A 56,950-nucleotide genomic window follows, 5' to 3' on the forward strand; every position below is an offset into this window, starting at 1 on the left:
ATCACCAAGTTCTGGCTGATCGCCGTCATGGAGTACGGGTTCGTGTCGCCGATGCTCCCGAGCTGCGTGGTCGTGTTCTGGGACGGCCGGAACATGTACAGCAACTGGCCGGACCCGCCGGCATAGAGGAAGATGTGGTCGTCGTCGAGCACGCCCCGGTGACGACGCTGACCGCGAGCGGCCACGTGGTCACGGTGGCGAGCGTGTTGCGGTCGAGCCGGTAGAGGTTGCCGTCGCCGCCCGCGGCGTAGACGTAGCTCGCCGTACCGCCGACGATGGTGAACCCGTTCGCGATCGACACGCTGGTGGCCAGCACGACCCCGCGGCTGCACCGTCTTGAACGCCGCTGGCATCGACGACCGCACCACCGGGCGCGACGCGCCCAGCGAGCTTGTGCCGGACGCGTAGAAGTCGGCGCCGTTGCGCCAGTAGCTGTTGAAAGACCCCGAGAAGAACCCGCTGGCGAACGTCGAGTACGTCGCGTCGACCATCACCCAGCGGTTGTTGTTGATGTCGATGAAGCCCGGCACGTCGGACGTGCCCTTGAAGTCGCCGAGCGGGTTGTAGCCGAATGACGAAGCTGATGATGGCAGCTGCGTAGACCCGTAGGCCGACATCTGCGCCTCGATCGCGCGCGAAGCACCGAACGGATTCTGTGCCACGCCCATCGCGATTCCGCCGCTGGCCGTGATGTTCGGCATCTGCCACGCACCGGCGGTGGACTGCCCGTCGGTGAACGAGTAAGAGAAGCTCGACGCGATGCCCCCCACACCGTTCATCACCGCGGCTGTCGTCACCTCGAACTCGAACTGCGGAATGACGTTGCCGTAGTTCAGTAGGTCCAGCGCCGAGAAGACCACGTAGGCCATGCCGCGGTGCGCCGGCACGTTGCCCGTACCGAGATACGACTGCATCGTCGCGTCGGGCATCTGGTTCTCGTCGCCGTTGTAGACGGTGAAGCCGGAGATCATCTGCGCCGAGCCGGAAATGCTCTGGAAGTTCGCCGGGTTCGTGACGTCGTATACGAGCTTGCTGTTCGCCCAGATGCGCGTCACGCCCGTGATCGGCCCCCGGCACAGCGCGATGGCGAGCGGAATGATGGCCGCCTGCATCGGCGCCTTCTTCTTGTCCTCGGTGACCTGCGTCGCCGGGCCGGCCCAGATCACGGTCCCTGCGACGCGGTACCGGCCGTAGAGGCGCGGGATGAACTTGCCGTAGCCACCGCTCTGGATCTTCAGGTCGGGCAGTTCCGGCGGTTTCGGCTGGAACAACAGGGCGCCGATCATCGAGCCGAGCAGGAACCCGGCCTGCGCACCCGGCGCGCCGCCGAAGAATCCGCCGACCGCGCCGCCGATGACGCCCAATGCGAGCTGCATTAGACGATCCCCCGGATGTGATACGCGCGCTCGAGGAAGCGGAGCATGTCGTCGGACAGGTCGTGCTCGACCACCTTGCGATTCGGCGCATGCGCATGGATCACCGACCGCGGTCCCGTAAGCAGCGCGATATGCGTGCTGTGGTTACCCCACCGAAACAGCATGACGTCCGCCGCGTCGGCCTCGTCCGCCCGGATCGGATCCATCAAGTCGTCAGCGAACTCGCGCATCATGTCGCCCTTCGGCCGGCGGTACGCGGTGTAGTCGAACTCGGTCAGGCCGAGCACGCGCGCGGTTTCGATGATCAGGCCCGCGCAGTCGACGCCGACGCCCTTCAACCGCCCCTGCATCTTGAACGGCGTGTCCATCCACGTCCGGGCCTCGGCCACGAACTGCTTCCGCGTGACGATGCGGTCATTCATAGCGTTCCTCACGAGTCGACGTGGATCTTGAGAACGGTGTCGTTGCCCGGCATGTACGGCTCGCCGCGGAAGTTCAAGACGTTGTTCCACCGGTTTTTGCACGTGCCGAACTGCTTGTCGCAGCCGGCGACGATCTGGTACGTGTCGCCGACCGCGATCGGATGGATCATCGGCAGCGCGAGAACGACGAGACCCGGTGAGAACTGCTTCACCTCCATCGAATAGCCCGCGTTCGCGCCCGTGAGCCACTTCACGGCCCCGTATGCGAAGTAGCCGATGCCGTAGCTGTAGTTGATGAAGACTTCCCAGTTCGCGTTTCCGGCGTTGAACGTCAGCAGGCCGGTCGACGAACAGCTGTACTGGCCCGACGCAGGCGAGCCAGTTACCTGCGTCAACACGTTGCCGCCCGAGTCCAGCACCTGCACGGTGCCGGCACCTGCAAACGAACCGCCGTCCGGAGGCACGATCTGGATCTGGTACGGCGGTGTCGACGGCACGCGCTGCCCGACGGTGTCCGTGTATGTCGACGTCGGCCCGGTCTGCGTGAGCGACGGGTCGGTCCACGATGCTTGCGACGACACACCGGCAACCGTGCCGGTGAACGTGAGCGGTCCGAGACCGCCCGGGAGATTGCACTGGAAGTTCCCGGTCTGGCCGAACGTCGCGCGGCACGTCGGCGAGAAGAAGTCGCCGAAGCCCTGCTGCATGATCTGCGCGAGCGAGCGCAGCTCGACCTTGAACTTCGCGTTGAACAGCTGGAACTGGCCGAGCTGCCCGGACGTCAGCGTCGCCTGGCCTGCGGTCAGGTCGCTGGGGTTCACGAGGAAGATCGTGATCGTCGCGAGATCCCACGCGCCGGCCTGAATGTCGCTGCGCAAGACCGTCCCGTCGAACAGCGCGTCCGCCTCGAGGTTCGTCACGGACAGATCGCTGTTCGACTCGATCGCCGACGACGAAAAGCCCGCCGCCGGCTGGTAGATGTTGCCGTTGTACAGGATCGGCGCGTCGTGGTCGGTGAAGTAGAACGCGTTCCCGTCCGTGCGTACGATCGCCCAGCAGGTCGACAGAGTTCGCACATGCGCCTGGAGGTAGCCGAGCATCGCCGTGCTGATGTTCCTCACGTGCGAATCTCCACTAGCGTCAGCGTCTGGAACCCATAAAGCGCGCCGGTGCCGATGTCGGGCTGCGGCTGGAAGCTGTCGGTCGCGAAGCGGGCCGGCGTATCGAACGTGCCGGTCCACGTCAGCGAATCAGTCACCTGCGGGTACAGCGCGGCGGTGCCCCCGCTCAGCGTGAGCCCCGTCGTGCTGACGCCGAGCGTGATCGTCGTCCCGGCTACCGCGGTTATGGCGACCGCAACGCCATTCACTGCCGACGCACCCGTGCCGGTGACGCCCGTGAAATACAGCATCTTCCCGACAGTCCAGCCCGACGGCACGGACGCGACGGTGAATTGCGTCGTCGCGCCCGGCGTCCAGCCGGTGACGGCCGCGCTGTTGTCGGCGACGAACGTCACAAGGCCGGTCGTCGTGTCGAGGCTGTAGTTACCGGGCGACGAGCCGGCGACGAGCGTCGCGCCGTTGCGCTGCAGTTGCACCGCGAGCGGCTTCGCGATCAGCCGATAGTCGGCGAGCGGCGCGGCCGCGTACTTCTTGTACAGCTGCAGCGTCGGCGTGCCGTTGCCGGCGCCGGTCGGCACAACGTCCTGGCCGAAGGTCGTCTGGATGCCGAGCAGCCCCTGCCCTTCGTCCATGTAGTCGGTGAAGTCGCGGAAACGGAACCCGTATGCCTGCCCCTTCACGATCCGGAAGAAGTTGCGCAGCGTCTGGACCGAATACGCGTCCTGCACACCGTCGCCGGTGCGGAAGCAGTTCTGTAGGTCCCACGAACCGCGGCCAAACTTCCACAGGATGTTCCGCTGCTCGCGGCCGGACGTCGTCTCGGCGATCGTCGTGCTGAAACACACGCCGCCGCGCGCCCAATACGCGAGATCGTCGGGAAAGCGCGGCGTCTCGAGGAATGGCGTCGTCATTTACCCGTTCCTCCGCATTGCGAGTTGCATGCCGGCGCCGGCCGCCGCCGCGATCTGGCTCTGCGTGCGCATGTCCATCTGCTGCGGCAAGTGGAAGTTGTTGGTGACGGCGACTGACCCGAAGTTGTGTTCCGGCCGGTTCAGGTAGGCCGGCGTGATGCGCTCGCCCTGGTGGATCTGCGCGATCATGTCGTTCGGCACGTACGGCGAACCCACGTCGAACGACGCAAGCCCCATCAGCGCTGACATGCCGCCAGTGTCGGAGCTCATCGCACCAGCCGCGACCGCGTCAGCCGAGCCGGTCACGCCCGTGGCCGTGAACCCGAATGCGCCGGCCATGTCACCTTGGCCGAGACCTCCCAACAGGCTGTCGAGGCTTCCTCCCATGCCAGAACCGCCCGAACCGCCAGCGCCGATCATCGTCCCGACCGTCATCGTCGCCACGGTCGCCTGCGCGGCCGTGAGCTGGCTCGCGGTCTGCATGGTGGTCTGCATCTCGGCTACGTTCATCGGCGCTCCCGCGCCGAGCCCCATGAGCGCGGAGCCGCCGTTCATATGTGACGCAACCGCGCGCGCGGTGCCTTCGAGCCCGGTCGAAAAGCCGAATGCGCCGGACGGGTTTGATCCGCCGCTGTCGCGATGGTCGCCGAACAGCATGCCGAGACCCTTCGTCAGCCAGCCCGAGGCGGACGTGCCGCCTTCGCCGATCGGCATTTCGAACAGCTGCTGGAACAGCTTCTTCGAAACCATCTGGACCAGCATCTGGTCGATGTTCTTGCCGAAGTTGCTGACGGCCTGCCAAGCCGTTTCGGTGTGGTCGACGAACGATGCGAAGGTCTTCGAAAAGCCCTGCTCGATCGAGTCCGCCGCCTTCTGCGCGTCGGCGGTCATCGCTTCGTTGGACTTGATGCTGTACTCGAGTTGGCGCGTCTGCGACTCGTCGCGCAGTTGGTCGATCTGGTCTTGAATCTTCCGCTGCGCTTCGACCGTCAGGCCGACTTCCGTGTCGAGCCGCTTCTGCAGCGCGGCGATCGCGCGGTCGGTTTTCTGCTGCTCGAACTGCTCCTCCAGCGAGAGCAGTTGCGCTTGCGTGATCCGCCCCTGCCGAAGCTCTTGCTCAGCGACCGCAGTCGCGCGCCGCTGCGCCTGCGTGGCCGCGGACTGCTCGCGCTTCGCGTCGAGGTCCTGCAACGCGCGCAGCTCGTCGTTCAGTGCCTGGCGCACCTCCTGCGAGCTCTGCTGGACGGCCGCCGTACGCTGACGCTCCATCACCGCGAGCCGCCCCTCGATCTCGACTTCCTTCGTCTTGAGCGACAGGCTCTCGGCCGGGTTGCGCGCCTGCGACTGCAGCGCTTTCGTCTCATCGAGCTGGGTCTTCAGCACCGCGCGCTCGGCGTCCATGCCGGCGAGCGTGATGCGCAAGCGGTCGGCATAGTACGTCTGCAGCGACACTTGACCGCCCTTGTACGACTTGTCGAGCTCGAGCTGTTCGGCCTTCAGGTTCTCCTTCAGCAGGTTCAACCGAGCCTGCGCCTGCGCGTTCTCGTACGAGTAGTCGTGCATCGCAGTGATGCCGCCGCCCGTCTTCTTGAAGTCGTGCCTGTCGTACTTCTTCCGGATTTCGGCCTCGATTTGAGGCTGCCGCGCGATCATCGACTTGATGTCGTCCGGAACAGCAGACCCCGAATCCTTCGCAGCCGCTTTCGCATCGTCGATGGTTCGCCGGAAGCGCGCGATCTCGTCGTTCGCCAGCTTCACGTCGCCGCCGAGACCTTTCCATTCGCCGCGCAGCGTGCGCACGGCCTCCGCGCCCTTCTGCTGCAGCGCCTCCGATTGCGCCATCGCGCCGGCGGCCGATTCCTTCAGGTCGCGCTGCTGTTGCAGTTGGCGCCGCTGGATGCGCTTCGCCGCGACGTCGGCGTCTGTTTCGTTCGGCGACAGCGCCCCCTCGCCTTGCGATAGCGGATCGACGCTGGACGTGTTCGCGATACCGGAACTGATCTGGCCAGTGAGGTTGCGAATCTGGTCCTCGATCGTGATCGGCCGGCCCCAGTTCATCGCGGCGTCCCACATCGACGCAAACGCGTCGCGCGCGGCGTGTGCGAGGCCCGGAAGGTAGCCCAGCTGCGTCGCCGTCTCGTTGATCTTCGCGATGACGAGTTGCGCGGTTTCAGCTTTACGTTGACCGGGAAGTCGAACTGGCGGCCGCGCGTCTGGGCGCCGGGAAACTCGGTCAGCGGCGGCAACCCCGGGCCCGGCGACATCCATGCGGTCGTCGTGCCCGCGATCACGTAGCGCGAATCGACGACGCCGTAGTTGGGCGTCTGGCCCGTGGCGCGCCCTACCATCGCGCTGTCGATGGTCGTCTTCGTGCCGCCGTCAGGCATGCCCTGCTCCTAAGTGGATTGCTTGGTCGCGGCCTTCTTCGCCTCTTCGGCCGCCGCGGCCTGCTGCTGCATGAACGCGAACAGCCCGGTGCCCGGCGCGATCTTGATCGCGTGGGCGTAGACCAGCGAACCTGCCGCGCCTGGTCGGCGAGTACGTCGACACGCACAAAATGAAGTACGCGGAAAGCTACCGTGACGAGTGGGTGCGGCGCGGCGACGCCGTGCTCGAGTCGCTGCGCGAGTGGAACGTCGAGCGGATCGACGCCGGCGCGGTCGAGGACTTTCTCGCGAAGAGCTGGAGCGACAAGCTGCCGATGCAGCGCGCGATGAAGGCGTGGCTGTCGGGCTTCTTCAGTTGGGTGATCCGCCGGAAGAAGCTGATGCAGGTGAACCCGTGCCGCGAGGTCAAGGTCAAGAAGCCGAAGGACCGCGACGTCTACATCCCCGACCGGCACTTCCTCGCGATCCGCGCCGCGCTAATGACCTACCGGTACAAGAAAAACGAAGGGAAGCCGAACGAGACGACGATCGTCGGGAAGGTTCAGACCGGCCCGATGATGCAGTGCTTCGTCGACCTGTGCTACCTGACGTGCCAGCGATCGACGGAAATCCGCCTGCTGCGCTGGGACCAGATCGACCGCGAGGCTGGCGTGATCCACTTCGTGCCGACGAAGACCGAGGATTCGAGCGGCGAGGCCGTCGACTGGCCGCTGACGCCGGACATCGACGCGGTGCTCGCGCGCGCGAAGTTGCTCGACCCACCCTTCGGCCAGACGTACGTGATCAGGGACAAAAAGGGTAATCCGAAGACAGACCAGGCGTGCCGCGACGCGTGGGATGGCGCGATCAAACGGGTGGAGAAATTCGACGCGTCGATCAAGGGAAAACCCTACACGATCAAGGACATCCGCGCGAAGGCTCTGACCGACGCGAAGCGTGCAGGCTACGCGATTGAAGACCTGCGCGTCGCCGGCGCGCATACCGACACGGCGACAACCGAGACCTACATCAAGTCGCGCGAGGTGCCACGCTCGAACGTCGTCCTGCACCTGCCGACGCCGAAATCGGCATAAGATGCGGCCCGATATTAGGGATTCTCTAATACGGTCTCTAATTTGCTCAAAAATTGAGCACCAAGAAAAAACCCGCGTCAGCCTGAACTGACGCGGGTTCTTGTCTGGTCGGGGCGAGAGGATTTGAACCTCCGACCACCTGCACCCCATGCAGGTACGCTACCAGGCTGCGCTACGCCCCGAGAGAAAAAAATTATAACAGACAGTTGTCCGGTTTAGAACGGGTCATATGCATTTTGTGGCCATTCTTGTGAAATTTTTCGGCAGATGCGCCGATGACCCACGCGCGCGCAGCGTCGCAGCAAAGCCCTTCCCTCATTCCCGCCTAATCAAAAAGGACGATGGCCGTTTCGTCACGGATCGCTACCGTGCGCTTACCCGGCGCGAACGCAACGTGCACGGCGAATCGTCCGGCCGCATGTCGATCGACGCGGCCCAGCCGTGCTTTGCCGCGTCACGCAGAAAGCGCCAGCAGCACTCCCGATCGCAACCGGGGATCGCGACTCCTGTAACAGTCTCCGACAAAGGCCTGTGAATGAACCAGAAAAACGAACTTTCCCGTCGACAATTTCTTCGGCTGGGCGCCGGCACGTTAGGCCTCGCGCTCGGAAGCACGTCGCTGCTGTCCGCGTGCGGCGGCGACTCGATTTCGGTCGCCCCGGTCACGACGCCCAGACTCGGTTCGGCCGCGAACTTTCGTGACACCGCGGGACCCGATGGAACGGGCTACGCGACGGCAAGCGGCGCAGCGATGAAACAAGGCGTGATCTACCGGTCCTCTGCGCTCGCGTTGTCCGCTGCCGACGTCGCGACGGTCGACACGCTCGGCATCACGCAGGTCTGCGATCTGCGCACGACGTCCGAAATCCACGCGCAGCCGGATGTGCCGCTGGCCGGCGCCATATGGCAAAACCTCAACGTGCTCGGCGTCACCGACATCGGTCCGCTTCCGACCAACGGTGCAACCGCCGCAGCCTTCATGCAGACCATGTACCGGGCGTTCGTGACGAAGGAAACGGCACGGACGAGCTACCACGCGCTGTTCGCCGGTTTTGCCGCGTCCGGCGGCAATCTCGTCTTTCACTGCACGGCCGGCAAGGATCGCACCGGCTGGGCCGCGGCCATTCTGCAAACGATCGTCGGCGTCCCGCAGCAGACGATTCTCGCGGATTACCTGCTGACCAACGTGTACAGCGCATCCGAAATCGCCACATCTGTCGCGCAGGCGCAGAAGAGCGGCGGACAGGATGCGGCCGACATGATGGCCGCGCTGCAGGGCGCGCAAACGGCCTACCTGCAAGCGGCATACGATCAGGTCACCGCATCGTACGGGTCGATGGCGTCGTACATCGACAACGGCCTGCAACTCGATCAGACGACGCAGAACGCGATCCGGCAGCGCCTGCTGGTCTGATCGCGCCCGCCAGCGACAATAGCGAACTCGCCCCATTGCCGCTCCCGAATCGGTCGCGCGGTTCGGCCGATGCGTCACCCGGCGGCGGTCAACACTGACGCCGGGTTGCCGATCCGGCGCCGGGCGGGTTGCCCCCTCGAAAACAAAACCAAACGACCGTTTGATCCTGTCGCCCTGCAGCCGCGAACCCGTTGTCGTGCCGCGCGCCGGCCGCGCTCGCCCCGAGTCCCGCTGTTTGGTAACGCCGCTCTAGCGCGCTATGACACACTGCACGGCATCGACGTTCGTCGCCGTGCATCGGCCGCGCGCACTCGTCGATCATGACAAGACATGGAGACAGACGATGCGGAATGCGGTCCGGCGCGGCCATCGCTCGCCTTTGGCAATTTTCGACTGGATGTTCGGCCCGCGACGCGCGGCCATTTCGATTTCATATGGCACGTCCCGTGCGCTCGGCTGCGGCACGCTTGCGCTCACGCTGCTCTGCGCCGGCTGTGCGGAACCTGCCGCGCAGCGCGACGGCAATGCCGCGATCGGATCGACGAAGATCGAACGCGCCAAAGCGGAACGTCTTGCGCAAGAGCAGCAGATCGCGCGCGCCGTGCCGTCGCTCGCATCCATCAGCCTCACGCAACCGCGCCCGTTTTCGCTGCGCGACTCGGGTCAGAACGGTGCGATGACGTTTCTGCGCGACGTCGATTTTCGCATCGTCAACAACCTCGGCTTCTTCATCCATCAGTTGTCCGCAACACTCGTGCCGACGCAGGCCGGCGCGCCGATCGTGTTCGACGATCCGACGAGCTTCGAGATCGACGTGCATGAAGGCGCCGTCACGCTCGACAACGCGAAACTGACGGCGCTGTTCAATACGTACATCTTCGGTTATCGCAACGCGCCGCTGCGCAAGCTCGTCGTATCGGCCGGCGACGGCGTGATCCATCTGCAAGGCGAGATGCAACGCGACGGCTGGGTGCCGTTCTCGCTGACCGGCACGCTCACGATCCGCGACGGCAGCCAGCTCGTGTTCCACCCGACCGGCGTGCGCGTGTCGGGCATCAACGCACAGCCTGTGATGCGCGCGGCCAACGTGAAGATGGCCGATCTGCTGAAGGTGGAAACGCCGATCGCGCGGCTCGCCGGCGACGACCTCGTGATGTCGGTCGACAAACTGATGCCGCCGCCGCGACTGAAGATCAGGATCACCGCGCTGCGCGTGACGCCGGCCGGCCTCGACCTGACGCTGGACGACGGCACGCATGCCGGCTTCGCGCTGCCCGCGAACGCACCGCAACAGGCAATGTACATTCGCGGCGGCGACGTGAAGTTCATGCGCTCAATGCCGATGAACGCCGATATCCTGATCGGCCCCGTCGATCCGACCAAGCGTAACCAGAACTTTGTGTTCGACCTGTACCACTATCGCGATCAGGTGTCGGCCGGCTATTTCAATTTCAACGAAAACGGCGCGATGACGATCCGGATGCCGTCGTACGCGGGCCCGGCCAGCGGCGCCCCGCTCGGCAACGCGGCCGCTCGCCTGAATGACAGCTTCCTCGCCGCCCAACAGAACGCCCTGCGCGATTTGCGCCAGCACTGGGAAGCGTTTGCGCTCGCGGCCGGCGCCGCGCAGCCAGGCATGCAGAAAATCGCGATGCGACGTTCGTCGACGACCCCGTTCAACGAACGGCACGTGTCGAATCGCCACCCGACGATCCATCTGCACAACGTCGACTTCATCCTGTCCGGCGACATCGGCTTCCATGTCGAGGATCTCGACGCGCAACTGGTTGCGAAACGCCCCGGCGAACCGGTCGACCTCGACGATCCGAACCAGTACGACATCCGCATTCTCGGCGGTACGGTCGTCGAGTCCTGGAAGGCGATGTCGGCGCTCTTCAACAACTATCTGCTCGACTACTCGCCACGCTCGCTGAACGACCTGCAATTGAGCGCGGACGGCCAGAACCTGCGCGTCCAGGGCGGCATCAAGCTGTGGAATCACGTGCCGGGCGTGTGGCTGCCGACCGACATGAAGGGCTCGCTGTCGGTGCTGGACGACCGGCACCTCGCGTTCAAGCCGTCGCAGGTGTCGGTGCTCGGCGTCCCGCAGGCCAAGCTGTTGCGCTCGCTCGGCATCGAGCTCGCGTCGCTGACGCCGCTGCAGCGACGCGGCGCTGAATTGCGCGGCGACACGCTCGTGCTCGACCAGTACACGGTGTTTCCGCCACCGATGCTCAACGGCAAGCTCGGTCAGGCGACGGTTGAGCGCGACGGGCTGCGCCTCACGTTCCGGCGCGCCGCCGACGCGCCGGCGCCGCAGCGGCCGCAGATCGACGCGCCGAGCTACATGTGGATGGAAGGCGGCGACATGAAGATGTTCAACGTGCTCGAACTCAACGTGCGCGCGCTGATCCGGAACTCGGCCGCGGCCGGCCCGATGCGTTTCGATCTCTACGGCTACCGCAGCCAGGTCGCGCAGGGTTCGGTGCGGATGCTGCCGGACGGCACGCTGGTCGTCGACATGGGGCAGCCGAATCCGCTCGCGTCGCGCTGACGAACGCAGCCCGCGCGCATGAAAAAAGCCCGGTGGCGCTTCGCCAACCGGGCTTTTTTATTGATTCGAGCATCTCGCTCAGTCGTGCTTCAGTCCGTCAAGCACGTCGAGCAGCGCCTGCCGCAATGCGACCACGTCGACCGTCGTCCCCGGCTTGCCCGGTACGCGCACATCGGCGGCCGGTGCTTCGGGGTCGGCCGGTGCCGCCGCCACGCGTTCGCTGCCGGGCGAATCGAGCCGGTTGCGTGCCCCGTTGATCGTGAACCCTTGTTCGTACAGCAACTCGCGAATCCGCCGGATCAGCAGCACTTCGTGGTGCTGATAGTACCGGCGGTTGCCGCGCCGCTTCACCGGCCGCAACTGCGTGAATTCCTGTTCCCAATACCGCAGCACGTGCGGCTTGACCCCGCATAGTTCGCTGACTTCACCGATCGTGAAGTAGCGCTTCGCGGGAATCGGAGGCAAGACGACTTTCTCAACCGTAGTGGTCATCGTCGGTTAACCGTCGGTAAAGGGTGCGCGGCGGCCGCGCGGAAACGTCGGCGCGCGGCTTTACTCCACGCCGTTTTCGACCAGCGCCTTCAGCTTCTGGCTTGCGTGGAAGGTTACCACCCGGCGGGCTGCGATCGGAATCGCCTCGCCCGTTTTCGGATTGCGGCCCGGACGCTGCGGCTTGTCGCGCAGCTGGAAGTTGCCGAACCCCGACAGCTTGACGCTTTCACCGTTTTCGAGCGCGTCGCGGATCACTTCGAAAAACGCCTCGACCATGTCCTTCGCTTCACGCTTGTTCAGCCCGACGCTGTCGAACAGCAGCTCCGCCAGTTCCGCTTTCGTCAGCGTCGGCGTCTCGGTGGACGCCGGCGCCGAAGCGTCGCGGTTCATGGCGCTGCGTTGCGCCGTCAGGAGGGCTTCGAATTCACTCGAGGTCATGTCGTTCATATCTGCCATACAGCGCGTTAAACCAAAACTTACGATGGAGAAAAGAGCCACCCGCGAACGGGCGGCTCCTCTCCTTAGCCGCGCAGACGCGCACCGGCACGAGCCATCCGCTCGACCAGCGTCTGGATCGCCTGATCGACGACCTCGTCCTGTAGCGTACCCGCCGCGTCCTGCAGCGTCACGCGGAAGGCAAGGCTCTTCTCATGCCCGGCAAGACCACCGGAAGTATTTGATTTTGCACGAAATTCGTCGAAGAGTACAACCTTCTGAACGAATCGGCAGGCGTCTTCGGCCAGCGCCTTCTTCATTTCGTCGAAAAGTGCCTGAACCTCGACCGCCTGATCGACGACAACGGCGATATCGCGACGAACCGGCGGGAATTTCGACACGTCGGTCGGTACCGGCAGCGCACGCGCGATCAGCGCGTCCGAGTCGATTTCGAACATCACCGGCGCGTGCGGCAGCTCGTACTTCTGCATCAGGCGCGGGTGCAGCTCGCCGATCCAGCCGACCGCGCGACCATCGACTTCGATGCGCGCGCTGCGGCCCGGATGGAGCGCCGGATGTTCGGCCTTCACGAAGCGCGCAGCCGCCGGCGCGAGCAGCGCCTCGAGATCGCCCTTCACGTCGAAGAAATCGACCGCGCGGGTCGCCACGCCCCATTGCTCGTCGACCGCCGGCCCGTAAGCCAGTGCGCCGACACGCTTCGGTTGCGTGTAGCCTTCGACCGTCAACTCGCCCGCCTTCGCCGACGAATCGGCGAGGAACACGCGGCCCGCCTCGAACACGCGCACGCGATCCGCGCGACGGTTCAGGTTGTGGCGCAGCACCGAGATCAGGCTGCCGAACAGCGTCGTGCGCATCACCGAAAGCTGGCTCGCGATCGGGTTCAGCAGGCGGATCGGATTGTCGTTGCCTGCGAAATCGTGCTCCCACTCCGCGTCGACGAAGCTGAAGTTGACCGTTTCCGCATAGTCGCGCGCCGCGAGCGCATGACGGATGTCGTGAATCGAACGTCGCGTCTCGTTGGTCGCACGCATCTCGCTCGTCGCGACCGGCGGACGTGCCGGGATCTTCTCGAAACCGTAGATGCGCGCCACTTCCTCGATCAGGTCTTCCTCGATCTCGATGTCGAAGCGATGCGACGGCGGCGTGACCAGGAACGCGTCGTCGTCGCGCTCGAACGGCAGGCGCAGGCGCGTGAAGATGTTCGCGATCTCGTCGGCGTCGATCTTCACGCCGATGATGCGGTTCGCGCGCGACACGCGCATCTTCACCGGTGCGCGCTGCGGCAGGTTCACCGCCTGATCGTCGACCGGGCCGACCTTGCCGCCGCAGATCTCAAGAATCAGCTGCGTGATGCGCTCGACGTGCTCGACGGTCGTCGCGTAGTCGACACCGCGCTCGAAGCGATGCGCCGCATCGGTCGAGAAGTTGTACTTGCGCGCACGGCCGCGGATGCTGTCCGGCCACCAGAACGCCGCTTCCAGATAGATGTTGGTCGTATCGAGCGTGACGGCCGTGCTGTCGCCGCCCATGATGCCCGCAAGGCTTTCGACCTGATGATCGTCCGCGATCACGCCGACCGTTTCATCGAGTTCGACGGTGTTGCCGTTCAGCAGCTTCAGCGACTCGCCGCGCTTGCCCCAGCGCACCTCGATACCGCCGTGGATCTTGTCAAGATCGAACACGTGCGACGGACGGCCGAGCTCGAACATCACGTAGTTCGAGATGTCGACGAGCGCCGACACGCTGCGCTGGCCCGAACGCTCGAGGCGCTCGACCATCCACTGCGGCGTCTTCGCGTGGGCATTCACGCCACGGATCACGCGACCCGAGAAACGGCCGCACAGATCGGGCGCGGCAATGCGCACCGGCAGCGTCTCGTCGAGTTCGGCGCGCACCGGGCGGATGTCGACCGGCGTCAGCGGCGCGCCCGTGATCGCGGCCGTCTCGCGTGCGATGCCGAATACCGACAGGCAATCGGCCTTGTTCGGCGTCAGCTTGATTTCGAAGACCGTGTCGTCGAGATTGAGCGTATCGCGGATGTCCTGACCGACCGGCGTGTCTTCCGGCAGGATCAGCAGGCCGCTGTGATCTTCGGACAGCTTCAGCTCGCGTGCCGAGCACAGCATCCCCTGGCTCTCCACGCCGCGCAGCTTCGACAGCTTGATCGCGAACGGCTTGCCGCCCTCTTCTGCCGGCGGCAGTTCCGCGCCGACCAGCGCGACCGGCACCTTGATGCCGGGCGCCACGTTCGGCGCACCGCACACGATATTCAGCGTCGCGCCGGTGCCGGCGTCGACCTGGCAGACATTGAGCTTGTCCGCATCCGGATGCTTGACGACTTCGAGCACGCGACCGACGACGATCTTCGACGTCGGCGGCGCAGCCTTGCTCAGCGATTCGACTTCGAGCCCCGCCATCGTCAGCGCGTGCGACAGTTCGTCGGTCGTCAGCTGCGGGTCGACAAAGGTTCTCAACCAGGATTCAGGGAATTGCATGGATGTCTACGTTCGAAACAGGTTAGATCGACGCCCGGGCCCCGCGGAAACGTCCGGCGGGGCATGCGCGGGCACATGTCGGCGCGGCGCGTGCGTTATGCGAACTGGCGCAGGAAACGCAGGTCGTTCTCGAAGAACAGCCGGAGATCCTGGACGCCGTAGCGCAGCATCGTCAGGCGCTCGAGGCCGCTGCCGAACGCGAAGCCGATATAGCGCTCGGGATCGAGGCCCATGTTGCGGATCACGGTCGGATGCACCTGCCCCGAGCCCGAGATCTCGAGCCATTTGCCGGCGTTCTTGCCGTGCTCGAACATCATGTCGATCTCGGCCGACGGTTCCGTGAACGGGAAATACGACGGACGGAAGCGCACGAGGATGTCGTCGCGCTCGAAGAATTTCTTCAGGAAATCGGTATAGACGCCCTTGAGGTCGGCGAAGCTGATGTTCTCGTCGATCCACAGCCCCTCGACCTGATTGAACATCGGCGAGTGGGTCGCATCGCTGTCGACGCGATACGTGCGGCCCGGCGCGATGACCTTGATCGGCGGACGGTTCATGCGCGCGTAACGCACCTGCATCGGGCTCGTGTGCGTGCGCAGCAGCAGCTGACGGCCGTCGGCATCCTTGCCTTCGACGTAGAAGGTGTCCTGCATCGAACGCGCCGGATGGTTCTCCGGGCTGTTCAGCGACGTGAAGTTGTACCAGTCGGTCTCGATTTCGGGGCCGTCGGCCACGTCGAAACCGATCGAGCCGAAAATCCGTTCGACACGCTCCCACGTGCGCATCACGGGGTGCAGGCTGCCTGCACCGGCGCCGCGACCCGGCAACGTCACGTCGATCGCTTCGGCAGTGAGGCGCTGATTCAGCAGCGCGTCGGCCAATGCCTGGCGACGGGCGGTCAGTGCGGCTTCAACCTGCTGCTTCACGACGTTGATGCGCGCGCCTTCGGTCTTGCGTGTTTCGGGATCGAGCTTGCCGAGGCCCTTGAGCAACTCGGTCAGCGCACCCGACTTGCCGAGAAATCGTGCTTTCTCGTTTTCGAGCGTGGTGATGTCGGCAGCCTGTTCGAAGGACTGCTGCGCGTCGGCGACAATCTGGTCCAGATCCATAGATCCCATCATTTCCAACGTCATTCGATCTTGGCGTGCGAAATCGCCCCGCCAAACAAAAAAGGGGCTCGGAAGAGCCCCGTTTTCGCTGCAGCGGCCGAGACTACCGGAACCTCGCTGCAACTAACCACGCAGTGCTAATTTCGCAATTAGGCTGCAACGGCGGCTTTCACCTGCTTGACGATCGCAGCAAAAGCAGCCTTGTCGAACACCGCCATGTCGGCCAGGACCTTACGGTCGAGTTCGATCGACGCCTTCTTCAGGCCGTTGATGAACACGCTGTAGGTCATGTCGTGCTGGCGAACTGCCGCGTTGATACGCGTGATCCACAGTGCGCGGAACACACGCTTCTTGTTGCGGCGATCGCGGTACGCATACTGACCAGCGCGCATCACCGCTTGCTTGGCGATGCGATAGACGTTATTGCGGCGACCGCGATAACCCTTGGCCAGGTTGATGATCTTCTTGTGGCGGGCCCGTGCGGTTACCCCACGTTTGACTCGAGGCATGTTTCTCTCCTTAGAGTATCAGTTGAGGGGTTACGCGAACGGCAGCATCGCGCGGACGGAGTTCAGATCGGAATCATGAACTGCCGTTGCGCCGCGCAGGTGACGCTTGTTCTTCGTGGTTTTCTTGGTCAGGATGTGACGCTTGAAGGCTTGACCGCGCTTGACGGTACCGCCCGGACGCACCACGAAGCGCTTTGCAGCACTCTTCTTGGTCTTCATCTTAGGCATGACGAACAACTCCAGTTTATTAGATGGCCATGGGTGTGCGGTTGGCTTGCGCCCTTGACCCGCCCTTCGAAACCCAAGTCCACTTGTGTACGGCGAGCCGCTTGCGCAGCCGCCGTCATCGTTGGCGCGCCGCCCTGACCGGGCCACGCACCGAACCACTTTGCCGAACCTGCGCGCATCGCGCGCGGGCCCGTTACTTCTTTTTCTTCGGCGAGAGCACCATGATCATCTGGCGCCCTTCCATCTTCGGCATCTGCTCAACCTGGCCAACTTCCTCGAGATCCGTGCGCAGACGCTCAAGCATCCGCATACCGATCTCCTGGTGAGCCATTTCACGGCCGCGGAAACGCAACGTGATCTTCGTCTTGTCGCCCTCTTCGAGGAAGCGCGTGAGGTTGCGGAGCTTGACGTTGTAATCCCCGTCATCGGTACCCGGGCGGAATTTGACTTCCTTCACCTGGATGACCTTCTGCTTCAGCTTCGCCTCATGCTGCTTCTTGGACTCCTGATACTTGAACTTGCCGTAGTCCATCAGACGGCAGACCGGCGGAACCGCTTGCGGCGCGATTTCTACCAGATCAACATCCAACTCTTCCGATTTACGGAAAGCATCAGCGAGTTTTACGATACCGAGCGGTTCGTTCTCGATCCCGACCAGACGCACTTCCGGCGCAGTGATTTCACCGTTGATGCGATGCGACGACTTATCAGTAGCGATGTTACGTTTCCTCTAAAAATTAAAAAAACGAGCCGCGCTGCCAGGGCGGTTACTTGAACGAGCGCAGGTCTTCCTGCAGACGCTCAACGAAGGCTTCGATCGGCATAACGCCAAGATCGACGCCGCCACGGGCACGCACGGCTACCGTTTGCGCATCACGCTCCTTATCACCCACGACGAGGAGATAAGGCACCTTTTCCAGCGTGTGCTCGCGTATTTTATAGCTAATCTTCTCGTTGCGCAAATCGGCCGCCACTCTAACCCCTTGTTTTTGCAACGTTTGGGTCAGAGATTGTGCATATTCCACCTGACTTTCGGCGATATTGAGCACAACTGCCTGGAACGGCGCGAGCCAGACCGGCATCGCACCGGCATGGTGCTCGATCAAAATACCGAGGAATCGCTCCATCGAACCGACGATCGCACGGTGCAGCATCACCGGCCGGCGGCGGCTGTTGTCTTCCGCGACGTACTCGGCGCCGAGGCGCTCCGGCAGCACCATGTCGAGCTGCAGCGTGCCGCACTGCCACGAGCGGCCGAGCGCATCCTTGATGTGGTATTCGATCTTCGGGCCGTAGAACGCACCCTCGCCCGGCAGCTCTTCCCACGACAGGCCGCACGCCGTCAACGCGTCGCGCAGGCCCTGCTCGGCGCGATCCCACGTTTCGTCGGTACCCGCACGCTGCTCGGGGCGCAGCGACAGCTTGATGTCGATGTGCTCGAACCCGAAATCCTTGTACACGCTCATCGCCAGCGTATTGAACGCGATCGACTCGGCGATGAACTGCTCTTCCGTACAGAAGATGTGCGCATCGTCCTGCACGAAGCCGCGCACGCGCATCAGGCCATGCAGCGCGCCCGACGCCTCGTTGCGATGGCACGAACCGAATTCCGCATAGCGCAGCGGCAGGTCGCGGTACGAGCGCAGGCCGTGCTTGAACACCTGAACGTGACCCGGACAGTTCATCGGCTTGATCGCGTAGTCGCGCTTCTCCGACTCCGTCGTGAACATGTTCTCGCGGTAGTTCTGCCAGTGACCCGACGCTTCCCACAGCGAGCGGTCCATGATCATCGGCGTCTTGATCTCGAGGTAGCCCGCATCGTTCACGCGGCGGCGCATGTACTGCTCGACCTGCTGCCACAGCGCCCAGCCCTTCGGATGCCAGAACACCATGCCCGGCGACTCTTCCTGCATGTGGAACAGGTCGAGCTGCTTGCCGAGCTTGCGGTGGTCGCGCTTTTCCGCTTCCTCGAGCATGTGCAGGTATTGATCCTGGTCTTCCTTCCTAGTCCAGGCCGTGCCGTAGATACGCTGCAGCTGCTCGTTCTTCGAGTCGCCGCGCCAGTACGCGCCTGCGACCTTCATCAGCTTGAAGACCTTCAGCTTGCCGGTCGACGGCACGTGCGGGCCGCGGCACAGGTCGGTGAAGCCGCCGTGCGAGTACAGCTTGATGTCGTCGCTTTGCGGAATCGACTCGATGATCTCGGCCTTGTACTTCTCGCCGATGCTGCGGAAATAGCCGGCCGCCTCATCGCGCGACACGACGCGGCGGGTCACCGGCTCGTCCTTCTTCGCGATTTCCTGCATGCGCTTTTCGATCTTTTCCAGATCTTCCGGCGTAAACGGACGGTTGTACGAGAAGTCGTAATAGAAGCCGTTGTCGATCACCGGACCGATCGTCACCTGCGCATCCGGATACAGTTCCTTCACGGCGTACGCGAGCAAGTGCGCGGTCGAGTGACGGATGATGTCGAGACCGTCGGCATCCTTGTCCGTGACGATCGCGAGCGCTGCGTCGCGATCGATGACCGTGGACGTGTCGACGAGCTCGCCGTCGAGCTTGCCGCCAAGCGCAGCTTTCGCAAGGCCGGGACCGATCGAGGCAGCAACCTCGGCAACTGTCACCGGATGCTCGTATTGTCGAACTGAGCCGTCAGGCAAGCGTATCGAAACCATAGCAATCTCCGTGATGCCAACAGTGGGCGGCAAACCAGGCACGCGATATAAAAGTCACGCGCGAAATTTCGCGACAAAAAAAATGCGGCCCCGCTTTCGAGGGGCCGCATTCGATACTTCACTCAGACTGAAAGGGCGAAAACGTTCCTCGACTAGCGTCGTTCCGAAATAGTTTCGGTCAACGTTCGCGGTGTCATAACCGTATTCGCCTTGTTTGCGTTGAGTTATTTACTGCATCGAATACCCGGAAGCCGGGCATTCTCAATTCGTTGGTAGGCTCGATTGGACTCGAACCAACGACCCCCACCATGTCAAGGTGGTGCTCTAACCAGCTGAGCTACGAGCCTAGTGAAGCTAAGATTATATGGAGCACCTGCTAACTTGGCAAGTGTTTTTATGCGGTCGCAGCAAAATAACGATGTTCCAACCCCAAGACAGGACCATCACGTCTTGCGCCCCGCCCGCACGACGCCCGGCACTTCGCCGAGCAGCGTACAGGCGCGCTGCACCTGCGCCGAGTTCGACACCTCGACCGTGAACTGCATGAATGCCGCATTGCGGCGACTCTGCGTCTTCACGCCGACCACGTTGATCTTCTCGCGCGCGAACACTTCGGAGATATCGCGCAGCAATCCCTGGCGATCGCTCGCCTCGATCATCAGGTCGACCGGGTAGACGGACGCGCCGCGCCCGCCGAGCACGTCGGCCGACCAGGTAGTCTGCAGCACGCGCTCCGGCGCGCGGTCGGCCATCCGCTGGAAAGTCGGGCAATCGCTGCGGTGAATCGACATCCCTTTGCCGCGCGTCACGAAACCGCTGATCGGATCGGGCGGTGCCGGACGGCAGCACCGCGCGAGCTGCGTGAGCAGCGCATCGACACCAACCACCAGCACGCCGGTCGACGCGCCGTGCGCAACGCTCGCCCCGCTGCTGCGCTTTTCAAAATCGGCAGGCGCCTCGGGCGCGTGCTCCGGCGGCGGCGCATCGGACAGCGCCTGCTCGACGTTGCGCAGGCTGAACTCTTCCTTGCCGACCACCGAAAACAACTCGTCGGGCGACTTGAAGCCGAGCTTCGCGGCGAGATTGTCGAGGTTGACCGACGTCTTGCCTTCGCGCTGCAGCGTCTTTTCGACGAGCGCACGGCCGTGCGCGATGTTCTCTTCCTGCTCGATCGAATTGAACCACGCACGCACCTTCTGGCGTGCGCGCGGGCTCTTCAGGTAGCCGAGCTGCAGGTTCAACCAGTCGCGCGACGGGCCGCCCTCCTTCACCGCGACGATCTCGACCGTCTGGCCGTTCGCGAGCGACGTGTTCAGCGGCACCATCACGCCGTCGACGCGCGCGCCGCGGCAGCGATGACCCAGCTCGCTGTGCAGGTGGTACGCGAAATCGACCGGCGTCGCGCCCTGCGGCAGCGCGATCACGCGCGCCTGCGGCGTGAGCACGTAGATGTGGTCGTCGTCGAGCGACGTCTCGCGCAGTTGCGCCCACGCCTTGTCGCCCGATACTTCGGTGCCGTCCTCGACGTCGTCCTTCCACGCGAGCAGTTGGCGCAGCCACGCGATCTTCTCGTCGTACTTGTCGCTCGCGGAGAACTGGCCGCCGTAGCCGCGCGCACCCGCTTCCTTGTAGCGCCAGTGCGCGGCGACGCCGTACTCGGCGAAGCGATGCATGTCCTGCGTGCGGATCTGCACCTCGAACGCGCGGCCGTCGTCGCCGATCACGACCGTATGCAGCGACTTGTAGCCGTTCGGCTTCGGCCGCGAGATGTAGTCGTCGAATTCCTTCGGCACCGGCTGCCACAGGTGATGCACGATGCCGAGCACCGCGTAGCAATCCTTGATGTCCGGTACGATCACGCGGAATGCGCGCACGTCGTACAGCTCGGAGAAATCGAGCTCCTTGCCGCGCATCTTGCGCCAGATGCTGTAGATATGCTTCGGCCGCCCGCTCACGTCGGCCGGGATGTGCGCCTCCGCCAGCTCGTGCTGCAGCCGCTCGATCGCCTGCGAGACATACGCCTCGCGTTCGATGCGCTTCTCGTCGAGCAGCTTCGCGATGCGCTTGTAGGTAACCGGATCCTCGAAGCGGAACGCGAGATCCTCAAGCTCCCACTTCAATTGCCAGATGCCGAGCCGGTTGGCGAGCGGCGCATAGATCTCGAGCGTCTCGCGCGCGACGTCGGGCGGCGGATCGATCTTCGCCGCCGCGTAGTAACGCAGCGACTGCAGGCGCGACGCGAGCCGGATCAGCACCACGCGGATGTCCTGCGCGAACGCGAGCAGCATCTTGCGCAACGCTTCGATCTGCGTGCGCCGCTCTTCCGCCGCGTCGCGCCCGGTGTCGGGCATCGCGTTCTGCGCAGCGCGCAGGCTGACGGTGCCGAGCCGCAGCAGCTTGCGCACATCGGCCACGAGCCGCGCGACCTCTTCGCCGAAGCGCTCGGTCAGCTCGCGCCCGGGGTCGCTCAGATGCGGCGTCAGCACGAACAACGCCGCCGCCTGCATCGCATGCGGATCGACGTTCAGCGTGCGCATGATCGACGCCGTGCCCGCCGAGTGATCGGCGAGCAGTTCGCCCGACGACAGGCGCGCGTCGCCGGCCCGCTCGCGTACGAACGCAAGCACGTCGTCGAACGACGGGGTCGCGACGGAAGAAGCGGAAGCGGACTCGGTCATCGTACGGCCTGGCGCAATGCGATCATCGTCGGTGTGCTTCGCTCAGCTCCGCTGCGCGGCGACGACGACGACCTCGACGAGCAACGCGGGATCCGCGAGCTTCGCTTCGACGGTGGCGCGCGGCGGCGTGTTGCCCTGCGCGACCCACGCGTCCCACTCCGCGTTCATGCCTTCGAAGTTCGCGAGATCGGAAATGTAGATCTGCACCGACAGCAGATGCGCCTTGTCGCTGTTCGCTTCGGCGAGCAGGCGATCAATGTGGCCGAGCACTTCGCGCGTCTGGCCGCGGATGTCCTGCGTGGTGTCTTCGGCGATCTGGCCGGCCAGATACACGGTACCGTTGTGGATCGCGGTTTCGGAGAGACGGGCCCCGACGTGGTGACGAATGACTGCCATGGAATGTTCCGGTCTTGTGAATGAGTGAAGAATCGGCGACAACGCGGCCCGCGTGCCGCCGAACCGCATATTATGACGCGATTATGCGTCGCCTTCGACGAAAAACCGGCGGGCCAGCGCAATCTGGTCGGCGCCGATGAACGCCGGCGCATGGCCGGCGCCCGCAATCTCGACCTGCTGCACATGCCGGCCGCGACGCACCATCTCGGCTGCCGTCTCGCGCGACAGCAAGTCGGAGCTTTCGCCGCGCACGACGAGCAGCGACGCGTCGGTCGTCTCGATCGCTCGCCACAGCGCGGCTTCGCCCAGCGCCGCCAGCTCCGGGGTCGTCGCCTTGAACGGCTCGGCGATGCGCGGATCGTAGCGCATCGTCCAACGGCCGTCGGGCAGCTCGCGCAGCAACGGCCCGTTGATCTCGCGCCACTCGTCGCCGCTCAGCGCGCCGAACGGCAACGACAGCGACGTCAGGTAGTCGATGCCTTCCTGCTCGGTCGCAAAGCTCGGCTGCACACCGAGGTATTCACCGATGCGCGTGAGCGAATCGGGCTCGATGCGCGGACCGACGTCGTTGACGATCATCCGGCGCAGCGGCGAACCGGGCAGCCCCGCGAGCGCCATGCCGATCAGCCCGCCCATCGACGTGCCGAACCAGTCGACCGACTCGACATCGAGCCGCGCGATCAGCGTCACCATGTCGGCCGCATATTGCGGAATCGCGTAATGCCGTGGATCGGCAAGCCAGTCGGACCGGCCGCGCCCGACGACGTCGGGACAGACGACGCGATACGTGTCGGACAATGCCGCGGCAAGCCGGTCGAAATCGCGCCCCGAGCGGGTCAGGCCGTGCACGCACAGCAGCACGCGGGGATTGGCGGGGTCGCCCCATTCCGTATAGGCGACATGATGAAGGCCGGCGGCGCTTGCACATTGCACGCGTCGCAGACGGGGAACCGGAGGATTCGCTGAGGTTGTTGGCATCGTTGGCATCCTGTCGAACGTGGGCGGTGCGGCGGGCAACGCACGCGTTGCCCGATGCAAACGATTGTAAACCGCTTCGCCCGCGCGGGTCGGCACGCGCTGGAAGCATCGGCATGCGCGCGCCTCCAATGACAAACGCCCCGCATGCCGTTGTCCGGCATGCGGGGCGTCGCGACCGCGCTCGCGCGCGGCGAACTTATGCGACCGCGCTCACGTCGAGCGGCGCGCCCGTCTTCGTCTGGATCTCTTCGGCGCTCACGCCGTCGGCGAGCTCCAGCACCTTCAGGCCGGCCGGCGTCACTTCGATCACGCCGAGATCGGTGATGATCAAGTCGACCACACCGACGCCCGTCAGCGGCAGGTTGCAGGCTTCGAGGATCTTGTGCTGGTCACCCTTCGCGACGTGCTCCATCAGCACGACCACGCGCCCCACGCCCGCGACGAGGTCCATCGCGCCGCCCATCCCCTTGATCATCTTGCCGGGGATCATCCAGTTCGCGAGGTCACCGCTCTTGCTGACCTGCATCGCGCCGAGGATCGCGAGGTTGATGTGGCCGCCGCGGATCATCGCGAACGAATCGGCCGACGAGAAGATCGACGAACCCGGCAGCGTCGTGACGGTCTGCTTGCCGGCGTTGATCAGGTCGGCGTCGACTTCGTCGTCGGTCGGCGACGGGCCGATGCCGAGCAGGCCGTTCTCCGACTGCAGCCACACCTCGACGCCTTCCGGCACGTGGTTCGCGACGAGCGTCGGCAGGCCGATGCCGAGGTTCACGTAGAAGCCGTCCTGCAGTTCCTTCGCCGCGCGCGCGGCCATCTGGTCACGATTCCAGGCCATGTCAGTCTCCTTTCGCGCGTACGACGCGTTGTTCGATGCGTTTTTCAGGCGTCGCGTTCAGCACGATGCGCTGCACGAAGATCCCCGGCGTATGGACCTGGTCCGGATCGAGTGCGCCGTTCTCGACGATCTCCTCGACTTCGACCACGGTGATCTTGCCCGCCATCGCGCACATCGGGTTGAAGTTGCGCGCGGTGCGGCGATAGATCAGGTTGCCGGACTTGTCGGCCTTCCACGCCTTCACGAGCGCGACGTCGGCCGTCAGCGACGGCTCGAGCACGTAGTGGCGATCGCCGAACTGGCGCGTTTCCTTGCCTTCCGCGATCACGGTGCCGTAGCCCGTGTTCGTGAAGAACGCCGGGATGCCCGCGCCGCCGGCGCGCAGCTTCTCGGCGAGCGTGCCCTGCGGCGTGAATTCGAGCTCGAGTTCGCCGGCCAGGTACTGGCGCTCGAACTCCTTGTTCTCGCCGACGTACGACGAGATCATCTTCTTGATCTGGCGCGTTTCCAGCAGCAGGCCGAGACCGAAGCCGTCGACGCCCGCATTGTTGCTGATGCAGGTGATGCCCTTGACCGCGGAATCGCGCAGCGCCGCGATCAGCGCCTCGGGAATCCCGCACAGGCCGAAGCCGCCCACCGCGAAGGTCTGTCCGTCGCGGACGATCCCTTCCAGCGCGGCAGCCGCGCTGGGATAGACTTTGTTCATCTGTATGTCCCTTCCTCTATGGAAACCAGCAAAACCGGTTCACGCGCCTACACGGCCCGCAAGCCTGCCGCATCATTCTATGCATGCGCGGCGATGCGTGCGTCGAAACGCGCTGTTTTTATATCGCGGCAAACCGCCACGAGATGCCTGAAAGGGTACGATGCGGCGCGGATGCGGCACAATACGCAAAAATACATAAGCATTTGCCTCCGCTTGCCTGCGCCATGCCTGCTCTCGATTACCAGACTGCCTTCCACCTCGCGCCGCTCGGCCTCGTGTTGTCGCGCGACCGCGTGATCGAGGACTGCAACGACGCGCTCGCGTCGATCTTCCGCTGCGCGCGGGCCGACCTGATCGGAAAATCCTACGAGGTGCTCTATCCGTCGCCGGACGAATTCCAGCGGATCGGCGAGCGCATCTCGCGCGTGATGATCGCGAACGGCATCTACTCCGATGACAGAATCATGAAACGGGCGGACGGCGAGCTGTTCTGGTGCCACGTGACGGGCCGCGCGCTCGACCGCACCGCGCCGCTCGCGGCCGGCGTGTGGACCTTCGAGGACCTGAGCGCGACGCGCCGGGTCGCCGTCGAGCTGACGCCGCGCGAACGCGAGATCGCCGCGCAACTCGCGACCGGCAAGACCAGCAAGCAGATCGGCCGCGTGCTCGACATCAGCTCGCGCACCGTCGACATCTACCGCGCGCGGCTGATGCGCAAGTACGGAACGAACAATACGCCGGAACTGTTGCAGCGCCTGCTCGGCCAATGAAGGCGGCGCAATGGCAATCGGCCGCATGACGCGGCCGATTCGGGGATCATCCGGACATGGCGACACACCGGCGCGCCGGCGCCGGGTTGCCGCTGCCGCGCTCAGTCGACCTTCGCCGCCAGCGCGCGCTCGATCGTGTCGCGCAGCAGTTGCGGCAGCGGAACCGACTTGCCGAGCGCGTAGTCGACCCACACGCAGCGTGTGTTGCCGCGCGCATAGACGTGGTGCGGATCATCCGCGCGCGTGAGCTCGAAACCCGTGTCGAAGCTGCTGCGGCCGGGTTTCGCGGCCGACATCCTCGCGATCACGTCGCCCGGATAATGCAGTTGCTTCAGGAATTCCATCGACGCGGTGACGATGACAGGCCCCTGCCCCTCGCCGTTGCCGCCCGCGATGCCGAGTTCCTCGAACCACGAGATCCGCGCCTGCTCCATGTAGCGGAAATAGACCGTGTTGTTCACGTGGCCGAATGCGTCCATGTCGCCCCAGCGGATCGGCATCGACATTTCAAAAACGGGGGAGTAATCGCTCATTGCTGCCTTCTTTGTTGCTGAATGTCATCCGCTCACGCGACACCGAAGCCGTCGTCGGCGGAGATAATCGAGCCGTTGATGAACTGCGACTCGTCGGCCGCGAGCAGCAACAACAGCCCGTCGAGATCCTGCGGCTTGCCGACGCGCCGGCGCGGCAGCATCGACTGCAGCTTCTGGCCCTGCTCGGTTTCCCACAGGTAGTGATTGATTTCGGTATCGATATAGCCCGGGCAGATCGCGTTGACGTTGATTCCGTGGCGGCCCCATTCGAGCGCCATCGCGCGCGTCATCTGCACCACCGCGGCCTTGCTCATCGCATACAGCCCGATCTGCGGAAACGCGCGCAGGCCGGCCACCGACGCGATGTTGATGATCCGGTACGGCGGCTTGCCGTTGCCGTTCGAGCGCATGATCATCCGCTTCGCGACTTCCTGCGCGACGAAGAATGCGCCGCGCGTGTTCGTATCGAACACGAACTCGAACTCGGCCGGTGTCACGTCGACGAGCTTCTGCATCGTCGACACGCCCGAATTGTTCACGAGGATGTCGATCGTACCGGCTTCCGTCTCCGCATGCGCGACGGCCGCCTTGATGCTCTGCACGTCGGTGACGTCGAGCGACACGACATGCGCGGCGCCGCCCGCCGCCTCGATCTCCGCGCGCAGTTCCTTCAAGCGCTCGACCCGGCGGCTCGCGAGCACGACCTTGGCGCCGGCCTGCGACAGCACCTGCGCGAAGCGTTGCCCAAGGCCGCTCGACGCGCCCGTGACCAGCGCAACCTTGCCTTCCAGATTGATCGATCGACCCATTGCACATCCCCTTTCGATGTCGTTTCGCCACGACGGGCGCCCTGTCCCGTGCAGCATAACCCCAGCACAAAAAATAGAACGATCGTGCTAATCTATTCGCATGCTGTTGCGGCAAGCGTTTCGTTTCGCAGACAATACGGTCCCGAATAAAAGCATTCTAACGGTTAGAGGAACGCCAATGACCCCCGCAAGCCTCATCGAGCAGTACGGCCCGCGCGAATCGATGGAATACGACGTCGTGATCGTCGGCGGCGGCCCCGCCGGGCTGTCTGCGGCGATCCGGCTCAAGCAGCTGGCCGCCGAGAAAGGCGCCGAGATCGGCGTGTGCGTGCTCGAAAAGGGTTCCGAGATCGGCGCGCACATCCTGTCGGGCGCGGTGATGGATCCGCGCGCGATCACTGAACTGTTCCCCGACTGGAAGGAACGCGGCGCCCCGCTCACCGTCGACGTGACCGAAGACCGCTTCCTGTTCCTGTCCGAGAAGAGCGCGGTGCAGACGCCCAATTGGGCGCTGCCCGCCAACTTCCAGAACCACGGCAACTACGTGATTTCGCTGGGTAACGTGACCCGCTGGCTTGGGGCACAGGCCGAAGCTCTGGGCGTCGAGATCTTCCCGGGCTTCGCTGCCGCGGAAATTCTCTACAACGACGACGGCTCGGTGAAGGGCGTCGCCACCGGCAACATGGGCGTGGGCAAGGACGGCGAGCCGACCGAGAACTTCCAGCTCGGCATGGAGCTGCACGCGAAGTACACGCTGTTCGCCGAAGGCTGCCGCGGCAACCTCGGCCGTCAGCTGATCTCGAAGTTCAAGCTCGACGCGAACGCCGATCCGCAGGCGTACGGGATCGGCATCAAGGAACTGTGGGAAATCGATCCCGCGAAGCACAAGCCGGGCCTCGTGATCCATACGGCCGGCTGGCCGCTGAAGTCCGACACGTACGGCGGCTCGTTCCTGTATCACATGGACAACAACCAGGTCGTGGTCGGCTTCGTGGTGGGCCTGGGCTACACGAACCCCTATCTTTCCCCGTTCGAGGAGTTCCAGCGCTACAAGACACATCCGTCGATCCGCGCGTTCCTCGAAGGCGGCAAGCGCGTGTCGTACGGCGCGCGGGCGATCACGGCCGGCGGCCTGCTGTCGCTGCCGAAGACGGTGTTCCCGGGCGGCGCGCTGATCGGCGACGACGCGGGCTTCCTGAACGCGTCGCGGATCAAGGGCAGCCACGCGGCGATCAAGACCGGCATGCTGGCCGCCGACGCCGCATTCGATGCGCTGCAGGCCGGCCGCCAGTCGGACGAGCTGAATGCCTACCCGGATGCCTTCAAGCAATCGTGGCTGCATACGGAGCTGTACCGCGCACGCAACTTCAAGCAGTGGATGGCCAAGGGGCTGTACCTCGGCACGCTGATGGTCGGGCTCGAACAGAAGGTGATGGGCGGCAACGTGCCGTGGACGCTGCACCACAAGCATGCGGACCACGAGATGCTGAAGCCGGCGTCGCAATGCACGCCGATCGAGTATCCGAAGCCGGACGGCAAGCTGACGTTCGACCGGCTGTCGTCGGTGTTCATCTCGAACACGAACCACGAGGAGAACCAGCCGGCGCACCTGACGCTGAAGGATGCGAGCGTGCCGGTGAACGTGAACCTGCGCACGTACGCGGGGCCGGAGGGGCGCTTCTGCCCGGCGGCGGTGTACGAGTTCGTGAAGAACGACGACGGCAGCGACCGGCTGGTGATCAACGCGCAGAACTGCGTGCACTGCAAGACCTGCGACATCAAGGACCCGACGCAGAACATCGTGTGGGTCACGCCGGAAGGCGGCGGCGGGCCGAATTACCCGAACATGTAACCCGCTGGAAAAACGCCGCCTCGCGCGGCGTTTTTTTCGTCCGTTCGGCATTGCGCACCGCCCTGCCCGCGTTCGCGCGCAACGATGCGTGCGGCCTGCCCTAGCGCGCCGCGATCCGCCGACGGAAGTGTTCGGTACCGGACACGATCTTGTCGAGCACCGCATCGAGCGCCCAGAACCGCTCACGCACGTCGTAGTCGATCGCGCGGCAACGGATCGATCCGAACGTGCCGATCCGTTGGTGATACATCTTCGCGAGCGCGGGGTAGCCGAGTGCTTCCGACACCGCGGAGACCACCAGGAACGTCGACAATTCGTCGGCCAGTGCCGGATCCGAGTCGCCCTGCGTGCGCAGCCACTGATACAGATCCGGATGGAAGTTGGTGAACACGCCGTTGAAGCCGGCGGAACCGGCCTTCATCGCATCCCATGCGATCGCCGCGTTGGCGTTCAGGATCTTCAGCGGCGAACCCGCGGCGAGCGCGACGCGCCGCTTGACCGTCTCCAGATCGCAGCTCACGTCCTTCAACATCACGAAGCGACCGGTGTCGATGCACGCGCGCAATTCATCGTCGGACAGCAGTCGCCGGTACGGCGCCGGACATTCATACAGGCCGAGCGGCAGATCCGACGGCAACCGGGTCAGCAGCGCGCGGAGATGGTCGAGAAACGCGGCAGTGCCCTTGCGCTGCGGGTCGAGCCGATTGGTCACGAGCACGACGCCCTGCGCGCCGGATTCGGCCGCCGCACAAAGCTCGACGGCCTGCGCGTCGATATCTTCGCTGATGTGCCCGGACGCGACGACCGGCACCCGCCCGGCCACCCGCTCGACCACGAAGCGTGCGAGTTCCGCCCGTTCGGCGAGACTCAGGAATTGCATCTCGCTCGATTGCGCGACCGCGAACAACGCGTCCGAGCCGTGCGCCAGATACCATTCGATCAGCCGCTCGAGCCCGGCGTAGTCGATCGCGCCGGCGTCGTCGAACGGCGTCAGCATCACCGGCACGATGCCCTCGATCGTCGCGCCGGAACGCTGATGGGGTTGGATCTGCATCTGTTTCTCCTTGCTTGGGTAAAGGCTGCGGCCGCGCCGCATACTCAGGCCGGCAACGCTCCGTGCGCCGCGCTCGCGGATTGCTCCGGAATCGGCTTGCGCACCAGCAGCAGGTAGGCGATCGCGCCGGCGAATGCGATCGCCGCTGCCGTCAGCAGCGCCGGCACGAACGACCACTTCTGCGCAATGACGCCCGTCAGGATCGGGGCGAGCGCGCCGCCGATAAAGCCGCCGAAATTCTGGATCGCGCCGAGCGATGCGATACGGCTCGGCGGCGCCGCCGCCGTTGCGAGCGCCCACGAACATGCCGACGCCGCATTGGCCAGGAAGATCACGACCGAAATGCACGCAAGCGCGACCGTATTGCTCTGCACGAGCGCGGCCGGGATCGTGAACGCGACCATCCCGAGCATCGCGACGACCACCGCATTGCGCCGGCTCACGACGGGCGAGCGGCTGTGCCGCGTCACCAGATCCGACAGCCAGCCCGCCACCAGCGAGCCGACGAATCCGCACAGGAACGGCACGGACGCCGCGAACCCGGTGCGAATGAGGCTCATGTGCCGCTCCATCGTCAGGTATCCGGGCAGCCAGGTCAGGTAGACCCAGTTCAGATACACGGAACCGAAGAAGCCGATCAGCATGCCCCAGGTCGTGCCGTGCGAAAACAGGCTGCGCCATTCGGCGAAGGTCAGTTTGGGCGCGGCAACGGCAGTCTGTGCATCGGCATCGAGATAGTCGCGTTCGGCTGCGGTCAATTGCGCACGCGCCGGATCGCGGTACAGCGCGAACCACACGGCCGCGACGACGAGACCGAGCGCGCCGGTCGCGATGAAGGCCCAGCGCCAGTCGAACGACGCGACGAGAATCGCCAGCAGCAACGGCGCAAGCGCGGTTCCGAGCGGCGATGCCGCGTTGAAGATCCCGGTCGGCGTGCCGCGTGCCCGCAACGGAAACCAGTTGCTCACCACCCGTGCCGCCGACGGAAACTGCGGCGCCTCGCCGATGCCGAGCACGATGCGCGCGACGATGAACCAGCCGAAGGTGCCCACGATGCCGCCTGCCGCCTGCGCGAACGACCAGACGATGAGGCCGATGCCGAGCAGCCGGCGCGGCCCGATTCGATCGACCAGGCCGCCGACCGGGAACTGGCACAGCGCATAGCTCCACGAGAACGCCGACAGCAGCAACCCCATCTGCGCGAGCGACAGCCCGAGATCGCTCCGGATGGCCGAGCTCGCGACGGCCAGCGTACCGCGATCGAGATAGTTGACGATCCCGCTCGCCATCAGCAACGCCAGCGCGATACGTTGGCCGCGCCGGATACGGGGCGGCGCACTCGGAACAGCCTGGTTTTCGTTCATTGCGTTTGTCTCCATGTCATCGACAGGTGCGGGCCGCATCCTGTCCGTCGTGCGCGGCCTCTAGCGGGCCATGCGCTCCACTTCTTCACGCGTCGGAATCGACGTCTGCGCGCCGCACCGCGTCACGCTGATCGCGGCCGCACGCTGGCCGAAGCCGATTGCGTCGTCCATCGACGCGCCGCCCGCGCGGGCCGTCGCAAACCCGCCGACGAACGTGTCGCCGGCCGCCGTCGTATCGACCGCGACCACCGCCATCGCGTCATGACGGCCGCTGCCCGCGCTGCCGCGCCAGCAGACGCCGCGCGCACCGAGCGTGACCAGCACGTTGCCGACGCCCTTCGCGCACAGCGCATCGGCCGCGCGCACCGCCGATGCATCGTCGCCAACGGCGATGCCGGTCAGCGACTCCGCTTCCGTTTCGTTGACGACGAGGTAGTCGATCCGGGCAAGCAAGGCGTCGAACAGCGGTTGCGCCGGCGCCGGATTGAGCAGCACCGGCGTGCGATGCGCGATCGCGCTGGCAATGGCGTGCGCAACGGTCGCGATCGGCACCTCGAGCTGGCACACCATCAGCGCGGCCGCCGCGATCGTGTCGCGAGCCGCGTCGATCCGCGCGATATCGAGGCGGTCGTTCGCACCCGGTACGACGACGATGCTGTTCGCGCCGTGCACATCGACCGTGATCGTCGCGACCCCGGTCGCCTCTCCTTCGATCCGGTGCAGATGCGTCACGTCGATACGTTCCGCGGCGAGCGCGCCGTGCAGGCGCGTCCCGAACGCATCGTCACCGACGCAACCGATCATCGCGACCGACGCGCCGAGGCGCGCAGCCGCCACCGCCTGGTTCGCGCCCTTGCCGCCGTGGACCGTCCGGAACGTGGTGCCGAGCAGCGTTTCGCCCGGCACGGGTAGCCTCGGCGCGTGCGTGACGAGATCGACGTTGACGCTGCCGACGACAGCGATCCGGGGTGACTTTGCTTCGTTCATTTACCAATGTAACCGCTTACATTTACGACGAACAAAATGGCCGAACCGGCCATCGTCGACGACGAGAATTTCATGACCCATGTGAACCATGAGTCTGACATAATGCAGAACAGCATTAAGATAGCGCTTACATTCGCATAAGCGACAACGAAAATGCAAGCGGAACCGCGATGATCGAGGGTAAACGATGGCATTTTTGACGACAGGCAGTCCGCACAGGATAACCGTACGCGGAGACGACCGATGAGTACGCCCCCGCCCCGCGGCGGCACGGCGCGCGCGCGCCGCGGCAGCGGCCGCTCGGTGCTGGGCGACGTCGCAAAGCTCGCCGGCGTGTCGACCGCGACCGTTTCGCGGGTCTACAACGATCCGGGCAAGGTGTCGGCCGACGTACAGCAACGCGTGCGCGACGCGGCTCGCGCGCTGAACTGGATTCCCAATGCGGCCGGCCGCGCGCTCGCGTCCACCCGAACGCATATCACCGGCGCGATCATCCCGACGCTCGACGACCAGGTGTTCGCATCGCAGGTCGCGGGCATGCAGACGGTAATGGCCGAACGCGGCATCACGCTGTTTCTGGGTTGCTCGAATTACGATCCGGCGCAGGCGCTCGCGCAGGTGCGCGCGATGCTGTCGCGCGGCGTGGAAGCCGTGTCGCTGGTCGGCGAAGCGTATCCGCCGGAGGTGTTCGAGCTGCTCGACCTGCACCGGGTGCCGTATGTCGTGACCTACGCGTATCGAGACGACAGCCCGCACTGCTGCATCGGCTTCGACAATCGCGCGGCATTCGCGCGCCTGACCACGCACCTGATCGACCTCGGACATCGCGATTTCGCGATCATCATGCAACCGTCGGCGGACAACGACCGCGTGCAGGCGCGCCTGCGCGGCATTCACGACACGCTTGCCGCGCACGGACTCGCGGTGCGCCCGGTGCATCTGCACGAAGGCGCGGCCACGATCGCGTTCGGACGGGAGAGCCTGCGGGCGATCGCGCACGGCGCGGCAACGCGGCCGACGGCGGTGATCTGCGGCAACGATGCGCTCGCGCTCGGCGCGCTACTCGAAGCGCAGGCGTTGGGCCTCGACGTGCCGTCGCAATTGTCGATCACCGGGTTCGACGATGTCGCGCTGGCTCGCGAGATACGGCCGTCGCTGACGACCATGTGGGTCGACACAGATGCGATCGGTCGCAAAGCCGCGCACGCCTTGCTCGACGCACTCGAGAACGGCGAGCCGGGGCCCGGCTGTGCGGTGCAGCCCGAGTTGCGCGTGCGGGAATCCGCTGCGCCGCCGACGCCGACCCGCAGCGCCCGCGACTAAGCGGCCCGCCGATACGCGGCGGCACAATGAAAACGGGGCGCCGCAAGCGCCCCGTTTCGCATCGGATCGGCCGAACCGGCAAGCGCCGGCGCCGTTTTATCAGGTCGCGCTGCCCGCGATCTTCGGGGTCGGCGTCTCGACGTCGCCGCACTGCGCACGATGACGCAGCGCATGGTCGATCAGCACCAGCGCGAGCATCGATTCGGCGATCGGCGTGGCACGAATGCCCACGCACGGATCGTGACGGCCGAAGGTTTCCACCGTCGCCTCGTCGCCCGATTTCGTGATCGAGCGGCGCGGCGTGCGGATGCTCGACGTCGGCTTGATCGCGATCGACACGGTGATGTCCTGCCCGGTCGAAATCCCGCCAAGCACGCCGCCCGCGTGGTTGCCGACGAAGCCGCCCGGCGTCAGCTCGTCGCCGTGCACCGAGCCGCGTTGCGCGATGCTGTCGAAGCCCGCGCCGATCTCGACGCCCTTCACCGCATTGATGCTCATCATCGCCTTCGCGATGTCCGCGTCGAGACGGTCGAACACCGGCTCGCCCCAGCCGACCGGCACACCCGATGCGACGACGTCGATGCGCGCGCCGATCGAATCGCCGTCCTTGCGCAGCGCGTCCATGTACGCCTCGAGTTCCGGCACGATCGCCGCGTTCGGCGAGAAGAACGGGTTCTCGTACACGTGCGACCAGTCGACGAACGGCACGTCGACATCGCCGAGGCCGCTCATGTAGCCGCGCACCTCGACGCCGAAGCGCTCGCGCAGCCATTTCTTCGCGACCGCACCCGCGCCGACGATCGGCGCGGTCAGGCGCGCGGACGAGCGGCCGCCACCGCGGTAGTCGCGGATGCCGTACTTCTGCCAGTACGTGTAGTCGGCATGGCCGGGACGGAACGTCTCGACGATGTTGCCGTAATCCTTGCTGCGCTGGTCGGTGTTGCGAATCAGCAGCGCGATCGGCGTGCCGGTCGTCACGCCCTCGAACACGCCGGACAGGATCTCGACCTCGTCGGCCTCCTGGCGCTGCGTCACGTGCCGCGACGTGCCGGGCTTGCGGCGATCGAGCTCGAGCTGGATGTCGGCTTCGGTCAGCCCCATTCCCGGCGGGCAGCCGTCGATCACGCAGCCGATCGCGGGACCGTGCGATTCGCCGAAGGTCGTGACAGTGAAAAGCGTGCCGAGGGTATTGCCGGACATGATGGAACCGCCCAAAGAGAAATGGACAAACCGATGCGCTGCCCGGCTGCTGGCAGTCGATCGTTTGCCGGTCGAAAAAAGAGGTAAGCCGCTATTATGCCAGCCGTCCCGGGCCCGCGGGCCGTGTGAACCGTTCAGACCACAGGCGCCGCCGGCGCAGCCGCACCGGTGAGGGCAGCGACGGTGCGCCAGCGCCGCGCTGCGCGCGGCCGTCATCCGGGCCGGAGCGATACCGTCGCGCCTGGCCGCACCGCCTACTTGCGCGCGCCGCGCAGCTCGGTCACCGCGGCCTGCAGCACTTCGGGCGTCGCGACCGATGCGGAAATCGGCTCGCCGACCGCGAGCGACAGCCGGCTCATCATGCCGCGCTTGATGGGCCGCGGCATGCGCGCGTCGGCATGGCGGGAGAAATAGCTGCCCCAGAGCCCGCGCAGCGCCATCGGGATCACGGGCGCCGGCGTGCGGGTCAGGATCTCGGTAATGCCGTGATGGAAGGTGTTGATGTCGCCCGTCTTGGTCAGCTTGCCCTCGGGGAAGATGCACACGAGCTCGCCCTCCTTCAGCGCGGCCTCGCACGCATCGTACGCGCGCGCGAGCATCTCGGGATCCTCGTGGCGCGGCGCGATCGGAATCGCCTTCGCATGACGGAACACCCAGCTCGCAAAACGCGTCTTGAAGATCCGGTGATCCATCACGAAACGGATCGGCCGCGGGCTCGCGGCGGCCAGCACGAGCGCATCGACGTAGCTCACGTGATTGCATACGAGCACGGCTGCGCCCTCTTCCGGGATCCGCTCCCCATGCACGAGGCGAATCCGGTAGAACGTGTGCACGAGCACCCACGCAACGAAGCGCAGCAGGAACTCCGGAACGAGCAGGTAGATATACGTCGCGACGACGACGTTCAGCAGCGCGGTGACGAGGAACAGACCCGGGATGTCCACACCGGCCTTGGTCAGCCCCATCGCCATCAACGCGGACAGGATCATGAACAGCGCGTTCAGGATGTTGTTCGCGGCGATGATCCGCGCACGGTGGGTCGGCGCGCTGCGGCTCTGGATCAGCGCATACAACGGCACGCTGTAGAAGCCCCCGAACATCGCGAGCAGGAACAGGTCGGCCAGGATGCGCCAGTGGCGCGCATGGGCCAGGAACTCGCCGACCGACAGCAGATGGCCGGGCGACGGCAGCGAGCGGCTCGCGAAATACAGCTCGATCGCGAACACGCTGATGCCGATCGAGCCGAGCGGTACGAGCCCGATCTCGACGCGCCGCTGCGACAGCCGCTCGCACAGCAGCGAGCCGAGGCCGATCCCGACCGAGAACGTCGCGAGCAGGACCGTGACGACGTCGGGGCTCGCGGACAGCACGTCCTTCGCGAAATTGAAGAACGACGTGAGGAACGTCGCGCCGACGAACCACAGCCACGAAATGCCGAGCAGGCTCAGGAACACGGTGCGGTTCTGCCGCGCGAGGCCGAGGTTGCGCCAGGTCTCGCTGAACGGGTTCCAGTTGATCACGAGATCGGGCTGCGGCGCCGGCGTCGACGGCACGCGCTGCGCGACGAGCCGCCCCGCGAGCGCGATCACGACGACGCTGACCGCCAGCACGCGCTCGCCGCTGCCTTCGATGCCCGCGGCCGCGCCGCCGATGATCGTGCCGATCAGGATCGCGATGAACGTGCCCATCTCGACGAGGCCGTTGCCGCCGACCAGTTCATGGTCGCCGAGATGCTGCGGCAGGTACGAGTACTTGACGGGGCCGAACAGCGTCGAGTGCATCCCCATCATGAACGTGCACAGATACAGCAAGGTTGCGCTATGCGTGACGAAGCCCGCCGCGCCGACCAGCATCAGCGCGATCTCGAACGTCTTCACGAAACGCGTGAGCGTCGCCTTGTCGTATTTGTCGGCAATCTGCCCGGACGTGGCCGAGAACAGCACGAACGGCAGGATGAAGATCGCGGAAATCAGGAACGCGGCCGTCTTCGCGTCGACACCGGCGAACCGTGCGGTGTGATACGTGACGAGCGACGTGAAGCCGATCTTGAACACGTTGTCGTTCAGCGCACCGAGGAACTGGGTCGTGAAGAACGGCGCAAAACGACGCTGGCGCAGCAGGTCGAACTGGGATGCGTGCTCGCGGCGTTCGCCGCGCGAGCCGGAGGAGACTTGCGTGTGATCGCTCATTCGGAATACGCGCGCATCGTCTGGGCGAGGCTGCGCGGGCCTTGTGTTGTTGTTGAAAAAACGGCGGCGCAGGCTGAACCTGCGCCGCCGTGCGCCGGATGGCAGCGCCCGCGCATCATGGCAACGGGCGCGACGGATTTCACGGCTTGTGCGCTTCGGTTTCCGATTCGGATTCCGGCCAGTCGCGGATATATGCCTTCAGCATCCGGTTCTCGAAGCTTTGCGCCTCGACGACCGTCTTCGCGACGTCGTAGAACGAAATGACGCCCATCAGCACTTTCTTGTCGAGCACCGGCATGTAGCGCGCATGGCGCTCGAGCATCATCCGGCGCACTTCGTTGACGTCGGTTTCGGGCGTGCAGGTGAGCGGCTCGTCCATCACCTTGCGGATCTGGACGTCACCGATCGCGCCGCCGTTCACGTGCAGGCGCAGGATGATCTCGCGGAACGTCAGCATCCCGACGAGATCGCCGTACTCCATCACGACGAGCGAGCCGATGTCGTGCTCGGCCATCGTGTCGACCGCTTCGCGCAGCGGTTTATCGGGCGTCACCGTAAACAGCGTGTTGCCCTTCACTTTCAGAATATCGCTGACGCGCATCGTAGTCCCCTCATGCTTGAATGCAAATCCGCTTTCGATCCTATCGGAAAGCCTGTCAAAAGGAAAGCGCAGGCCGGCGCGCCGCGGCCGCCGCGCTTGCGGACGCGGGCCGCCCGCCGCACAATGAACGCATGGACGGCGGCCCGAGGAGACGGCCATGGCGCATACGCATTCGGAGCATTTCACCAGCTTCGCTGATTTCTACCCGTACTACCTGAACGAACATCAGAACCTGACGTCGCGGCGGCTGCACTTCATCGGCTCGCTCGGCGTGATCGGCTGCATCGCGATGGCGATCGCGACCGGCGACTGGCTGTGGCTGCCGGCGGCCGTCGTGTGCGGCTACGGCTTCGCGTGGGTCGGACACTTCTTCTTCGAGAAGAACCGCCCCGCCACGTTCCGGCATCCGGTCTACAGCCTGATGGGCGACTGGGTGATGTTCAAGGACATCTGCACCGGCAAGATTCCGCTGTAACGCCCGCCCGGCACCGCATCACGCCGTTTTCGGCGGCCGTGCGTGCGGGTCGGGCGCAGCGTCGGCCGCCTGCCCCGACGCGGCCGCCTCCGGCGGCACCCCTGCCAGCCGGTGCGCGGCGATCAGCGACGCCAGCGACACGTCGAACCGGTCGTTCGACAGCACCTCGAGCAGCGCCGCGCCTTCGACGTGGCTGCGGCGCCGCTGCAGCTGGTAGGTCAGCTCGGTACGGTCGATCACCAGCACGTCGAACAATTGCGCCAGGGTCAGGTGCTCCGGGTTCGCCAGCAGGATGTAGCGCGACGCAAGCTCGCCGCCGTCCAGCCGCGCGATCCATTCCCGCTCCTCCATCGTCAGCAACAGCCGCTGCGCAGTTTCCATGTCGCAGCGCAGCATGGTCGCGAGCCGCACCGCCGTATAGCCGGCCTTGCCGACCGCGCGCGCCTCGGCCAGCCGCGCGAGCAATTCAAGCGCGTCGAGCAGGTCGCTGCCCGGATAGTGGATGCGATGGAACTGGCCGACCCGGATCGCGGGCAGCGCGGACGAGACCATCGCGCCGAGCAGCGCGATGAACCAGCTCAGGTATACCCACAGCAGAAACACCGGCAGCGCCGCGAACGCGCCGTAGACGGCCGTGTAGGTCGGAATGCGCCGCACGTAATAGCCGAAACCGCGCTTCGCGAGCTCGAACGCGATGGCCGCGAACAGCCCGCCGATCACCGCGTCGCGCCATGCGACCGTGCAGTTCGGCAGGTACACGTACAGCAGCGTGAACGCGAGCACGGTCAGCGGCAGCGATGCGAGCGTGAGCAGCCACTCGATCAGCGTCGTCGACGATGCGGCGCCGGTGAACGCCAGCGACTGCGTAAACAGGTACGACGAGATCGACAGGCTCACGCCGAACAGCAGCGGGCCGAGCGTGATCAGCGCCCAGTACGCGAGCACGCGCTGCGCGAACGGTCGCGGCTTGCGCACGCGCCAGATCAGGTTGAACGCGGATTCGATCGTCATCATCGTCATCACCGACGTGACGACGAGCACGATCAGGCCGGCCGTGGTCAGCCCCTTGGCCTTCGACGCGAACTGGTTCAGGTACTTGAAAATCTGGACGTTGAACTGCGCGGGCATCAGGTGGTCCGCGAGGAACCCCTGCAGCGAGATCTGGAACGACGCGAACATCGGGAATGCGGTGAACAACGCAAACGCGACCGTCACGAGCGGCACGAGGGCCAGCATCGTCGTGAACGTGAGGCTGCCCGCTACTTGCGGGATGCGATCCTCGGCACTGCGCCGGGCCGCGAACTGCGCGAGGCGCTTGAGGGTGTCGAGATCGACGCTCAACTTCGGCAAACGGCTTCTCCTTCTTGATCCAGCGCGCCCCACGGCGCGCCGCCGCCGCGCTGCGCGACGGCTTCAGCCCCTATAATAGCCGCTCGATCCAGCAGGGGCCGACTGCACCGGGCATGCGCGCGGCCGCACGCGGCCCCGTCGCCCATGAAAGACATCCTCGTCCTCTATTACAGCCGTCACGGCGCCACGCGCGATCTCGCGCTCGCGATCGCGAACGGCATCGACAGCGTGCCGGGCATGCAGGCGCGCATCCGCACCGTGCCGCCCGTGTCGGCAGTCTGCGAAGCCACCGCCCCCGACATCCCGGCCGACGGCCCGCCGTATGCGGAGCTGCGCGATCTCGAAGAATGCGCGGGCCTCGCGCTCGGCTCGCCGACCCGCTTCGGCAACATGGCCGCCTCGCTCAAGTATTTCCTCGACGGCACGACGCCGCAATGGCTATCGGGCGCGCTGACCGGCAAGCCGGCCAGCGTGTTCACATCGACCGGCAGCCTGCATGGCGGCCAGGAATCGACGCTGCTGTCGATGATGCTGCCGCTGCTGCATCACGGCATGATGATCGTCGGGATCCCGTACACGGAATCGGCGCTCAGTACGACGCGCACCGGCGGCACGCCTTACGGTGCGTCGCACGTGTCGCAGCACGATCGCAGCGCGCCCGAAGGGCTGTCCGCGGACGAAAAGGCGCTCGCGGCCGCGCTCGGCGTGCGGCTCGCACGCGCGGCGGCCGCCCTCGCCGCGGCCCAGGCCGCCGAAGCCGCATGAACGCGCCCACCCGCCCCGCCGTCGCCGCCCGGCCGCGCTACGCGCTGGCCGCCGCTGCGTGCCTGGTCGCACTGATCGCACTGTCGCTCGCGTGGGAGCTGTGGCTCGCGCCGCTGCGCCCGGGCGGCTCGGCGCTGATGCTGAAGGCCGTGCCGCTCGCGCTCGCGCTGCCCGGCGTGTGGCGGCGTAACATCTATACGATGCAGTGGGCGAGCATGCTGATCCTCGTCTATTTCGCCGAAGGCATCGTGCGCGGCATGTCCGACCGCGGGCTGTCCGCGACGCTCGGCTGGTGCGAGACCGCGCTCGCCGTCGGCTTCTTCGTGGCGGCGCTCGCCTACGTCGCGCCGTTCAAGCGCGCGGCAAAGAAGCAGCGCGCTGCGTCCTGACCCTTACGCGACCGACCGTGATGAACTCTCCAGAAGCTTTCGTTTCCGCCTGCCGCGACGCAATCGGCACCGCATACGTACTGACCGGTCCGCACGACACCGAACCGTTCCTGACCGACTGGCGCCGCCGCTACAAGGGCGCCGCATGCGCGGTGCTGAAGCCGGCCGATACGGCCGAAGTCGCCGCGCTCGTGAAACTCGCGAACACGCATGGCGTCGCGCTCGTGCCGCAAGGCGGCAACACGGGCCTCGCCGGCGGCGCGACGCCCGACGCGAGCGGCAGCCAGGCCGTGCTGAACCTGTCGCGGCTGAACCGCGTGCGCGCGCTCGATCCGCACAACAACACGATCACCGTCGAAGCTGGCGTGATCCTCGCCGACGTGCAGGCGCGCGCCCGCGAAGGCGGCCGGCTGTTCGCACTGAGCCTCGCGGCCGAAGGCAGCTGCACGATCGGCGGCAACCTGTCGACCAACGCGGGTGGCACGGCGGTGCTGCGCTACGGCAATGCGCGCGAGCTGTGCCTCGGGCTCGAGGTCGTGACGCCGCAGGGCGAAATCTGGGACGGGCTGCGCGGACTGCGCAAGGACAACACGGGCTACGACCTGCGCGACCTGTTCATCGGCGCGGAAGGCACGCTCGGGATCATCACGGCCGCCGTGATGAAGCTGCATCCGCTGCCGGCCGCGCAGGTCACGGCGCTGGCCGCGCTCGAGTCGCCGCACGCGGCGCTCGATTTCCTGTCGCTCGCGCAACGCGCGGCCGGGCCGCTGCTGACGGGCTTCGAGCTGATGTCGGATTTCTGCATGCAGCTCGTCGGCAAGCACTATCCGCAACTGCGCTACCCGTTCGACCGCACGCATGCGCAGACGGTGCTGCTCGAACTGTCGGACAACGAAAGCGAAACGCATGCGCGCGCGCTGTTCGAGAAGCTGATGGAAGAAGCGTTCGAGGCGGGACTGGTCGTCGACGCGGTGGTCGCGGAAAACCTCGCGCAGTCGCGCGCGTTCTGGGATCTGCGCGAGCACATCCCGCTCGCGCAGGCCGACGAAGGGCTCAACATCAAGCACGACATCGCGGTACCGATCTCGTCGATCGCACGCTTCATCGACGAAACCGACGCGGCGATCCAGCAGGCCGCGCCGGGCGCGCGGATGGTCACGTTCGGCCACCTCGGCGACGGCAACCTGCACTACAACGTACAGACGCCCGAGGGCGGCGACCCGAAGGCATTCCTCGCCGAATACCAGGCGCCGATCAACCGCGTCGTGTACGACAACGTGCACCGTCACCACGGCACGATCAGCGCGGAGCACGGGATCGGCCAGTTGAAGATCGACGATGCGCAGCGCTACAAGTCGCCGGTCGAAACGACGCTCATGCGCACGCTGAAGACCGCGCTCGACCCGCGCGGGCTGATGAATCCCGGCAAGGTCCTGCGCTGAAGCCATTCACCCCGGAGCGATGCCCGTGAAAGTCCGCGTCCTGTCCGACCTGCATCTCGAAAGCAACCAGCCCGACACGATCGCGCATGCCGACGCGGATCTCGTCGTGCTGGCCGGCGACATCCACAATCATGCGGAAGGCCTGCGCTGGGCCGCCGAGACGTTCGACCCCGCCGTGCCGGTGGTGTACGTGCCGGGCAACCACGAGTACTACGACGGGGAATTCGGCGCGCTGGAAACGGCGATGCGCGACGTGGCGCACACGATCGACAACGTGCATTACCTGAACAACGGCGTGTACGTCGATCCGCACGCGCGCTTTCGCGTGCTCGGCACGACGCTGTGGACCGATTTCTCGTTGTTCGGCGCCGACGCCGCGAGCGTCGCGCGATCCATCGAGGCCGGCGAGCGCGTGATGCTCGATTTCAAGGGATTGATCCAGGTGGCCTGGTCGCACGACGCGGCGCTGCATGCTGAGAGCGAACCCGAGCGGGATTTCACGCCGGCCGACGCGATCGCGCTGCACCGGCAAAGCCGCGCGTGGCTGGAAGCGCGGCTCGCGACGCCGTTCGCGGGCAGGACGATCGTCGTCACCCATCACGCGCCGCATCTGCGCTCGCTGGCGGAGCGCTATGCGGAAGATCTTGCGTCGGCGGGATTCGTCACGGACATGGCGGAACTGGTGCGGCCGCCCGTGGACCTGTGGATCCACGGCCACACGCATACTTCATTCGATTACGTGACCGACAGCGGCACGCACGTGGTGTGCAACCCGCGCGGCTACATCCACCGGCGCACCGGCGAACTGGAAAATCCCGCGTTCGCGTGGGACAAAGTGGTCGAGCTCGGCTGAGGGCCGGCCCGCGCGGCCGCGCGATGCGGCCCCGCTCCTGCCTGAAAACCCGGACCGGATCAGCGATCGGTGCGGCGCGGTGCGTCCGACGACGCGCGCACCCGCACCGGCACCGGCTTCATCCGTGCCTTCATCGCGCGCAGCAGATCGCGCGTCGCCGCGGCGGCGGCCGCCGCACCAAGCAGAACTCCAAGGCCGATCATCAGTTGCGTATCCATTGCGACTCCGGGGTAGGACATATCTCGATATGTTGAAACAGTATCAAACTGTCAGCGACCCGTTGGTAAAAAAATGTTGCGTGAACGACAAATCTCGTCAGATTGCGCGCGAGCGCGCTGTCATGTCGCAGCCGTGAACTGCGCGAGCGCGGCTTCGTCGGCTTCCAGCGTCGCCGGCAATTCGTCGCGCAGGAAATCGACCCAGGTGCGAATTTTTGCGTCGAGATACTGGCGCGACGGGTACAGCGCGTAGATGTTCATCACGTGCGACCGGTATTGCGGCATCACGCGCACGATCTGCCCGCTGCGCAGCCCGCCGATCGCCGAATAGAGCGGCAGCCCGCCGATCCCCATCCCTTCGCGTACGGCCACCGCGAGCGCCTCGGCGACGTTGACGCGGAACGGCGGTGCCGTGATCGGAATCACCTCGTCGCCGCGCGGCCCGGACAGCGACCACTCGTCGAAGTGAAAGCCCGGCGCGACCATCCCGAGACAGACGTGCTGCTCGAGATCGGCCGGCGTGTGCGGCGCGCCGTGGTCGTCGACGTAGCCGGGCGATGCGCACACGACGCTGTAGCTCTCGCCGAGCCGCTGCGACACGAGCCCCGAATCGGGCAGGTCGCGGCCGACGACGATCGCGACGTCGTAACCCTCGTCGAGGAGATCCGGCATCCGCTGCGCGAGCGTCAGTTCGACATGCACCTCGGGGTAGCGCTGCCGGTAGCGCGCGATGGCCGGCACCAGATAGTGCTGCCCCAGGCTCGTGAAGCAGTGGACCTTCAGCTTGCCCGACGGGCGCGCGTGCGCGTCGCCCGCTTCGGCTTCGGCCTGGTCGACGTACGCAAGGATCTGCTCGCAGCGCTGCAGATAGCGCTCGCCCGCCTCGGTCAGTGCGATCCGGCGTGTCGTCCGGTTGAGCAGGCGCGTGCGCAGGTGCGCTTCGAGGTCCGACACGGCCCGCGACGCGTAGGCGGTGGTCGAATTCATCTGCTGGGCCGCCGCGGTAAAGCTTCCCGCGTCGACCACGCGGACGAATACCCGCATGTTTTGTAACGTATCCATCCCATTACCCGTTTGAATCCGGACGGATTGTTGCACACAGGCCGACCAATATTATCTCAGGATTCGTAAAAATGACTTGCACCGTTGTCCATTTATTCAGGAATCACTGAAAAATATAATCGCATCCGACTCATCTATATCCGAAAGGGAGAAAATCGTGCAGTTTCCGGCAACAAAAGGGACGCTGGCACTGGCGGTTCTTGCAGTCTCATTAACAATGGCCGGATGCGCGAGCATGGGCGACAACAAACCGCAGTCCACGCGCGTCGAAGCGAACGCGCTCGACGCCGGCGCTGCGATCCGTGCCGCCAACCGCGATGCAGGCTGGCCCGCGTCGGACTGGTGGCGCGCGTACAACGATCCGCAGCTCGACGCGTGGATCGCCGCCGCACAGGCCGGCAACCCGACACTCGCGGCCGCCGAGGCCCGCGTGCGCGAAGCGCAGGCGATGGCACGCGTGGCACGGTCGGCCGAACTGCCGCAAATCAACGGCAACCTGTCGCTGATGCGCCAGCACTGGCCGGACAACGTCTACTACGGCCCCGGCCCGCTCGCCGACACCGATACCTGGAACAACACCGGCTCGCTCGGCCTGTCGTACCACCTCGACCTGTGGGGCAAGGACAAGAACGCGACCGAGCGCGCGCTCGACACCGCGCACGCGAGCGCCGCCGACGCACGGGCCGCGAAGCTCGAGCTCGACGTCAACGTCGTGCGGGCGTATGTCGGCATGTCGATGAACTACGCGCTGCTCGACCTCGCCCACGAAACGTTCGAACGCCAGCACGCGCTGGCCGATCTCGCGCACAAGCGCCTGCAGGCCGGCCTCGGCACGCAGCTCGAAGTCAGCCAGGCGGAATCGACGCTGCCCGACTATGAGCGCCAGATCGACAGCTATGAAGAAGCGATCCAGCTCGCACGCCACCAGCTCGCCGCCCTCGCGGGCAAGGGCCCGGGCGCGGGCGACGCGATCAAGCGGCCGAGCCTGTCGCTCGACGCGCCGGCAGGCCTGCCGTCCGCGATGCCGGCCGACCTGCTCGGCCGCCGCCCCGACGTGGTCGCGGCCCGCTGGACGGTCGACGCGCAGGCCCGCGGCATCGACGTCGCGAAGGCCGCGTTCTACCCGAACATCGACCTGCTCGCGACGGTCGGCGGCTTCGGCGTGACCGCGCCGTTCACCGACTTCCTGCGCGCGATGAACGGCGGCTGGACGGCCGGCCCGGCGCTGACGCTGCCGATCTTCGACGGCGGCCGCCTGCGCGCGCAACTCGGCGCGGCCGACGCCGACTACGACCAGGCGGTCGAGCGCTACAACCAGACGGTCGTCGGCGCGCTCAAGGACATTGCCGACCAGGTCGTGCGGATCCGTTCGCTCGATACGCAGAAGAAGGACGCCGCCCGCTCGGTGGCCGCCAACGATCGCAGCTACCAGCTGTCGCGCGAAGGCTTCCGCCGTGGCCTGACCGATTACGTGAACGTGCTGATCGCGCAGCAGCAACTGCTGCGCGCGCAGGAGACGGCCGCCCGCATCGACGCGGAACGCCTCGCCGCGCACGCTCAGTTGATGGCCGCGCTCGGCGGCGGTGTCGAACCGGGTACGGACGTGCCGGGCGGCCGTCCGCCTCGCGACGAATCCGCCGCAGCGCCGGCCGCAGCGTCGGGCGCCAAGCCCGTCGCGGCCGCCACCCAGCCCGCGCAGGTCGCGACGGCCGGTGCGGCCGGCACGCCGGCCGCACGGTAACGCGGAGCGACCGCCATGTCAGCCTCCTCTCCTACTTCCCCGCACGCCGGCGGCCTCGCGGCCTGGTACGCCGCGTTCGACGACTGGGCCCGCACCGACGGTGCCGCGTGGCTCTATCTGTTCAAGGCGCTGCTCGCCGCGTTCATCTCGATCGGCGTGTCGATGCGGCTCGACCTGCCGGCGCCGAAGACGGCGATGACCACGGTATTCATCGTGATGCAGCCGCAAAGCGGCGCGGTGCTCGCGAAAAGCTTCTACCGGGTCGCCGGCACGATCTTCGGGCTCATCGCGACCCTGACGTTCGTCGGCCTGTTTCCGCAGCAGCCGCAGCTGTTCCTGCTCGCGGTCGCGCTGTGGGTCGCCCTGTGCACGGCCGGCGCCGCGCGCAACCGCAACTTCCGCAGCTACGGCTTCCTGCTCGCGGGCTACACGACCGCGCTGATCGGCCTGCCGGCGTCGCAGCATCCGGACGGCGCATTCATGAGCGCGATGACGCGGGTCGCCGAAATCATGGTCGGGATCGTGTCGGCGGGCGTGGTCAGCGCACTGGTGTTCCCGCAGTACACCGGCGAGCAGATGCGCACGACGGTACGCAAGCGCTTCGGCAGCTTCGTCGACTACGTTGCGGCGGCGCTGTCGGGCAAGCTCGACCGCGCGCACATCGAAAGCATCCACACGCGCTTCGTCGCGGACGTGGTCGGCTTCGAAGCGGCGCGCAGCATGGCCGTGTTCGAAGATCCGGACACGCGCATGCGCAGCGGCCGCCTCGCGCGGCTGAACAGCGAATTCATGAGCGTATCGAGCCGCTTCCATGCGCTGCACCAGTTGATGAACCGGTTGCGCGCAGTCGGCGCCCAGGCCGCGATCGACGCGATCGAGCCGTACTTCCGCGAGATCGCGCCGCTGCTCACGCGCCACGGCGAACCCGTGCGTACGTCGGCCGACGCGACGCTCGCAGCCGAGCAGCTGCTCGCGTGGCGCGACGCGCTGCCGCGCCGCATCCGTGCGACGCGCGCAACACTCGAAACGCAGCCGGATTTCCCGCTGCTCGATTTCGACACGGCCGCGGAGCTGCTGTACCGCTTCATTACCGACCTGCACGAATACGCGGCGACCTACGCATCGCTGTCGACCGCGACGCACGAGCGCGAACGCTGGATCGAGCGCTACGAGCCGCGCACCAACGTGACGGCGATGGTGATCGCGGCGATTCGCACCGCGACCGTGATCCTCGTGCTCGGCTGGTTCTGGATCGAAACCGCGTGGCCGAGCGGCGTGACGCTGACGCTGACGGCGGCGGCCACCTGCGCGCTCGCGTCGTCGACGCCGCGCCCGACCGCGATGTCCGCGCAAATGGGCATGGGCACGGCGCTGGCGGTCTGCACGGGCTTTTTGCTGACGTTCGGCATCTACCCGCACATCGACGGGTTCCCGCTGCTGTGCGTCGCGCTGGCCCCGCTGCTCGCGATCGGCATCTTCATGACGCTGAAGCCGAAGCTCGCGGGCTACGGGATGGGCTACCTGATCTTCTTCTGTTTCCTCGCCGGCCCGGACAGCATCACGCACTACGATCCGACGAGCTTCATGAACGATGCGCTCGCGCTGGTGCTGTCGATGCTGGTGTCGGCGATCGCGTTCGCGGTGCTGTTCCCGCCGACCGCGCCGTGGCTGAAGAAGCGCCTGTTCGCCGACCTGCGTCACCAGGTGGTCGCGGCCTGCCACGTGCGGCTGGCCGGTTTGCGTACGCGCTTCGAGAGCGGCGCGCGCGACCTGATGTATCAGGCGCACACGCTGTCGGCCGACCAGCCCGACGTGCAGCGCGACGCGCTGCGCTGGATGTTCGCGGTGCTCGAAACCGGCAACGCCGCACTCGACCTGCGCCACGAACTGGCGACGCTGCCGTCCGACCCGCGCTATGCGCCGGCGACGCCGTGGCGACGCGCGATCGAGACGCTGCTAACCGCGCTGTCCGCGCTGTTCAGCAAGCCGAACGCCGAGCGTTTCGACGCGACGCTCGCGGCCGTCAATGCCGCGATCGATGCGACCCGGCAGACGCTCGACGCGTTCACGCCGGCGCGCGAGGAGCGCCACCGGCTGCAGCGCATCCTGAGCAATCTGCATTTCGTGCGCACGGCGCTGCTCGATCCGGAATCGCCGCTCGAGCCGCTTAACCGCAACCGCCCCGTGCGTCCCCAACCAGGAGCCTCGTCATGATGCCGCGTGAAATCGCCATTCTCGATGCCTACATGCCCACGGTGGTGCTGATGTTCGTCCTGGGCGCGCTCGCGACCTGGGCCGTCGACCGCCTGCTCGCCTATACGGGCCTCTATCGTCTCGTCTGGCACCCGTCGCTGTTTCGCGCGTGCCTTCTCGTCTGCATTTGCGGCGGACTGAGTCTTGCCGTTTACCGTTGATTCCGAACCATCATGATTCTCAGAAAACTCTTCGGCTTCGTCGCGACCGCCGTCATCCTTCTCGTCGCGATCCTGATCGGGCACTCGCTGTGGGTGCACTACATGGACGATCCGTGGACGCGCGACGGGCGCGTCCGTGCCGACATCGTCAACGTCGCGCCGGACGTGTCGGGGGCGATCGTCGATCTGCCCGTGCATGACAACCAGCTCGTGAAAAAGGGCGACCTGATCATGCAGATCGACCCGTCGCACTACCAGATCGCGGTCGAGCAGGCGCAGGCAGCGGTGGCCGCCCGCCGCGCGGAACTGCAGATGCGCCGCGACGACGCGGCCCGCCGTGCGGACCTCGATGCGCTCGTCGTGTCGAAGGAAAACCGCGAGAACGCCGCGCACAGCGCATCGAGCGCGGATGCGCAGTACCAGCAGGCGATCGCCGCGCTCGACGCCGCGAAACTCAATCTCGAACGCACGCGCGTGATCGCGCCGGTCGACGGCTACATCACGAACCTGCAGACGTTCAAGGGCAACTACGCGGTGGCCGGCCAGGCGAAGCTCGCGATCGTCGACAGCCATTCGTTCTGGGTCTACGGCTACTTCGAGGAAACCAAGCTGCCGCGCGTGAAGGTCGGCGCGCCGGCCGAAATGCGGCTGATGAGCGGCGGCGTGATGAAGGGCCACGTCGAGAGCATCTCGCGTGGCATCTACGACCGCGACAACCCGCAAAGCCGCGACCTCGTCGCCGACGTGAACCCGACCTTCAACTGGGTGCGCCTCGCGCAGCGCGTGCCGGTGCGCATCAAGATCGACGAAGTGCCGGCCGACGTGGTGCTGTCGGCGGGGACGACCTGCACTGTCATCATCGATCCGGACAAGCAGAAGAAGTCGTAATGGCGTTGCGGCCGGGCGGCGCCCCGCCCGGCCGCGTCATTCCCAGAAGAACCGGTAAGGCAGGAACGGCGACGGGCCGAGCCCGGCTTCGCCGAGCATGTTGCGCAAGCGCATCGCGAAGCCGATTGCGCCGATCACGACCAGCGACACGATCACGTGCCGGCGCCGCACGCCCGGCACGCGCAGCAGCGGCACGAACTGGCAGCTCATCGCGAACAGCACGAGCCACTGGAAACGCAGCCCCGCGTAGCTGATGCGCGCGAGCGCGAAGCTCGCGATCTCGCAGGCAAACAGGAACACGAGCGTGCGCGGCATCCGCGCGAGCAGCATCCAGCCGGCCGCGAGCGTCAGCAATGCCAGCACGAGCGGTGCGCTGCCCGACATCTGCGCGGGTGGCGTGAACGCCGCGTAGAGACCGACCTTCGCGAGCAGCGCGTCGTGATGCATCGCGAACAACACGCCGCCGATCGCAACGGCAAGCCCCGCATAGCGCAGCAGGCGCAGCCGGCCGATCTGCAGCAGCACGACGAGCAGCGCCGCCGACACATGCATGCCGGCCGCCGCCACCGCGAACCCGACCGATTCGCCGCGCCGCCTGCGCGACCACGCGTCCGACGCGAGCTTCGCCGCGCAGAACGCCAACCCGTAGCGCAGGCCGCTCATCGCCATGTCGTAGAAGAACAGCGGAAAGATCAGCGTGGCGAATACGCACGCGTCCTCGGTGCTGCGGCCGAACGCGGCGACGCACGCGATCACGATCAGCAGCGACAGGATCGCCGTCGCGATGCGCGGATCGTGACCGAGCCATTCGAGTGCGCGCACGAGCCAGACGAAGCCCGGTTCGAGCGTGCGCGGCACGATCTTCAGATTGCCGCTCCAGATACCGGCGATGATGTCCTGGTAGATCGCGGTATCGGTCCCGGTGCGGCCGCGCAGCACGGCAAACGTGGCAGCCGGTGCAATTCCGGCCGCGAGCCAGCGCCACGCGGCGACGCGCGCACGCAGGCCGATCGCGGCGGACGCGAGCATGCCCAGATACCCGATCAAGTAAATCGTCGTTGTCATTGTTATCACCTGCTCGGCGCACCGGTACACGCGCGCGGCAGGTTCTGGCCCCTAATTATGTGGGCGCATTGTAAGGGATTGTGCGTGAACCGGCAGCCGGGTTTATCACCAATCGACGACCACCCGACGGCCTGCGCGGGTCGCAGCCGGCCCGGCCGCGACGGGGTGAAGCTCAGCCCGCGACGTGAAAGCGCCCGACCAGCGACTTGAGCGCCTGCGCCTGCTCGTCGAGCGCGGTCGCGGCGGCCGCCGCCTGTTCGACGAGTGCGGCGTTCTGCTGCGTGCCGGCGTCCATCTGCGTGACCGCGCGGCCGATCTCTTCGATCCCGGCGCGCTGCTCGTCCGACGCCGCGGAAATCTCCCCGATGATGTCGGTCACGCGCTTGACGGCGCGCACCACGTCGCCCATCGTGCGGCCCGCATCGTGCGCGAGCGTCGCACCGTTCGCCACGCGCTCGACCGACGCGCCGATCAGCGAGCGTATCTCCTTCGCCGCGGTCGCCGCGCGCTGCGCGAGCAGCCGGACCTCGCCCGCGACCACCGAAAAGCCGCGCCCCTGTTCGCCCGCACGTGCTGCCTCGACCGCTGCGTTCAGCGCGAGAATGTTGGTCTGGAACGCGATCCCTTCGATCGTGCCGATGATGTCGCGGATGTTCTTCGCGCTGTCGTCGATCTCGCTCATCGTCGCAACCACGCGCCCGACGACCGCGCCGCCCGCCTCCGCGACGGCCGACGCATTGGCCGCGAGCGCACTCGCCTGCCGCGCGTTCTCGGCGTTCTGACGTACGGTCGACGTGAGTTCCTCCATGCTGGCCGCGGTGCGCTCGAGCGCGACGGCCTGCTGCTCGGTACGCTGCGACAGGTCGAGATTGCCGGTCGAAATCTCGCCGGACGCAGCCGCGATCGCCTCGGCGCTGACAGCGATCTCGCGCACGGTCGCGGCCAGCCCGGTCTGCATGTCGGCCAGCGCGCGCACCATGCTGCCGCGGTCATGCCGGCCGAGCGCGATCGACTGCGTGAGGTCGCCGCGCGCGATGTCGGCGGCAATCGCCTTCGCGTACGCGGGCTCGCCGCCGAGCTGCGACGCGAGGCGGCGCACGACCCGTTCGGCGATCACGATCGCGAGCACGATCAGGCCAGCCGTCATCGCCGCGATCATCGCGAACGACGACGAGAAGATCGTCGCGGACGCATCGAGCGTCGCCTTCGACTTCGCGCCGCGCGTCTTCACGAGCCCGGCGGCGAGCTTTTCGAGCTTGCCGGTTTCGACCAGCAGCGACACGTCCTGCGTGCCGACCTGCCAGTTCATCTGCGACAGGTCGAGCGGCTGCGCCTGCACGAGCGTGACGAAATCGCGCAGATGGCCGCTCCACGTGCCGACCGCCGTCGAGAATGCGCGCAAGCGCGCGGAATCGCCCGCGTCGGCGGGATCCGCATACCGCTGCAGCGTGCCGAGCGCCTTGCCGATCGACGTCAGCCCCGCGCCGACTTCGGTGCCCAGTTCGTCGCGCTCGCGCGCGGTCGTCGCGGTCAACAGCATCTTCTGCGCGCGGCTCGCGCGCAGCACCTCGGCGCGCACCTCCTCCGCCGCACGGCTCGCGACATGGCCCTGCTCGTAGACCGACGCGATCGACGCGTTCAGCCGGCTGATCTGCCACAGCGAAAACACGCCGATCGCGAGCGTGCCGGCCAGCAGGATCGCGAACGCGGCGCGCAACGTCGCCTTGACGGTCCACGGTCGGCGTTCGCGCCGTGCCGCACGCGCACGGCGTGCGGCGGGCTTCGCGGTGGCGTCGGCTGCGACGCCGGCCGCACCCGGCTGTGGATGCATTGATGCTGCTTTCATCGATATGTCCCCGTATTGATCACACCGCCGGAAAGGTCGGTTCCGGCGGCCGGCGCTCCGGCCTTCCCGCGATGGCCCGTCGTGCCGCGTGTCCTGCGCCGGTCCGGCTCGTGGCCGGTCCCCGCGCGGCGCGCCTGTGTTGTCGTTGTGTCGTTCTACGGCCGTCATCGGGGTTCCTTGAGTCCGGACAAACACCCATCCGCCGGTGGCGCCGCCCCGCCGCCGGCAGGACGCGCCGCCAGCGTGAGACCCGGACACAAAAAGCGAACGATGGCCGATCCGCGATACGCCTGCCGCAGGCAATGTCCGAATCGCGATAAAAGTTGGCCTGACATTCTCGATGCGCCACATTACACTTCTTTGACGCAACAACGATTCAAACGCGCCGATCCCCATCAGAGCGCGTCCCGCCACCTCAACTCGCCCAACTCACATGGAAACCAGCCTCGAAACGGGTTCCGCCGGCACCGCCGCCGCGCCCCAGCCGTCTGCTCCACCCGTCGCCCGCACCGTCTACCCGGTGCTCGGCGCGATCAGCTTCTCGCACATGCTCAACGACATGATCCAGTCGTTGATCCTCGCGATCTATCCGATGCTCAAGAGCCAGTTCGCGCTGTCGTTCGCGCAGATCGGCCTGATCACGCTGACCTACCAGATCACCGCATCGCTGCTGCAGCCGCTCATCGGCCTCTATACCGACAAGCGTCCGAAGCCGTATTCGCTGCCGGTCGGGATGGGCTTCACGCTCGCCGGGCTGCTGCTGATGTCGGTCGCGCAGAACTTCCCGACGCTGCTGGTGGCGGCAGCGCTCGTCGGCTGCGGCTCGTCGGTGTTCCATCCGGAGTCGTCGCGGGTCGCACGGATGGCGTCGGGCGGCCAGCACGGGCTCGCGCAGTCGCTGTTCCAGGTCGGCGGCAACGCCGGCTCCGCGCTCGGGCCGCTGCTCGCCGCGCTGGTGATCATTCCGCACGGCCAGCACAGCATCGCGTGGTTCTCGGCGGCCGCGCTGGTCGCGATGGTCGTGCTCACGCAGATCGGCCACTGGTACAAGAAGCATCCGTCGATGAAGAAGAAAGCCGCGTCGGCGGGCCATCCGACGCTGTCGCAGGGCCGCGTGCTCGCCGCGATCGCCGTGCTGGTGCTGCTGGTGTTCTCGAAGTACTTCTACCTCGCGAGCATCAACAGCTATTTCACGTTCTACCTGATCGACAAGTTCCACCTGTCGGTGCAGGCCGCGCAGATCCACCTGTTCGTGTTCCTCGCGGCCGTGGCGGCCGGCACGCTGATCGGCGGCCCGGTCGGCGACCGGATCGGCCGCAAGTACGTGATCTGGGTGTCGATCCTCGGCGTCGCGCCGTTCACGATGTTGCTGCCGTACGCGAACCTGTTCTGGACCAGCGTGCTGAGCGTGATCATCGGCGTCGTGCTGGCGTCGGCGTTCGCCGCGATCCTCGTCTATGCGACGGAGCTGATGCCCGGCAAGGTCGGGATGGTCGCGGGCCTGTTCTTCGGCTTCGCGTTCGGGCTGGGCGGCGTCGGTGCGGCCGTGCTCGGCCAGCTCGCGGACGCGACGAGCATCACGTTCGTCTACAAGGTGTGCTCGTTCCTGCCTCTGATCGGCGTGCTGACGGTGCTCCTGCCGAACCTCGAAAGCAGCCGGCGCAAGAAGGCATGACGACGCGGCCGCGGCGTGCGCGCCGCGGCCGGTCGATCGGCTCGAAGGGAAAGGACGACGGCGGCTTCAGGCCGCCGTCGTCGCGTGCAGCGTCAGGAAACGCTTGAGGATGCCGGACGAATAGCTGCTCGCGATCGCCGACAGGAAGTGCGAGAACGACTGCGTCGCGTGATCGTCGGCCGTATCGGAAATCGTCCGCACCAGCGCGAACGGCACGTCATGCTCGGTGCACACCTGCGCGATCGCCGCGCCCTCCATCTCGACCGCGAGCGCATCCGGCAGCGCGTCGCGCAGCGTGACGACTTCTTGCTCGCTCGACACGAAGCGGTCGCCGCTGATGATCAGCCCGCCGTGCAGCGTCGCGCCGGCCAGATCGAACCGCTCGGCGAACTGCGCGCCCTCTTCCGCGACGAACAGCGTGCACGCGGCCTTCAGGCGGGCCGTGAGTGCCGCGTCGGTCGCGAACCGCGTGATGCCGAGCAGCGGCACTTCGTAGCGCGGAAACAGCGGCGACGCGTCGAGATCGTGCTGCAGCAGCGTATCGGCCACGACGACGTCGCCGACGCGCACCGCGCGCGACACGCCGCCGGCAACGCCGGTGAACACGACGCCCGACACGCCGAATACGTGGATCAGCGCGCTGACCGTCGCGGCGGCCGCGACCTTGCCGACCCGTGCGAGCGTGACGACGCAGGCCGCGCCATGCACGGTGCCGACGTGGTAATCGCGGCGACCGAGCGTGACCGTCCGCATCGCGCCCTCGGCGCGCATCGCGGCGATCAGGTCGCCGAGTTCCTCGGGCAGCGCGGCGAGAACACCGAGCGGGCGCGTCGAAACCGTTTCAACCATGTCGATGCCCATCATTCCACCGCCTGCAGTTTCGCGACGGCCAGCGCGAGCCACTTCTCGCCGTGCCGCTTGAACTTCACCTGCGCCTTCGCATCGGTACCGTTGCCTTCGAGCGCCGTGACGGTGCCTTCGCCGAACTTGGTATGGAATACCGCCTGGCCGACCCGGAAACCTGTGTCGGCCGCACGCTGCTTGTTCGCGAACGCCGGCAGCGGCGCGGACACCGCCGCGTCGACGATCTGCTCGCGATTGCCACCGCCGCCCGGCCGCGAGAACCAGTCGCGCCCCCAGCCGGCGTTGTCCGAGCGCCCGCCCCAGCGCGAGCCGGCCTCGACCTTCGGCGTGAGCCACTTCAGCACGTGCTCGGGCAATTCGTCGAAGAAGCGCGAGCGCACGTTGTAGCGCGTCTGGCCGTGCAGCATCCGGCTCTGCGCGAACGACAGGTAGAGCCGCTCCTTCGCGCGCGTGATCGCGACGTACATCAGCCGGCGCTCTTCCTCGAGGCCGTCCGATTCGAGCACGCTGTTCTCGTGCGGGAACAGCCCCTCCTCGAGGCCGGTGATGAACACGGCCGAGAATTCGAGCCCCTTCGCCGCGTGCACCGTCATCAGCTGCACGGCGTCCTGGCCGGCCTGCGCCTGGTTGTCGCCGGCTTCCAGCGATGCGTGCGACAGGAAACCCGCGAGCGGCGTCATCGTGTCGGGGTTCTGCGCGGGGTCGCCGAGCGGTGCCGCATCGAGCACCTCGACCGCCGGATCGTTCGTGCCGGCGCCGAGCTCCGGCGCCGCGGTCGCGCCCGCACGCAGCGGAATCGAACGGGCCGGCGCGTCGAGCCCGTAGCCCGCCTCGCCGACGAACGCGGTGGCCGCGTTCACGAGTTCCTGCAAGTTCTCAAGGCGGTCCTGGCCTTCGCGCTCGCCCTGGTAGAAATCGGAGAGACCGCTCGCGCGCACCACGTACTCGACCGTCTCGGGCAGGCTCATCTGCTGCGTCTCGGCGCGCATCTTCGCGATCAGCGTCGCGAACGCGCCGAGGCTCGTGCCGGCCTTGCCGGTCACGTACGGAATCGCGGCGGCCATCGCACAGTCGTACAGCCGCGCGGCGTCCGCGAGCTGCTCGATCGAGCGCGCGCCGATGCCGCGCGTCGGGAAGTTCACGACGCGCACGAACGCGGTGTCGTCGTTCGGGTTGTCGATCAGGCGCAGATAGGCCAGCGCATGCTTCACTTCCTGGCGCTCGAAGAAGCGCAGGCCGCCGTACACGCGGTACGGAATGCCCGACGTCATCAGCGTGTGCTCGATCGCGCGCGACTGCGCGTTGCTGCGATACAGGACGGCGACTTCGCTGCGCGACATCCCGGTGTTGATCAGCGAGCGGATCTCCTCGACGATCCAGCCGGCTTCCTGCGCATCGGTGCTCGCCTCGTACACGCGCACGGGTTCGCCGTGGCCGGCGTCGGTGCGCAGGTTCTTGCCGAGGCGGTGCGCGTTGTTCGAGATCAGCTGGTTCGCCGCGTCGAGGATGTTGCCGTGCGACCGGTAGTTCTGCTCGAGCTTGATCAGGTTGCGCACGCGGAATTCGTCTTCGAAGTCGCGCATGTTACCGACGTTCGCACCGCGAAACGCGTAGATCGACTGGTCGTCGTCGCCGACCGCGAAGATCGCGTTCTGGCCGCCCGCGAGCATCTTGAGCCACGCGTACTGCAGCTTGTTGGTGTCCTGGAACTCGTCGACGAGGATGTGCTTGAAGCGCGCCTGGTAGTGCGCGCGCAGCGGCGCGTTGTACGCGAGCAGCTCGTAGCAGCGCAGCAGCAGCTCGGGGAAGTCGACGACGCCCTCGCGCTGGCACTGCTGGTCGTACGCCTGGTACAGCTCGACGAACTTGCGGTTGAAGTTGTCGGACGCGTCGACCTTGTCGGGACGCAGCCCCTGCTCCTTCGCGTTGTTGATGAAGTACTGGACGTTCTTCGGCGGGTACTTCTCGTCGTCGACGTTCGCCGCCTTCATCAGCCGCTTGATCGCGGACAACTGATCGGCCGTGTCGAGGATCTGGAAAGTTTGCGGCAGGCCGGCGTCGCGGTAGTGCGCGCGCAGCATCCGGTTGCACAGCCCGTGGAACGTGCCGATCCACATCCCGCGCGTGTCGATCGGCATCATCGCCGACAGGCGCGCCATCATCTCGCGCGCGGCCTTGTTCGTGAAGGTGACGGCGAGCACGGTGGGCGGCGACGCATAGCCCTGCTGGATCAGCCACGCGATCCGCGTGATCAGCACGCGGGTCTTGCCACTGCCCGCCCCCGCAAGGATCAGCGCCGGTTCGTTCGGCAACGTGACGGCGGCGTATTGTTCAGGGTTCAGATTGGCGAGCAGATCGGGCATGGAGCGGCAGCGGACGGGCGAGAAAAATGCGGACCCGCCA

The 56,950-nt window shown here is 66.1% G+C and carries 49 protein-coding genes, 2 tRNA genes and 1 pseudogene; 16 read left to right on the forward strand and 36 right to left on the reverse strand.

Annotation, left to right across the window (positions count from 1 at the left end):
* The 6 genes and pseudogenes from BX604_RS00005 to BX604_RS38180 all read right to left on the reverse strand — a co-directional run.
* Positions 1 to 1,364: pseudogene (locus BX604_RS00005) on the reverse strand (hypothetical protein); the annotation flags it as partial.
* Between the two features lie 11 nt (positions 1,365 to 1,375).
* Positions 1,376 to 1,798, reverse strand: coding sequence for an NlpC/P60 family protein (locus BX604_RS00010; protein WP_098549013.1), 423 nt, complete (start codon positions 1,796 to 1,798; stop codon positions 1,376 to 1,378).
* 8 nt (positions 1,799 to 1,806) lie between these two features.
* Entirely contained in the window at positions 1,807 to 2,919 is a 1,113-nt protein-coding gene (locus BX604_RS00015; protein ID WP_098549014.1) for a DUF2163 domain-containing protein, read from the reverse strand.
* The gene (locus BX604_RS00020) at positions 2,916 to 3,830 is read right to left on the reverse strand and encodes a DUF2460 domain-containing protein (RefSeq protein ID WP_098549015.1); all 915 of its coding nucleotides are present in this window, start codon (positions 3,828 to 3,830) and stop codon (positions 2,916 to 2,918) included. Before BX604_RS00020 ends, BX604_RS00015 begins: the two co-directional genes overlap by 4 nt.
* Positions 3,831 to 5,888 carry a hypothetical protein gene (locus BX604_RS00025; RefSeq protein ID WP_143333919.1) on the reverse strand — a complete coding sequence of 686 codons (2,058 nt, stop codon included), beginning with the start codon at positions 5,886 to 5,888 and terminating at the stop codon, positions 3,831 to 3,833. It lies immediately after the preceding gene.
* Positions 5,885 to 6,217 carry a hypothetical protein gene (locus tag BX604_RS38180; protein ID WP_143333920.1) on the reverse strand — a complete coding sequence of 111 codons (333 nt, stop codon included), beginning with the start codon at positions 6,215 to 6,217 and terminating at the stop codon, positions 5,885 to 5,887. Before BX604_RS38180 ends, BX604_RS00025 begins: the two co-directional genes overlap by 4 nt.
* Positions 6,218 to 6,387: 170 nt before the next feature.
* Here BX604_RS38180 and BX604_RS00030 point away from each other — a divergent pair, with 170 nt between their 5' ends.
* Positions 6,388 to 7,290 carry a tyrosine-type recombinase/integrase gene (locus BX604_RS00030; protein WP_098549017.1) on the forward strand — a complete coding sequence of 301 codons (903 nt, stop codon included), beginning with the start codon at positions 6,388 to 6,390 and terminating at the stop codon, positions 7,288 to 7,290.
* A 105-nt stretch (positions 7,291 to 7,395) separates the two neighbouring features.
* Here BX604_RS00030 and BX604_RS00035 read toward each other — a convergent pair.
* Positions 7,396 to 7,472, reverse strand: a tRNA-Pro gene (locus tag BX604_RS00035).
* Between the two features lie 464 nt (positions 7,473 to 7,936).
* Here BX604_RS00035 and BX604_RS00040 point away from each other — a divergent pair.
* Both BX604_RS00040 and BX604_RS00045 read left to right on the forward strand, forming a co-directional pair.
* Positions 7,937 to 8,704, forward strand: coding sequence for a tyrosine-protein phosphatase (locus BX604_RS00040; protein WP_257146374.1), 768 nt, complete (start codon positions 7,937 to 7,939; stop codon positions 8,702 to 8,704).
* Positions 8,705 to 9,047: 343 nt separating this feature from the next.
* Positions 9,048 to 11,258 carry a hypothetical protein gene (locus tag BX604_RS00045; RefSeq protein ID WP_098552648.1) on the forward strand — a complete coding sequence of 737 codons (2,211 nt, stop codon included), beginning with the start codon at positions 9,048 to 9,050 and terminating at the stop codon, positions 11,256 to 11,258.
* A gap of 78 nt (positions 11,259 to 11,336) precedes the next feature.
* On the opposite strand, the gene BX604_RS00050 is transcribed toward BX604_RS00045, so the two are convergent.
* The 14 genes from BX604_RS00050 to BX604_RS00120 form a co-directional block, all read right to left on the reverse strand.
* Positions 11,337 to 11,750, reverse strand: a complete 414-nt coding sequence (locus tag BX604_RS00050) for a MerR family transcriptional regulator (RefSeq protein WP_098549019.1) — start codon at positions 11,748 to 11,750, stop codon at positions 11,337 to 11,339.
* 60 nt (positions 11,751 to 11,810) lie between these two features.
* A complete protein-coding gene (locus BX604_RS00055) occupies positions 11,811 to 12,197 on the reverse strand; it encodes an integration host factor subunit alpha (protein WP_006753316.1) in 387 nt (128 codons plus the stop codon).
* Between the two features lie 74 nt (positions 12,198 to 12,271).
* On the reverse strand, positions 12,272 to 14,701 hold the full coding sequence (gene pheT / locus BX604_RS00060; protein WP_098549020.1) for a phenylalanine--tRNA ligase subunit beta: 2,430 nt from the start codon (positions 14,699 to 14,701) through the stop codon (positions 12,272 to 12,274).
* Positions 14,702 to 14,796: 95 nt separating this feature from the next.
* A complete protein-coding gene (pheS, locus tag BX604_RS00065; protein WP_175802148.1) occupies positions 14,797 to 15,810 on the reverse strand; it encodes a phenylalanine--tRNA ligase subunit alpha in 1,014 nt (337 codons plus the stop codon).
* A 149-nt stretch (positions 15,811 to 15,959) separates the two neighbouring features.
* Complete coding sequence (gene rplT, locus BX604_RS00070) at positions 15,960 to 16,319, reverse strand: 50S ribosomal protein L20 (protein WP_004192938.1); 360 nt, start codon at positions 16,317 to 16,319, stop codon at positions 15,960 to 15,962.
* Between the two features lie 30 nt (positions 16,320 to 16,349).
* Positions 16,350 to 16,547, reverse strand: a complete 198-nt coding sequence (gene rpmI, locus BX604_RS00075) for a 50S ribosomal protein L35 (protein ID WP_004191477.1) — start codon at positions 16,545 to 16,547, stop codon at positions 16,350 to 16,352.
* A gap of 193 nt (positions 16,548 to 16,740) precedes the next feature.
* Entirely contained in the window at positions 16,741 to 17,265 is a 525-nt protein-coding gene (gene infC / locus BX604_RS00080; protein WP_080681331.1) for a translation initiation factor IF-3, read from the reverse strand.
* A gap of 49 nt (positions 17,266 to 17,314) precedes the next feature.
* On the reverse strand, positions 17,315 to 19,222 hold the full coding sequence (gene thrS, locus BX604_RS00085) for a threonine--tRNA ligase (protein ID WP_098549021.1): 1,908 nt from the start codon (positions 19,220 to 19,222) through the stop codon (positions 17,315 to 17,317).
* Positions 19,223 to 19,492: 270 nt separating this feature from the next.
* Positions 19,493 to 19,569: transfer RNA gene (locus BX604_RS00095), tRNA-Val, on the reverse strand.
* Positions 19,570 to 19,665: 96 nt separating this feature from the next.
* The gene (locus BX604_RS00100; protein ID WP_098549022.1) at positions 19,666 to 21,900 is read right to left on the reverse strand and encodes a RelA/SpoT family protein; all 2,235 of its coding nucleotides are present in this window, start codon (positions 21,898 to 21,900) and stop codon (positions 19,666 to 19,668) included.
* A 42-nt stretch (positions 21,901 to 21,942) separates the two neighbouring features.
* Positions 21,943 to 22,296 carry a RidA family protein gene (locus tag BX604_RS00105; protein WP_098549023.1) on the reverse strand — a complete coding sequence of 118 codons (354 nt, stop codon included), beginning with the start codon at positions 22,294 to 22,296 and terminating at the stop codon, positions 21,943 to 21,945.
* 81 nt (positions 22,297 to 22,377) lie between these two features.
* The gene (locus BX604_RS00110; protein ID WP_098549024.1) at positions 22,378 to 23,274 is read right to left on the reverse strand and encodes an alpha/beta fold hydrolase; all 897 of its coding nucleotides are present in this window, start codon (positions 23,272 to 23,274) and stop codon (positions 22,378 to 22,380) included.
* A 196-nt stretch (positions 23,275 to 23,470) separates the two neighbouring features.
* Complete coding sequence (locus BX604_RS00115) at positions 23,471 to 24,112, reverse strand: CoA transferase subunit B (protein WP_098549025.1); 642 nt, start codon at positions 24,110 to 24,112, stop codon at positions 23,471 to 23,473.
* A 1-nt stretch (position 24,113) separates the two neighbouring features.
* A complete protein-coding gene (locus BX604_RS00120) occupies positions 24,114 to 24,818 on the reverse strand; it encodes a CoA transferase subunit A (protein ID WP_012328363.1) in 705 nt (234 codons plus the stop codon).
* Positions 24,819 to 25,042: 224 nt separating this feature from the next.
* Here BX604_RS00120 and BX604_RS00125 point away from each other — a divergent pair, with 224 nt between their 5' ends.
* Positions 25,043 to 25,588: a LuxR C-terminal-related transcriptional regulator gene (locus BX604_RS00125; RefSeq protein WP_098549026.1), complete on the forward strand. Its 546-nt coding sequence runs from the start codon at positions 25,043 to 25,045 to the stop codon at positions 25,586 to 25,588.
* A gap of 101 nt (positions 25,589 to 25,689) precedes the next feature.
* On the opposite strand, the gene BX604_RS00130 is transcribed toward BX604_RS00125, so the two are convergent.
* Together BX604_RS00130 and BX604_RS00135 are read right to left on the reverse strand one after the other, a co-directional pair.
* Positions 25,690 to 26,121 (reverse strand): acyl-CoA thioesterase, encoded by a 432-nt coding sequence (locus BX604_RS00130; protein WP_098549027.1) that lies wholly within the window; start codon positions 26,119 to 26,121, stop codon positions 25,690 to 25,692.
* A gap of 32 nt (positions 26,122 to 26,153) precedes the next feature.
* A complete protein-coding gene (locus BX604_RS00135; RefSeq protein WP_098549028.1) occupies positions 26,154 to 26,930 on the reverse strand; it encodes an SDR family oxidoreductase in 777 nt (258 codons plus the stop codon).
* 178 nt (positions 26,931 to 27,108) lie between these two features.
* Here BX604_RS00135 and BX604_RS00140 point away from each other — a divergent pair, with 178 nt between their 5' ends.
* Positions 27,109 to 28,782: an electron transfer flavoprotein-ubiquinone oxidoreductase gene (locus BX604_RS00140; protein WP_098549029.1), complete on the forward strand. Its 1,674-nt coding sequence runs from the start codon at positions 27,109 to 27,111 to the stop codon at positions 28,780 to 28,782.
* A 100-nt stretch (positions 28,783 to 28,882) separates the two neighbouring features.
* Here BX604_RS00140 and BX604_RS00145 read toward each other — a convergent pair whose 3' ends face one another.
* The 3 genes from BX604_RS00145 to rbsK are packed head-to-tail and all read right to left on the reverse strand — an operon-like array spanning position 28,883 to position 32,187.
* The gene (locus tag BX604_RS00145) at positions 28,883 to 29,836 is read right to left on the reverse strand and encodes a dihydrodipicolinate synthase family protein (RefSeq protein WP_373562407.1); all 954 of its coding nucleotides are present in this window, start codon (positions 29,834 to 29,836) and stop codon (positions 28,883 to 28,885) included.
* A 44-nt stretch (positions 29,837 to 29,880) separates the two neighbouring features.
* Complete coding sequence (locus BX604_RS00150) at positions 29,881 to 31,200, reverse strand: MFS transporter (RefSeq protein WP_098549030.1); 1,320 nt, start codon at positions 31,198 to 31,200, stop codon at positions 29,881 to 29,883.
* Positions 31,201 to 31,260: 60 nt separating this feature from the next.
* Positions 31,261 to 32,187, reverse strand: coding sequence for a ribokinase (gene rbsK, locus BX604_RS00155; RefSeq protein WP_098549031.1), 927 nt, complete (start codon positions 32,185 to 32,187; stop codon positions 31,261 to 31,263).
* Positions 32,188 to 32,430: 243 nt separating this feature from the next.
* Between rbsK and BX604_RS00160 the strand changes: the two genes are divergently transcribed.
* Positions 32,431 to 33,510 (forward strand): LacI family DNA-binding transcriptional regulator, encoded by a 1,080-nt coding sequence (locus tag BX604_RS00160; protein WP_098549032.1) that lies wholly within the window; start codon positions 32,431 to 32,433, stop codon positions 33,508 to 33,510.
* A gap of 99 nt (positions 33,511 to 33,609) precedes the next feature.
* On the opposite strand, the gene aroC is transcribed toward BX604_RS00160, so the two are convergent.
* The 3 genes from aroC to BX604_RS00175 all read right to left on the reverse strand — a co-directional run bounded on the left by aroC (position 33,610) and on the right by BX604_RS00175 (position 37,500).
* Positions 33,610 to 34,710, reverse strand: a complete 1,101-nt coding sequence (gene aroC / locus BX604_RS00165; RefSeq protein ID WP_098549033.1) for a chorismate synthase — start codon at positions 34,708 to 34,710, stop codon at positions 33,610 to 33,612.
* A 254-nt stretch (positions 34,711 to 34,964) separates the two neighbouring features.
* Entirely contained in the window at positions 34,965 to 36,899 is a 1,935-nt protein-coding gene (locus BX604_RS00170; RefSeq protein ID WP_098549034.1) for an MFS transporter, read from the reverse strand.
* Between the two features lie 139 nt (positions 36,900 to 37,038).
* Complete coding sequence (locus BX604_RS00175) at positions 37,039 to 37,500, reverse strand: CBS domain-containing protein (protein WP_098549035.1); 462 nt, start codon at positions 37,498 to 37,500, stop codon at positions 37,039 to 37,041.
* Positions 37,501 to 37,657: 157 nt separating this feature from the next.
* On the opposite strand from BX604_RS00175, the gene BX604_RS00180 reads away from it, so the two are divergent.
* Entirely contained in the window at positions 37,658 to 37,975 is a 318-nt protein-coding gene (locus tag BX604_RS00180; RefSeq protein WP_098549036.1) for an Mpo1-like protein, read from the forward strand.
* An 18-nt stretch (positions 37,976 to 37,993) separates the two neighbouring features.
* On the opposite strand, the gene BX604_RS00185 is transcribed toward BX604_RS00180, so the two are convergent.
* Positions 37,994 to 39,325: a YihY family inner membrane protein gene (locus BX604_RS00185; RefSeq protein ID WP_098549037.1), complete on the reverse strand. Its 1,332-nt coding sequence runs from the start codon at positions 39,323 to 39,325 to the stop codon at positions 37,994 to 37,996.
* Between the two features lie 144 nt (positions 39,326 to 39,469).
* Here BX604_RS00185 and wrbA point away from each other — a divergent pair, with 144 nt between their 5' ends.
* The 4 genes from wrbA to BX604_RS00205 are packed head-to-tail and all read left to right on the forward strand — an operon-like array spanning position 39,470 to position 42,774.
* Complete coding sequence (gene wrbA / locus BX604_RS00190) at positions 39,470 to 40,090, forward strand: NAD(P)H:quinone oxidoreductase (protein WP_098549038.1); 621 nt, start codon at positions 39,470 to 39,472, stop codon at positions 40,088 to 40,090.
* Entirely contained in the window at positions 40,087 to 40,479 is a 393-nt protein-coding gene (locus BX604_RS00195) for a DUF2069 domain-containing protein (RefSeq protein ID WP_098549039.1), read from the forward strand. Before wrbA ends, BX604_RS00195 begins: the two co-directional genes overlap by 4 nt.
* A gap of 20 nt (positions 40,480 to 40,499) precedes the next feature.
* On the forward strand, positions 40,500 to 41,921 hold the full coding sequence (locus BX604_RS00200) for an FAD-binding oxidoreductase (protein ID WP_098549040.1): 1,422 nt from the start codon (positions 40,500 to 40,502) through the stop codon (positions 41,919 to 41,921).
* Positions 41,922 to 41,946: 25 nt separating this feature from the next.
* Complete coding sequence (locus tag BX604_RS00205; protein WP_098552651.1) at positions 41,947 to 42,774, forward strand: metallophosphoesterase; 828 nt, start codon at positions 41,947 to 41,949, stop codon at positions 42,772 to 42,774.
* 59 nt (positions 42,775 to 42,833) lie between these two features.
* Here BX604_RS00205 and BX604_RS38855 read toward each other — a convergent pair whose 3' ends face one another.
* Positions 42,834 to 42,992 carry a hypothetical protein gene (locus BX604_RS38855; protein ID WP_175686629.1) on the reverse strand — a complete coding sequence of 53 codons (159 nt, stop codon included), beginning with the start codon at positions 42,990 to 42,992 and terminating at the stop codon, positions 42,834 to 42,836.
* A gap of 120 nt (positions 42,993 to 43,112) precedes the next feature.
* A complete protein-coding gene (locus tag BX604_RS00210; protein ID WP_098549041.1) occupies positions 43,113 to 44,054 on the reverse strand; it encodes a LysR family transcriptional regulator in 942 nt (313 codons plus the stop codon).
* 157 nt (positions 44,055 to 44,211) lie between these two features.
* Between BX604_RS00210 and BX604_RS00215 the strand changes: the two genes are divergently transcribed.
* Genes BX604_RS00215 through BX604_RS00230 form a run of 4 tightly spaced genes read left to right on the forward strand, consistent with a single transcriptional unit; the run spans position 44,212 to position 49,097 of the window.
* Complete coding sequence (locus tag BX604_RS00215; RefSeq protein ID WP_098549042.1) at positions 44,212 to 45,795, forward strand: efflux transporter outer membrane subunit; 1,584 nt, start codon at positions 44,212 to 44,214, stop codon at positions 45,793 to 45,795.
* A 15-nt stretch (positions 45,796 to 45,810) separates the two neighbouring features.
* On the forward strand, positions 45,811 to 48,009 hold the full coding sequence (locus tag BX604_RS00220; RefSeq protein ID WP_098549043.1) for an FUSC family protein: 2,199 nt from the start codon (positions 45,811 to 45,813) through the stop codon (positions 48,007 to 48,009).
* Positions 48,006 to 48,209, forward strand: coding sequence for a DUF1656 domain-containing protein (locus BX604_RS00225; protein WP_011351756.1), 204 nt, complete (start codon positions 48,006 to 48,008; stop codon positions 48,207 to 48,209). Before BX604_RS00220 ends, BX604_RS00225 begins: the two co-directional genes overlap by 4 nt.
* Before the next feature lie 12 nt (positions 48,210 to 48,221).
* Positions 48,222 to 49,097, forward strand: coding sequence for an efflux RND transporter periplasmic adaptor subunit (locus BX604_RS00230; RefSeq protein ID WP_098549044.1), 876 nt, complete (start codon positions 48,222 to 48,224; stop codon positions 49,095 to 49,097).
* 36 nt (positions 49,098 to 49,133) lie between these two features.
* Here the strand turns inward: BX604_RS00230 and BX604_RS00235 are convergent, their stop codons facing one another.
* Positions 49,134 to 50,162, reverse strand: coding sequence for an EpsG family protein (locus BX604_RS00235; RefSeq protein WP_098549045.1), 1,029 nt, complete (start codon positions 50,160 to 50,162; stop codon positions 49,134 to 49,136).
* A gap of 172 nt (positions 50,163 to 50,334) precedes the next feature.
* Positions 50,335 to 52,008 carry a methyl-accepting chemotaxis protein gene (locus tag BX604_RS00240; protein WP_098549046.1) on the reverse strand — a complete coding sequence of 558 codons (1,674 nt, stop codon included), beginning with the start codon at positions 52,006 to 52,008 and terminating at the stop codon, positions 50,335 to 50,337.
* A 433-nt stretch (positions 52,009 to 52,441) separates the two neighbouring features.
* Between BX604_RS00240 and BX604_RS00245 the strand changes: the two genes are divergently transcribed.
* Positions 52,442 to 53,683, forward strand: coding sequence for an MFS transporter (locus BX604_RS00245; RefSeq protein ID WP_098549047.1), 1,242 nt, complete (start codon positions 52,442 to 52,444; stop codon positions 53,681 to 53,683).
* A 66-nt stretch (positions 53,684 to 53,749) separates the two neighbouring features.
* Here BX604_RS00245 and BX604_RS00250 read toward each other — a convergent pair whose 3' ends face one another.
* On the reverse strand, positions 53,750 to 54,547 hold the full coding sequence (locus BX604_RS00250; RefSeq protein WP_098549048.1) for a 5'-methylthioadenosine/adenosylhomocysteine nucleosidase: 798 nt from the start codon (positions 54,545 to 54,547) through the stop codon (positions 53,750 to 53,752).
* Positions 54,544 to 56,910, reverse strand: a complete 2,367-nt coding sequence (locus tag BX604_RS00255) for a UvrD-helicase domain-containing protein (protein ID WP_098549049.1) — start codon at positions 56,908 to 56,910, stop codon at positions 54,544 to 54,546. Before BX604_RS00255 ends, BX604_RS00250 begins: the two co-directional genes overlap by 4 nt.
* Positions 56,911 to 56,950 lie beyond the last annotated feature (40 nt).

The sequence above is a fragment of the Burkholderia sp. JKS000303 genome, assembly GCF_002563755.1.
GTDB classification, from domain to species: Bacteria; Pseudomonadota; Gammaproteobacteria; order Burkholderiales; family Burkholderiaceae; genus Burkholderia; species Burkholderia anthina_B.

What these genes read in the sequence shown, in the direction of transcription:
- BX604_RS00010 (WP_098549013.1), bottom strand. Translation starts at nt 1,798, where the DNA reads ATGAATGACCGCATCGTCACGCGGAAGCAGTTCGTGGCCGAGGCCCGG.
- BX604_RS00020 (WP_098549015.1), bottom strand. Translation starts at nt 3,830, where the DNA reads ATGACGACGCCATTCCTCGAGACGCCGCGCTTTCCCGACGATCTCGCG.
- BX604_RS00025 (WP_143333919.1), bottom strand. Translation starts at nt 5,888, where the DNA reads ATGAACTGGGGCCGGCCGATCACGATCGAGGACCAGATTCGCAACCTC.
- BX604_RS38180 (WP_143333920.1), bottom strand. Translation starts at nt 6,217, where the DNA reads ATGCCTGACGGCGGCACGAAGACGACCATCGACAGCGCGATGGTAGGG.
- BX604_RS00030 (WP_098549017.1), top strand. Translation starts at nt 6,388, where the DNA reads ATGAAGTACGCGGAAAGCTACCGTGACGAGTGGGTGCGGCGCGGCGAC.
- BX604_RS00045 (WP_098552648.1), top strand. Translation starts at nt 9,048, where the DNA reads ATGCGGAATGCGGTCCGGCGCGGCCATCGCTCGCCTTTGGCAATTTTC.
- BX604_RS00050 (WP_098549019.1), bottom strand. Translation starts at nt 11,750, where the DNA reads ATGACCACTACGGTTGAGAAAGTCGTCTTGCCTCCGATTCCCGCGAAG.
- BX604_RS00055 (WP_006753316.1), bottom strand. Translation starts at nt 12,197, where the DNA reads ATGAACGACATGACCTCGAGTGAATTCGAAGCCCTCCTGACGGCGCAA.
- pheT (WP_098549020.1), bottom strand. Translation starts at nt 14,701, where the DNA reads ATGCAATTCCCTGAATCCTGGTTGAGAACCTTTGTCGACCCGCAGCTG.
- pheS (WP_175802148.1), bottom strand. Translation starts at nt 15,810, where the DNA reads ATGGATCTGGACCAGATTGTCGCCGACGCGCAGCAGTCCTTCGAACAG.
- rplT (WP_004192938.1), bottom strand. Translation starts at nt 16,319, where the DNA reads ATGCCTCGAGTCAAACGTGGGGTAACCGCACGGGCCCGCCACAAGAAG.
- rpmI (WP_004191477.1), bottom strand. Translation starts at nt 16,547, where the DNA reads ATGCCTAAGATGAAGACCAAGAAGAGTGCTGCAAAGCGCTTCGTGGTG.
- thrS (WP_098549021.1), bottom strand. Translation starts at nt 19,222, where the DNA reads ATGGTTTCGATACGCTTGCCTGACGGCTCAGTTCGACAATACGAGCAT.
- BX604_RS00100 (WP_098549022.1), bottom strand. Translation starts at nt 21,900, where the DNA reads ATGACCGAGTCCGCTTCCGCTTCTTCCGTCGCGACCCCGTCGTTCGAC.
- BX604_RS00105 (WP_098549023.1), bottom strand. Translation starts at nt 22,296, where the DNA reads ATGGCAGTCATTCGTCACCACGTCGGGGCCCGTCTCTCCGAAACCGCG.
- BX604_RS00110 (WP_098549024.1), bottom strand. Translation starts at nt 23,274, where the DNA reads ATGCCAACAACCTCAGCGAATCCTCCGGTTCCCCGTCTGCGACGCGTG.
- BX604_RS00115 (WP_098549025.1), bottom strand. Translation starts at nt 24,112, where the DNA reads ATGGCCTGGAATCGTGACCAGATGGCCGCGCGCGCGGCGAAGGAACTG.
- BX604_RS00120 (WP_012328363.1), bottom strand. Translation starts at nt 24,818, where the DNA reads ATGAACAAAGTCTATCCCAGCGCGGCTGCCGCGCTGGAAGGGATCGTC.
- BX604_RS00125 (WP_098549026.1), top strand. Translation starts at nt 25,043, where the DNA reads ATGCCTGCTCTCGATTACCAGACTGCCTTCCACCTCGCGCCGCTCGGC.
- BX604_RS00130 (WP_098549027.1), bottom strand. Translation starts at nt 26,121, where the DNA reads ATGAGCGATTACTCCCCCGTTTTTGAAATGTCGATGCCGATCCGCTGG.
- BX604_RS00135 (WP_098549028.1), bottom strand. Translation starts at nt 26,930, where the DNA reads ATGGGTCGATCGATCAATCTGGAAGGCAAGGTTGCGCTGGTCACGGGC.
- BX604_RS00140 (WP_098549029.1), top strand. Translation starts at nt 27,109, where the DNA reads ATGACCCCCGCAAGCCTCATCGAGCAGTACGGCCCGCGCGAATCGATG.
- BX604_RS00145 (WP_373562407.1), bottom strand. Translation starts at nt 29,836, where the DNA reads ATGCAGATCCAACCCCATCAGCGTTCCGGCGCGACGATCGAGGGCATC.
- BX604_RS00150 (WP_098549030.1), bottom strand. Translation starts at nt 31,200, where the DNA reads ATGAACGAAAACCAGGCTGTTCCGAGTGCGCCGCCCCGTATCCGGCGC.
- rbsK (WP_098549031.1), bottom strand. Translation starts at nt 32,187, where the DNA reads ATGAACGAAGCAAAGTCACCCCGGATCGCTGTCGTCGGCAGCGTCAAC.
- BX604_RS00160 (WP_098549032.1), top strand. Translation starts at nt 32,431, where the DNA reads ATGAGTACGCCCCCGCCCCGCGGCGGCACGGCGCGCGCGCGCCGCGGC.
- aroC (WP_098549033.1), bottom strand. Translation starts at nt 34,710, where the DNA reads ATGTCCGGCAATACCCTCGGCACGCTTTTCACTGTCACGACCTTCGGC.
- BX604_RS00170 (WP_098549034.1), bottom strand. Translation starts at nt 36,899, where the DNA reads ATGAGCGATCACACGCAAGTCTCCTCCGGCTCGCGCGGCGAACGCCGC.
- BX604_RS00175 (WP_098549035.1), bottom strand. Translation starts at nt 37,500, where the DNA reads ATGCGCGTCAGCGATATTCTGAAAGTGAAGGGCAACACGCTGTTTACG.
- BX604_RS00180 (WP_098549036.1), top strand. Translation starts at nt 37,658, where the DNA reads ATGGCGCATACGCATTCGGAGCATTTCACCAGCTTCGCTGATTTCTAC.
- wrbA (WP_098549038.1), top strand. Translation starts at nt 39,470, where the DNA reads ATGAAAGACATCCTCGTCCTCTATTACAGCCGTCACGGCGCCACGCGC.
- BX604_RS00195 (WP_098549039.1), top strand. Translation starts at nt 40,087, where the DNA reads ATGAACGCGCCCACCCGCCCCGCCGTCGCCGCCCGGCCGCGCTACGCG.
- BX604_RS00200 (WP_098549040.1), top strand. Translation starts at nt 40,500, where the DNA reads ATGAACTCTCCAGAAGCTTTCGTTTCCGCCTGCCGCGACGCAATCGGC.
- BX604_RS38855 (WP_175686629.1), bottom strand. Translation starts at nt 42,992, where the DNA reads ATGGATACGCAACTGATGATCGGCCTTGGAGTTCTGCTTGGTGCGGCG.
- BX604_RS00210 (WP_098549041.1), bottom strand. Translation starts at nt 44,054, where the DNA reads ATGGATACGTTACAAAACATGCGGGTATTCGTCCGCGTGGTCGACGCG.
- BX604_RS00220 (WP_098549043.1), top strand. Translation starts at nt 45,811, where the DNA reads ATGTCAGCCTCCTCTCCTACTTCCCCGCACGCCGGCGGCCTCGCGGCC.
- BX604_RS00225 (WP_011351756.1), top strand. Translation starts at nt 48,006, where the DNA reads ATGATGCCGCGTGAAATCGCCATTCTCGATGCCTACATGCCCACGGTG.
- BX604_RS00230 (WP_098549044.1), top strand. Translation starts at nt 48,222, where the DNA reads ATGATTCTCAGAAAACTCTTCGGCTTCGTCGCGACCGCCGTCATCCTT.
- BX604_RS00235 (WP_098549045.1), bottom strand. Translation starts at nt 50,162, where the DNA reads ATGACAACGACGATTTACTTGATCGGGTATCTGGGCATGCTCGCGTCC.
- BX604_RS00240 (WP_098549046.1), bottom strand. Translation starts at nt 52,008, where the DNA reads ATGAAAGCAGCATCAATGCATCCACAGCCGGGTGCGGCCGGCGTCGCA.
- BX604_RS00245 (WP_098549047.1), top strand. Translation starts at nt 52,442, where the DNA reads ATGGAAACCAGCCTCGAAACGGGTTCCGCCGGCACCGCCGCCGCGCCC.
- BX604_RS00250 (WP_098549048.1), bottom strand. Translation starts at nt 54,547, where the DNA reads ATGATGGGCATCGACATGGTTGAAACGGTTTCGACGCGCCCGCTCGGT.
- BX604_RS00255 (WP_098549049.1), bottom strand. Translation starts at nt 56,910, where the DNA reads ATGCCCGATCTGCTCGCCAATCTGAACCCTGAACAATACGCCGCCGTC.